At 60.1% G+C, this 54871-nt stretch carries 59 protein-coding genes and 3 tRNA genes (2 of these 62 running past the window's edge); 39 read left to right on the top strand and 23 right to left on the bottom strand.

Annotation, left to right across the window (positions count from 1 at the left end):
• The 6 genes from C2H86_RS02070 to C2H86_RS02045 all read left to right on the top strand — a co-directional run.
• Window positions 1-160: the 3' portion of a c-type cytochrome gene (locus C2H86_RS02070; RefSeq protein WP_159411235.1), read on the top strand. It extends 761 nt beyond the left edge of the window; the window shows 160 of its 921 coding nt (coding positions 762-921); its start codon lies off the left edge, out of view; it ends in the stop codon at window positions 158-160.
• 219 nt (window positions 161-379) lie between these two features.
• Window positions 380-1219: a UTP--glucose-1-phosphate uridylyltransferase GalU gene (gene galU, locus C2H86_RS02065; RefSeq protein ID WP_012273146.1), complete on the top strand. Its 840-nt coding sequence runs from the start codon at window positions 380-382 to the stop codon at window positions 1217-1219.
• A 99-nt stretch (window positions 1220-1318) separates the two neighbouring features.
• Complete coding sequence (gene gorA, locus C2H86_RS02060; RefSeq protein WP_159411234.1) at window positions 1319-2674, top strand: glutathione-disulfide reductase; 1356 nt, start codon at window positions 1319-1321, stop codon at window positions 2672-2674.
• Between the two features lie 206 nt (window positions 2675-2880).
• The gene (gene ahpC, locus C2H86_RS02055) at window positions 2881-3444 is read left to right on the top strand and encodes an alkyl hydroperoxide reductase subunit C (RefSeq protein ID WP_004375926.1); all 564 of its coding nucleotides are present in this window, start codon (window positions 2881-2883) and stop codon (window positions 3442-3444) included.
• Window positions 3445-3569: 125 nt separating this feature from the next.
• Window positions 3570-5132, top strand: a complete 1563-nt coding sequence (gene ahpF / locus C2H86_RS02050) for an alkyl hydroperoxide reductase subunit F (protein WP_159411233.1) — start codon at window positions 3570-3572, stop codon at window positions 5130-5132.
• Window positions 5133-5297: 165 nt separating this feature from the next.
• Window positions 5298-5486 carry a hypothetical protein gene (locus C2H86_RS02045; protein WP_041166543.1) on the top strand — a complete coding sequence of 63 codons (189 nt, stop codon included), beginning with the start codon at window positions 5298-5300 and terminating at the stop codon, window positions 5484-5486.
• 5 nt (window positions 5487-5491) lie between these two features.
• Here C2H86_RS02045 and C2H86_RS02040 read toward each other — a convergent pair whose 3' ends face one another.
• The 3 genes from C2H86_RS02040 to nhaR form a co-directional block, all read right to left on the bottom strand.
• Window positions 5492-6139, bottom strand: a complete 648-nt coding sequence (locus C2H86_RS02040; RefSeq protein WP_159411232.1) for a YceH family protein — start codon at window positions 6137-6139, stop codon at window positions 5492-5494.
• Window positions 6140-6267: 128 nt separating this feature from the next.
• A complete protein-coding gene (sstT, locus tag C2H86_RS02035) occupies window positions 6268-7479 on the bottom strand; it encodes a serine/threonine transporter SstT (protein ID WP_159411231.1) in 1212 nt (403 codons plus the stop codon).
• A 74-nt stretch (window positions 7480-7553) separates the two neighbouring features.
• Complete coding sequence (nhaR, locus tag C2H86_RS02030) at window positions 7554-8447, bottom strand: transcriptional activator NhaR (RefSeq protein WP_159411230.1); 894 nt, start codon at window positions 8445-8447, stop codon at window positions 7554-7556.
• Window positions 8448-8579: 132 nt separating this feature from the next.
• On the opposite strand from nhaR, the gene C2H86_RS02025 reads away from it, so the two are divergent.
• Both C2H86_RS02025 and C2H86_RS02020 read left to right on the top strand, forming a co-directional pair.
• Window positions 8580-8819 (top strand): hypothetical protein, encoded by a 240-nt coding sequence (locus tag C2H86_RS02025; protein ID WP_159411229.1) that lies wholly within the window; start codon window positions 8580-8582, stop codon window positions 8817-8819.
• 30 nt (window positions 8820-8849) lie between these two features.
• On the top strand, window positions 8850-9602 hold the full coding sequence (locus C2H86_RS02020) for a TerC family protein (protein WP_103446775.1): 753 nt from the start codon (window positions 8850-8852) through the stop codon (window positions 9600-9602).
• Between the two features lie 54 nt (window positions 9603-9656).
• Here C2H86_RS02020 and C2H86_RS02015 read toward each other — a convergent pair whose 3' ends face one another.
• Window positions 9657-9836, bottom strand: coding sequence for a hypothetical protein (locus C2H86_RS02015; protein WP_159411228.1), 180 nt, complete (start codon window positions 9834-9836; stop codon window positions 9657-9659).
• Window positions 9837-9992: 156 nt separating this feature from the next.
• On the opposite strand from C2H86_RS02015, the gene C2H86_RS02010 reads away from it, so the two are divergent.
• Window positions 9993-10736, top strand: coding sequence for a peptidase C39 family protein (locus C2H86_RS02010; RefSeq protein WP_159411227.1), 744 nt, complete (start codon window positions 9993-9995; stop codon window positions 10734-10736).
• A gap of 108 nt (window positions 10737-10844) precedes the next feature.
• Here C2H86_RS02010 and C2H86_RS02005 read toward each other — a convergent pair whose 3' ends face one another.
• Entirely contained in the window at window positions 10845-12128 is a 1284-nt protein-coding gene (locus C2H86_RS02005) for an NAD(P)/FAD-dependent oxidoreductase (protein ID WP_103446777.1), read from the bottom strand.
• Window positions 12129-12330: 202 nt separating this feature from the next.
• On the opposite strand from C2H86_RS02005, the gene C2H86_RS02000 reads away from it, so the two are divergent.
• The 4 genes from C2H86_RS02000 (at window position 12331) to C2H86_RS01985 (ending at window position 13895) form a co-directional block, all read left to right on the top strand.
• Window positions 12331-12407, top strand: a tRNA-Val gene (locus C2H86_RS02000).
• A 179-nt stretch (window positions 12408-12586) separates the two neighbouring features.
• Window positions 12587-12663 (top strand) — tRNA-Val (locus tag C2H86_RS01995).
• A 171-nt stretch (window positions 12664-12834) separates the two neighbouring features.
• Window positions 12835-13407, top strand: coding sequence for an SPOR domain-containing protein (locus C2H86_RS01990; protein ID WP_159411226.1), 573 nt, complete (start codon window positions 12835-12837; stop codon window positions 13405-13407).
• 62 nt (window positions 13408-13469) lie between these two features.
• On the top strand, window positions 13470-13895 hold the full coding sequence (locus tag C2H86_RS01985; protein ID WP_159411225.1) for a GTP pyrophosphokinase: 426 nt from the start codon (window positions 13470-13472) through the stop codon (window positions 13893-13895).
• A 3-nt stretch (window positions 13896-13898) separates the two neighbouring features.
• On the opposite strand, the gene C2H86_RS01980 is transcribed toward C2H86_RS01985, so the two are convergent.
• Both C2H86_RS01980 and C2H86_RS01975 read right to left on the bottom strand, forming a co-directional pair.
• Entirely contained in the window at window positions 13899-14141 is a 243-nt protein-coding gene (locus C2H86_RS01980; protein ID WP_103446780.1) for a DUF1654 domain-containing protein, read from the bottom strand.
• Window positions 14142-14274: 133 nt separating this feature from the next.
• Window positions 14275-15363 (bottom strand): asparaginase, encoded by a 1089-nt coding sequence (locus C2H86_RS01975; RefSeq protein WP_159411224.1) that lies wholly within the window; start codon window positions 15361-15363, stop codon window positions 14275-14277.
• A 301-nt stretch (window positions 15364-15664) separates the two neighbouring features.
• On the opposite strand from C2H86_RS01975, the gene C2H86_RS01970 reads away from it, so the two are divergent.
• From C2H86_RS01970 to C2H86_RS01940, 7 genes are all read left to right on the top strand, one after another.
• Window positions 15665-16621 carry a sugar ABC transporter substrate-binding protein gene (locus C2H86_RS01970; RefSeq protein ID WP_159411223.1) on the top strand — a complete coding sequence of 319 codons (957 nt, stop codon included), beginning with the start codon at window positions 15665-15667 and terminating at the stop codon, window positions 16619-16621.
• 20 nt (window positions 16622-16641) lie between these two features.
• Window positions 16642-18195: a sugar ABC transporter ATP-binding protein gene (locus C2H86_RS01965; protein WP_159411222.1), complete on the top strand. Its 1554-nt coding sequence runs from the start codon at window positions 16642-16644 to the stop codon at window positions 18193-18195.
• Complete coding sequence (locus tag C2H86_RS01960; RefSeq protein WP_159411221.1) at window positions 18192-19187, top strand: ABC transporter permease; 996 nt, start codon at window positions 18192-18194, stop codon at window positions 19185-19187. Before C2H86_RS01965 ends, C2H86_RS01960 begins: the two co-directional genes overlap by 4 nt.
• A gap of 4 nt (window positions 19188-19191) precedes the next feature.
• Entirely contained in the window at window positions 19192-20214 is a 1023-nt protein-coding gene (locus C2H86_RS01955) for a LacI family DNA-binding transcriptional regulator (protein ID WP_159411220.1), read from the top strand.
• Window positions 20215-20223: 9 nt separating this feature from the next.
• A complete protein-coding gene (gene rbsK, locus C2H86_RS01950) occupies window positions 20224-21132 on the top strand; it encodes a ribokinase (RefSeq protein WP_159411219.1) in 909 nt (302 codons plus the stop codon).
• Window positions 21129-21527, top strand: coding sequence for a D-ribose pyranase (rbsD, locus tag C2H86_RS01945; protein ID WP_159411218.1), 399 nt, complete (start codon window positions 21129-21131; stop codon window positions 21525-21527). Before rbsK ends, rbsD begins: the two co-directional genes overlap by 4 nt.
• A gap of 154 nt (window positions 21528-21681) precedes the next feature.
• Window positions 21682-22689 (top strand): nucleoside hydrolase, encoded by a 1008-nt coding sequence (locus tag C2H86_RS01940; RefSeq protein ID WP_159411217.1) that lies wholly within the window; start codon window positions 21682-21684, stop codon window positions 22687-22689.
• Here the strand turns inward: C2H86_RS01940 and C2H86_RS01935 are convergent.
• Complete coding sequence (locus tag C2H86_RS01935) at window positions 22661-22873, bottom strand: hypothetical protein (RefSeq protein WP_103446789.1); 213 nt, start codon at window positions 22871-22873, stop codon at window positions 22661-22663. The genes C2H86_RS01940 and C2H86_RS01935 overlap by 29 nt on opposite strands.
• 261 nt (window positions 22874-23134) lie before the next feature.
• On the opposite strand from C2H86_RS01935, the gene C2H86_RS01930 reads away from it, so the two are divergent.
• A complete protein-coding gene (locus tag C2H86_RS01930) occupies window positions 23135-23455 on the top strand; it encodes an I78 family peptidase inhibitor (RefSeq protein ID WP_027920506.1) in 321 nt (106 codons plus the stop codon).
• Between the two features lie 77 nt (window positions 23456-23532).
• Here the strand turns inward: C2H86_RS01930 and C2H86_RS01925 are convergent, their stop codons facing one another.
• Window positions 23533-23745 carry a cold-shock protein gene (locus tag C2H86_RS01925; RefSeq protein ID WP_159411216.1) on the bottom strand — a complete coding sequence of 71 codons (213 nt, stop codon included), beginning with the start codon at window positions 23743-23745 and terminating at the stop codon, window positions 23533-23535.
• Window positions 23746-23907: 162 nt separating this feature from the next.
• Window positions 23908-24213, bottom strand: a complete 306-nt coding sequence (locus C2H86_RS01920; protein WP_159411215.1) for a hypothetical protein — start codon at window positions 24211-24213, stop codon at window positions 23908-23910.
• Between the two features lie 333 nt (window positions 24214-24546).
• Here C2H86_RS01920 and thrS point away from each other — a divergent pair, with 333 nt between their 5' ends.
• The 10 genes from thrS to C2H86_RS01870 all read left to right on the top strand — a co-directional run bounded on the left by thrS (window position 24547) and on the right by C2H86_RS01870 (window position 32928).
• On the top strand, window positions 24547-26469 hold the full coding sequence (thrS, locus tag C2H86_RS01915) for a threonine--tRNA ligase (protein WP_159411214.1): 1923 nt from the start codon (window positions 24547-24549) through the stop codon (window positions 26467-26469).
• A complete protein-coding gene (infC, locus tag C2H86_RS01910) occupies window positions 26469-27020 on the top strand; it encodes a translation initiation factor IF-3 (RefSeq protein ID WP_012052879.1) in 552 nt (183 codons plus the stop codon). The genes thrS and infC overlap by 1 nt, the downstream gene beginning before the upstream one ends.
• 61 nt (window positions 27021-27081) lie before the next feature.
• Window positions 27082-27276 carry a 50S ribosomal protein L35 gene (gene rpmI / locus C2H86_RS01905; RefSeq protein WP_003250667.1) on the top strand — a complete coding sequence of 65 codons (195 nt, stop codon included), beginning with the start codon at window positions 27082-27084 and terminating at the stop codon, window positions 27274-27276.
• A gap of 27 nt (window positions 27277-27303) precedes the next feature.
• A complete protein-coding gene (gene rplT / locus C2H86_RS01900) occupies window positions 27304-27660 on the top strand; it encodes a 50S ribosomal protein L20 (protein ID WP_003250671.1) in 357 nt (118 codons plus the stop codon).
• A gap of 109 nt (window positions 27661-27769) precedes the next feature.
• Window positions 27770-28786: a phenylalanine--tRNA ligase subunit alpha gene (gene pheS / locus C2H86_RS01895; protein ID WP_054887103.1), complete on the top strand. Its 1017-nt coding sequence runs from the start codon at window positions 27770-27772 to the stop codon at window positions 28784-28786.
• Between the two features lie 31 nt (window positions 28787-28817).
• A complete protein-coding gene (gene pheT, locus C2H86_RS01890) occupies window positions 28818-31199 on the top strand; it encodes a phenylalanine--tRNA ligase subunit beta (RefSeq protein ID WP_159411213.1) in 2382 nt (793 codons plus the stop codon).
• A 4-nt stretch (window positions 31200-31203) separates the two neighbouring features.
• Window positions 31204-31506 carry an integration host factor subunit alpha gene (ihfA, locus tag C2H86_RS01885; protein WP_003250679.1) on the top strand — a complete coding sequence of 101 codons (303 nt, stop codon included), beginning with the start codon at window positions 31204-31206 and terminating at the stop codon, window positions 31504-31506.
• Window positions 31487-31843: a MerR family transcriptional regulator gene (locus tag C2H86_RS01880; protein WP_008100384.1), complete on the top strand. Its 357-nt coding sequence runs from the start codon at window positions 31487-31489 to the stop codon at window positions 31841-31843. The genes ihfA and C2H86_RS01880 overlap by 20 nt, the downstream gene beginning before the upstream one ends.
• 116 nt (window positions 31844-31959) lie before the next feature.
• Window positions 31960-32036, top strand: a tRNA-Pro gene (locus C2H86_RS01875).
• A 682-nt stretch (window positions 32037-32718) separates the two neighbouring features.
• Complete coding sequence (locus tag C2H86_RS01870; RefSeq protein WP_240349678.1) at window positions 32719-32928, top strand: hypothetical protein; 210 nt, start codon at window positions 32719-32721, stop codon at window positions 32926-32928.
• Window positions 32929-33094: 166 nt separating this feature from the next.
• Here the strand turns inward: C2H86_RS01870 and C2H86_RS01865 are convergent, their stop codons facing one another.
• On the bottom strand, window positions 33095-33334 hold the full coding sequence (locus C2H86_RS01865) for a hypothetical protein (RefSeq protein WP_159411212.1): 240 nt from the start codon (window positions 33332-33334) through the stop codon (window positions 33095-33097).
• Between the two features lie 70 nt (window positions 33335-33404).
• Between C2H86_RS01865 and C2H86_RS01860 the strand changes: the two genes are divergently transcribed.
• The 4 genes from C2H86_RS01860 (at window position 33405) to C2H86_RS01845 (ending at window position 42046) form a co-directional block, all read left to right on the top strand.
• A complete protein-coding gene (locus C2H86_RS01860; protein WP_159411211.1) occupies window positions 33405-35171 on the top strand; it encodes a type I restriction-modification system subunit M/S in 1767 nt (588 codons plus the stop codon).
• Between the two features lie 88 nt (window positions 35172-35259).
• Window positions 35260-37497, top strand: coding sequence for a type I restriction-modification system subunit M (locus tag C2H86_RS01855; protein ID WP_159411210.1), 2238 nt, complete (start codon window positions 35260-35262; stop codon window positions 37495-37497).
• A complete protein-coding gene (locus tag C2H86_RS01850; RefSeq protein WP_159411209.1) occupies window positions 37497-38852 on the top strand; it encodes a restriction endonuclease subunit S in 1356 nt (451 codons plus the stop codon). The genes C2H86_RS01855 and C2H86_RS01850 overlap by 1 nt, the downstream gene beginning before the upstream one ends.
• 155 nt (window positions 38853-39007) lie before the next feature.
• Entirely contained in the window at window positions 39008-42046 is a 3039-nt protein-coding gene (locus C2H86_RS01845) for a type I restriction endonuclease subunit R (RefSeq protein ID WP_159411208.1), read from the top strand.
• A 298-nt stretch (window positions 42047-42344) separates the two neighbouring features.
• Here the strand turns inward: C2H86_RS01845 and C2H86_RS01840 are convergent, their stop codons facing one another.
• The gene (locus C2H86_RS01840; RefSeq protein WP_159411207.1) at window positions 42345-43280 is read right to left on the bottom strand and encodes a restriction endonuclease; all 936 of its coding nucleotides are present in this window, start codon (window positions 43278-43280) and stop codon (window positions 42345-42347) included.
• A gap of 256 nt (window positions 43281-43536) precedes the next feature.
• On the opposite strand from C2H86_RS01840, the gene C2H86_RS01835 reads away from it, so the two are divergent.
• Window positions 43537-44358, top strand: coding sequence for an HNH endonuclease (locus tag C2H86_RS01835; protein WP_159411206.1), 822 nt, complete (start codon window positions 43537-43539; stop codon window positions 44356-44358).
• 120 nt (window positions 44359-44478) lie between these two features.
• Here the strand turns inward: C2H86_RS01835 and C2H86_RS01830 are convergent, their stop codons facing one another.
• The 7 genes from C2H86_RS01830 to C2H86_RS01805 all read right to left on the bottom strand — a co-directional run bounded on the left by C2H86_RS01830 (window position 44479) and on the right by C2H86_RS01805 (window position 49978).
• Window positions 44479-44745: a DUF3077 domain-containing protein gene (locus C2H86_RS01830; RefSeq protein ID WP_159411205.1), complete on the bottom strand. Its 267-nt coding sequence runs from the start codon at window positions 44743-44745 to the stop codon at window positions 44479-44481.
• Window positions 44746-44910: 165 nt separating this feature from the next.
• The gene (locus C2H86_RS01825) at window positions 44911-45153 is read right to left on the bottom strand and encodes a hypothetical protein (RefSeq protein ID WP_159411204.1); all 243 of its coding nucleotides are present in this window, start codon (window positions 45151-45153) and stop codon (window positions 44911-44913) included.
• Between the two features lie 359 nt (window positions 45154-45512).
• A complete protein-coding gene (locus C2H86_RS01820) occupies window positions 45513-46340 on the bottom strand; it encodes a helix-turn-helix transcriptional regulator (RefSeq protein WP_159411203.1) in 828 nt (275 codons plus the stop codon).
• 347 nt (window positions 46341-46687) lie between these two features.
• Window positions 46688-48040 (bottom strand): MFS transporter, encoded by a 1353-nt coding sequence (locus C2H86_RS01815; RefSeq protein WP_240349677.1) that lies wholly within the window; start codon window positions 48038-48040, stop codon window positions 46688-46690.
• Window positions 48041-48084: 44 nt separating this feature from the next.
• On the bottom strand, window positions 48085-48267 hold the full coding sequence (locus C2H86_RS01810) for a DUF2783 domain-containing protein (RefSeq protein WP_159411202.1): 183 nt from the start codon (window positions 48265-48267) through the stop codon (window positions 48085-48087).
• 11 nt (window positions 48268-48278) lie between these two features.
• Entirely contained in the window at window positions 48279-48785 is a 507-nt protein-coding gene (locus C2H86_RS28290; RefSeq protein ID WP_240349676.1) for a hypothetical protein, read from the bottom strand.
• The gene (locus C2H86_RS01805; RefSeq protein ID WP_240349675.1) at window positions 48767-49978 is read right to left on the bottom strand and encodes an FAD-dependent monooxygenase; all 1212 of its coding nucleotides are present in this window, start codon (window positions 49976-49978) and stop codon (window positions 48767-48769) included. Before C2H86_RS01805 ends, C2H86_RS28290 begins: the two co-directional genes overlap by 19 nt.
• 311 nt (window positions 49979-50289) lie before the next feature.
• On the opposite strand from C2H86_RS01805, the gene C2H86_RS01800 reads away from it, so the two are divergent.
• Entirely contained in the window at window positions 50290-50454 is a 165-nt protein-coding gene (locus C2H86_RS01800; RefSeq protein ID WP_159411201.1) for a hypothetical protein, read from the top strand.
• A 37-nt stretch (window positions 50455-50491) separates the two neighbouring features.
• On the opposite strand, the gene C2H86_RS01795 is transcribed toward C2H86_RS01800, so the two are convergent.
• From C2H86_RS01795 to C2H86_RS01780, 4 genes are all read right to left on the bottom strand, one after another.
• A complete protein-coding gene (locus C2H86_RS01795) occupies window positions 50492-51655 on the bottom strand; it encodes an AAA family ATPase (protein WP_159411200.1) in 1164 nt (387 codons plus the stop codon).
• 441 nt (window positions 51656-52096) lie between these two features.
• Complete coding sequence (locus tag C2H86_RS01790) at window positions 52097-52363, bottom strand: DUF3077 domain-containing protein (protein ID WP_079228827.1); 267 nt, start codon at window positions 52361-52363, stop codon at window positions 52097-52099.
• A gap of 103 nt (window positions 52364-52466) precedes the next feature.
• Window positions 52467-52709 carry a hypothetical protein gene (locus C2H86_RS01785; protein ID WP_110638620.1) on the bottom strand — a complete coding sequence of 81 codons (243 nt, stop codon included), beginning with the start codon at window positions 52707-52709 and terminating at the stop codon, window positions 52467-52469.
• Between the two features lie 397 nt (window positions 52710-53106).
• A complete protein-coding gene (locus C2H86_RS01780) occupies window positions 53107-54015 on the bottom strand; it encodes a DUF2167 domain-containing protein (protein WP_159411199.1) in 909 nt (302 codons plus the stop codon).
• Window positions 54016-54234: 219 nt separating this feature from the next.
• Here C2H86_RS01780 and C2H86_RS01775 point away from each other — a divergent pair, with 219 nt between their 5' ends.
• Entirely contained in the window at window positions 54235-54435 is a 201-nt protein-coding gene (locus C2H86_RS01775) for a DUF1737 domain-containing protein (RefSeq protein ID WP_159411198.1), read from the top strand.
• A 38-nt stretch (window positions 54436-54473) separates the two neighbouring features.
• A protein-coding gene (locus C2H86_RS01770; protein WP_159411197.1) for a GNAT family N-acetyltransferase crosses the window boundary here: on the top strand, window positions 54474-54871 show its 5' portion. Its footprint extends 109 nt past the window's final position; the window shows 398 of its 507 coding nt (coding positions 1-398); its start codon is at window positions 54474-54476; the stop codon falls past the right edge of the window.

The following is a 54871-nucleotide window of genomic DNA, read 5'->3' as shown; positions in this document are numbered from 1 at the left end:
CGTGGCCGCCTGGGTCAACCGCCACGAGCGCCCCCAGGACCCGCGCCTGGTCGAGGGGTCCATCGAAAAGACACGGCTGAAGTTCCATGCCAACGACGGCGTCAACTTGTATGGCCAGCAGGTCGACGGAGTGCTGATCGGGCAGGGCACAGGTAGCTGAGCGGGCGTTGCGCCAGCGCCATGCCAGCCCTTGCGCGGTGTTTTCCATAAGGGCCGCGCAAGGGCCTGATGACGTCATTTTCACGAACTTTTTGGAACTATCTACACTAGGTTATCTCTATGATGGCAGCGGTCGTCACAGGCAGGGCATTGTAAGCTGCATGCCGCCTGATTAGACTGCGCCGAATTCCACAGGCCTCGCCTATGTTTAAGGATGTTTATGATCAAGAAATGCTTGTTCCCGGCAGCCGGCTACGGCACTCGCTTCCTGCCTGCTACCAAAGCCATGCCCAAGGAAATGCTGCCGGTGGTCAACAAGCCACTGATCCAGTATGGCGTTGAAGAAGCATTGGATGCTGGTCTGAACGAGATTTCCATCGTCACCGGCCGCGGCAAGCGCGCCCTGGAAGACCACTTCGACATCAGCTACGAGCTGGAAAACCAGATCAAGGGCACCGACAAGGAAAAGTACCTGGTCGGTATCCGTCGCCTGCTCGACGAGTGCTCGTTCTCCTACACCCGCCAGACCGAAATGAAAGGTCTGGGCCACGCCATCCTGACCGGCCGCCCGCTGATCGGTGACGAACCGTTCGCCGTGGTACTGGCGGATGACCTGTGCGTCAACCTCGAAGGTGACGGCGTGCTCGCGCAAATGGTCGCGCTGTACAAGAAGTACCGCTGCTCGATCGTCGCCATCCAGGAAGTCGACCCACAGGAAACCAACAAGTACGGCGTGATCGCCGGCGAAGAGATCAAGGACGGCATCTTCCGCGTCGACTCCATGGTCGAGAAGCCGAAGCCGGAGGACGCACCGTCCAACCTGGCGATCATCGGTCGCTACATCCTGACCCCGGACATCTTCGAGAAAATCGAACAGACCGAGCCGGGCAAGGGTGGCGAGATCCAGATCACCGACGCACTGATGAAACAGGCTGCCGAAGGCAACGTGATCGCCTACAAGTTCAAGGGCAAGCGTTTCGACTGCGGTGGCGCCGAAGGCTACATCGAGGCGACCAACTTCTGCTTCGAGAACTTCTACAAGGCCGGCAAGGCGTACTGATACGCCAATGCAGGTTCAAGGAGCCACCCTTCGGGGTGGCTTTTTTGTTTGCGGCGGCCAACGGCGTTATGCTGGGCGCCTGCCTAGGAGAGTGAATACATGGCCTACGATTTTGATCTGTTCGTGATTGGCGCCGGTTCCGGCGGTGTGCGCGCGGCGCGCTTCGCTGCGAGCTTCGGTGCAAAAGTGGCAGTGGCCGAGAGCCGCTACCTGGGTGGCACCTGCGTCAACGTCGGCTGCGTGCCGAAAAAACTGCTGGTGTACGGCGCCCACGTCGCCGATGAGCTGGAACAGGCCGCCGGCTTCGGCTGGACCCTCGAAGAGGGCCACTTCGACTGGGGTACGCTGATCGCCAACAAGAACCGCGAGATCGAGCGCCTCAACGGCATCTACCGCAACCTGCTGGTGAACAGCGGCGTGACTTTGCTGCAAGGCCATGCCCGCATCACCGGCGCCAACGAAGTGGAAGTGGACGGCCAGCGCTACAGCGCCGAGCATATCCTGATTGCCACCGGCGGCTGGCCACAGGTGCCGGATATTCCGGGCAAGGAACTGGCCATCACCTCCAACGAGGCGTTCTACCTCAAGGAGCTGCCGCGCCGCGTGCTGGTGGTCGGCGGTGGCTACATCGCCGTCGAGTTCGCCGGCATCTTCCAGGGCCTGGGCGCCGACACCACCTTGCTGTATCGCGGTGACCTGTTCCTGCGCGGCTTCGACGGCTCAGTGCGCACCCACCTCAAGGAAGAGCTGGAAAAACGCGGCCTGAACCTGCAGTTCAACGCCGACATCCAGCGCATCGACAAGCTCGACGACGGCAGCCTGAAAGCCACCCTCAAGGACGGCCGCGAGCTGGTCGCCGATTGCGTGTTCTACGCCACCGGCCGCCGCCCGATGCTCGACAACCTGGGCCTGGAAAACACCGGCGTGGAGCTGGATGCCCGCGGCTTCATCCGCGTCGACGAGCAGTACCAGACCACCGCCCCGTCGATCCTGGCCATTGGCGACGTGATCGGCCGCGTTCAGCTCACCCCGGTGGCCCTGGCCGAAGGCATGGCCGTGGCGCGGCGCCTGTTCAAGCCTGAGCAGTACCGCCCGGTGGATTACCAGAACATCCCGACTGCGGTGTTCAGCCAGCCACCGATCGGCACCGTCGGCCTTACCGAGGAGCAGGCGCTGGAAGCCGGGCACAAGGTGCAAATCTTCGAGAGCCGCTTCCGCGCCATGAAGCTGACCCTCACTGACATCCAGGAAAAGACCCTGATGAAGCTGGTGGTGGACGCCGAGACCGACAAGGTGCTGGGCTGCCACATGGTCGGCCCGGATGCCGGCGAGATCATCCAGGGCTTGGGTATCGCCCTCAAGGCCGGTGCGACCAAGCTACAGTTCGACGAGACCATCGGCGTGCACCCGACTGCCGCTGAAGAGTTCGTCACCATGCGCACAGTCACGCGCTGATGCCACTGGCCCCATCGCCGGTAAGCCGGCGATGGGGGGCTTGAAAACGCCGCAATCCTTTGCTCAGCCCATTCCCTTCTATTAATTATCCCTGGTTATAGCCAAAACCAATCACAAGCATGAGCTTTGCCAATGAGCCTTTATCGGGACCAGCGGTTAGGATTCTTTCCATCAACTGATTCCAACCCCATGAAGGAGCGTCTCTCATGCCAATCATCAACAGCCAGGTCAAACCGTTCAACGCCACCGCCTACCACAAGGGCGAGTTCGTTCAGGTCAGCGAAGCCGACCTGAAAGGCAAGTGGTCCGTCGTGTTCTTCTACCCGGCCGACTTCACCTTCGTCTGCCCGACCGAACTGGGTGACCTCGCCGACAACTACGCCGAGTTCCAGAAGCTGGGCGTGGAAATCTACGGCGTGTCGACCGACACCCACTTCACTCACAAAGCCTGGCACGACACTTCGGACACCATCGGCAAGATCCAGTACCCGCTGATCGGTGACCCGACTCACGTCATCTCGCGCAACTTCGACGTACTGATCGAAGAAGCCGGCCTGGCCGATCGCGGTACCTTCGTGATCAACCCGGAAGGCCAGATCAAGATCGTCGAACTGAACGACGGTGGCGTTGGCCGCGACGCAGCCGAGCTGCTGCGCAAAGTGAAGGCTGCCCAGTACGTTGCCGCTCACCCAGGCGAAGTCTGCCCGGCCAAGTGGAAAGAAGGCGAAGCTACTCTCGCCCCTTCCCTGGATCTGGTCGGCAAGATCTAAGACTGTGAAGAAGTCGCGGGCGGTAAGCAGCCGCCAAAGCTGAAGTATCTACCGCCCCGTAAAAGCGCCCGGGCGAACTCGCCTGGGCGTTTTTGTATCCGAGTTTTGAAAAAGGAATCGCCCGTATGTTGGACGCCACGCTTAAATCGCAACTGAAAACCTACCTGGAGCGGGTCACCCAGCCGATCGAGATCGTTGCCTCCCTCGACGACGGCGCGAAGTCCCGCGAATTGCACGACCTGCTGGTGGAAATCGCCGGCCTGTCGAACCTCATTACCTTCAGCGCGGACGGCAGTGACGCCCGTCGCCCTTCGTTCTCGCTGAACCGCCCGGGTGCCGACATAAGCTTGCGCTTTGCCGGCATCCCCATGGGCCACGAATTCACCTCCCTGGTGCTGGCGCTGCTGCAAGTCGGCGGCCATCCGTCCAAGGCCAGCGCCGAAGTGATCGAGCAGATCCAGGCACTGGAAGGCGAGTTCACCTTCGAAACCTACTTCTCGCTGTCGTGCCAGAACTGCCCGGACGTGGTCCAGGCACTGAACCTGATGGCGGTGCTCAACCCCAATGTGCGCCACGTGGCCATCGACGGTGCACTGTTCCAGGATGAAGTCGAGTCGCGCAAGATCATGGCGGTGCCGAGCATCTACCTGAACGGCGAAGTGTTCGGCCAGGGCCGCATGGGCCTTGAAGAAATCCTCGGCAAGATCGACACCAACGCAGGTAGCCGCCAGGCCGAGAAGATCAACGCCAAGGATGCCTTTGACGTGCTGGTGGTCGGCGGTGGGCCTGCCGGCGCTGCAGCGGCCATCTATGCCGCACGCAAAGGCATCCGCACCGGTGTCGCTGCCGAGCGTTTCGGCGGCCAGGTGCTCGACACCCTGGCCATCGAGAACTTCATCTCGGTACAAGAGACCGAAGGGCCGAAGCTGGCCACGGCGCTGGAAGAGCACGTCAAGCAGTACGACGTCGACATCATGAACCTGCAGCGCGGTGAAGCGTTGATCCCGGCCACCGACGGCGGCCTGCACGAAGTGCGCCTGGCGGGCGGCGCCTCGCTCAAGGCCAAGACCGTGATCCTCGCCACCGGTGCCCGTTGGCGTGAAATGAATGTGCCGGGCGAGCAGGAGTACCGCGCCCGTGGCGTGGCCTACTGCCCGCACTGTGACGGCCCGCTGTTCAAGGGCAAGCGCGTGGCGGTGATTGGCGGCGGCAACTCTGGCGTGGAAGCGGCCATCGACCTGGCCGGTATCGTTGCCCAGGTAACGCTGATCGAGTTCGACAGCCAGCTGCGTGCCGACGCGGTGCTGCAGCGCAAGCTCCACAGCCTGCCGAACGTCAAGGTGATCACCAGCGCGCTGACCACCGAGGTGGTTGGCAATGGCGAGAAAGTGACGGGCTTGCGTTACAAGGACCGCAGCACCGATGAGGTGCATGACCTGGCGCTGGAAGGCATCTTTGTGCAAATCGGGCTGCTGCCGAACACCGATTGGCTCAAAGGCACGGTCGAGCTTTCGCCGCGTGGCGAGATCATCGTCGACGCCAAGGGCCAGACCAGTGTGCCGGGTGTGTTTGCTGCAGGGGATGTGACCACCGTGCCATACAAGCAGATCGTCATCGCGGTAGGCGAGGGCGCCAAGGCTTCGCTGGCGGCGTTCGATCACCTGATCCGCACTTCGGCGCCGGCGTAAGCCGTACCTGCCTCTTCGCGGCTAAAGCCGCTCCCACAGGCACAGCACAGGCCCCACGGGCGGTGATATCCCTGTAGGAGCGGCTTTAGCCGCGAAGGGCCGGCACTGACAAAGCAAAACCTGAGGGTGTCTATGCTTACCGCAGACACCCTCAGGAGCTTCACCATGACCCTGATCAGCCGCGAACCCTGGTGGCTAGTCCCCCCCAAGCCCGGGCAGAAAGAGCAGGACCTGCACTGGGGCTACCTCGAGATCTATGCCGACGGGCGCACCGTGTTCGTCGACCAGCGCCCCAGTGACCGGGAGCTGGCCGAGCGCAAGAGCTGTCGCAACTTCCCCGACCCTGAACCTTAAGCGGCTCAGCCTTCCAGCTCGGCCAGTCGCGCTTCCAGTGCTGCGATCCGCGCTTCCAAGGCTTCTATACGTTCTTCCGAAACACTGCCGCCACTGCTGCGAGCGCCGCCTTCTTGCTGGCGCGCCGCCAGAATCGCCTCGATTTCCGCCGGGTCACCCAGGGCATGGGTATAGCGGTCTTCCCGCTGCCCGGCCTGGCGTGGCAGGTGCAGGGCCAGGTCGCGCGAAATCAGGCGTTCGAGCTGATGCTGGATCTGTTCGGTGTCGTCGAAGTCGTGCAGGCGGTTGCTGCGGGTCAGCAGTTCGTTGAGGGTCTGCGGCCCACGCAGGAACATCAGGCCCATCAGCACCAGCTGTGCCGGAACCAGCTCCAGCGCCTTGTCCACCCGCTGTTCCCAGCGGTCGGCGCGGCTGCCCATCTGCAGGCGGGTCATGTCCTGGCCCTCGAGGGCGCGCAGGGCCTGGCCGACCTGGCCCTGGGTGAGGTTCATCACCGGTTCCCGGCTGGTCTTCTGGTTACAGGCCAGGACCAGGGCGTTGAGGGTCAGCGGGTAGCTTTCCGGGCTGGTGGCCTGCTTCTCGATCAGCGCGCCGAGAATGCGGATCTCGATGCTGCTGAAGCGGCCTTCGCCTGCGGTTTCGTGTTCTGACATGGCCCTGTCTCATTGCTGGGGAAAGGCCACTAGCGTAGGTAAAGCGCCAGGCTTAAGCAATCACCGCTCTTGCGGCCTGTGTAGGAGCGGGCTTGCCCGCGAATGGCCGCAAAGCGGCCCCGGCAATCTCAAACGCTACGCCGTTCTTCAGCCTGGCAAGCCGCCGCCGTAAACAACACATCGGTCGAAGAATTCAGCGCCGTCTCCGCCGAATCCTGCAGCACGCCAATGATGAAGCCTACCGCCACCACCTGCATGGCAATCTCGCTGGGAATGCCGAACAGGCTGCACGCCAGCGGAATCAGCAGCAGCGACCCTCCGGCCACACCCGACGCACCACAGGCACAGATCGCCGCCACCACGCTGAGCAGCACCGCCGTCGGCAAGTCGACCGGAATCCCCAAGGTATGCACCGCCGCCAGAGTCAGCACGGTGATGGTGATCGCCGCACCGGCCATGTTGATGGTCGCCCCCAGCGGGATCGATACCGAGTATGTATCCTCATGCAGCCCCAGGCGCTCCGAGAGCGCCAGGTTGACTGGAATGTTGGCAGCCGAACTGCGGGTGAAGAACGCAGTAATGCCGCTCTCGCGCAGGCACAGCAAGGTCAGCGGGTAAGGGTTGCGGCGGATCTTCCAGAACACGATCAGCGGGTTCATCACCAGCGCCACGAACAGCATGCAGCCGATCAGCACCCCCAGCAGGTGCAGGTAGCCAAGCAGGGCGCCGAGGCCAGACTGGGCCAAAGTCGAGCTGACCAGGCCGAAGATACCCAGCGGGGCGAAGCGGATCACCACACGCACGATCAAGGTCACGCCATTGGACAGGTCCTCGACCACGGTGCGGGTGGTATCACCAGCATGGCGCAGGGCCACGCCCAGGCCGATGGCCCAGGTCAGCACACCGATGAAGTTGGCGTTGAGCAAGGCGTTCACCGGGTTGTCGACCGCGCTCAACAGCAGGTTCTGCATTACCTCGGTGATACCGCCTGGCGCGCTCAGGGTTGCCTCGCCAGTGCTCAGGGCCAGATGCGAAGGGAACAGCATGCTGGCGACCACGGCCACCACGGCGGCGGCGAAGGTGCCCAGCAGGTACAGCCAGAGAATCGGGCGGATGTGGGTTTCCTGGCCGTGGCGGTGGTTGGCGATCGACGCCATGACCAGAATGAACACCAGCACTGGCGCGACGGCCTTGAGGGCGCTGACGAACACTTTGCCGAGGAAGCCCAGGTCACGGGCGATGGCGGGAGCCAGCAGGGCCAGGGCGATGCCGGCGACCAGGCCGATGACGATCTGGGTCACCAGGCTAGTGCGGTTGAGGAGGCGGAAAACAGGCGTCATGTGCAGCGAAGTCTCGGAATCTTCAAAGGGCGCGACTTTAGCACAATCGGGCACGGCCCTATCGCCGGCAGCCACTACCAGTGAAACAGCTCCCGCCGCGCGCCCTCGGTAATCGCCACGATCCCCGGGTGCTTGACCTTGCGCTCCACCGAAATGGCATAGAACGACTCATGCACCGCTTCGGTCTGGCCGATCAGCTCGACGCCATACTGGCGGCAGACTTCCTCGGCAATCACGCTCGGCGCGACGAAAATCCCGCTGCCTGACTGGCCGAACGCCTGCATCAGCGCACTGTCGTCGAATTCGCCAACGATGCGTGGCTGCACCTGCTGCTCGCTCAGCCAACGCAACAGGCGGCTGCTCACCACCGTTTCCGGGCCGGGAATCAGCAGCGGCGCATCCTGCAGGCAGGCGGGGAAGGGGCCGGCATGCTGTCGGGCCAGGGCCGGGGTGGCGAAGAAGCTCAGGCCGCATTCGCCGAGCTTCTGGCTGTAGCCCTTGATGTCCAGGTGGCTGGGCATCGGGCTGTCGGAAATCACCAGGTCCAGGCGCTGGATCGCCAGGTCTGCCAGCAGCCGTTCGAGTTTGTCTTCGCGGCAATTGATGCGCAGCACCTCGTCCAGCTCCATGGTCGGCGCCAGCAGGCGATAGACGATCGACTTCGGCACCACGTCGGCCACCCCCACGCGAAACAGGATCTGCTCCTGCGGGCCAGCCCTGAGCATGGCCTCCAGCTCGCCGCCGATCTGGAACATCTGCTCGGCGTAGACTAGCGTCTGACGGCCGGTCTCGGTTAGCTCCAGTTGCCGGCCGACGCGCTGGAACAGTTCCAGCCCGTAGGTCTGCTCGAACAGGCTGATCTGCCCGCTGATGGTCTGTGGTGTCAGGTTCAGCTGTTCGCTGGCGCGGGCGATGCTGCCGGTCTTGGCCACGGCCCAGAAGTAGTGGAGCTGGCGATAGTTGAGCACGCGCGCGGGTCCCGATTCGAAAAAACCGAAGTATACACACTGGAAATACGAATTTTCCTGAAGTATTGGCGTCTTTAGAATGCGACCCCATCAGGCGCTTCGCGCCGCCGGGATTTTTCAAGCGAGGACACCATGCTGCATCTCAAATCCATTGGCACTCCGCTGGTGCTGGCCCTGTCGCTGTTCAGCCTGGCCGGTTGCGACCAGGCCGAGAAGTCTGCCCAGCAGATGCTCGACCAGGCGGCAAAGTCGGCCAAGCAGGCCATCGACGACACCAACAAGGCCGCCCAGCAGGCCTTGAGCGATGCCATCGGTCACGAGGGCCAGAAGCCCAAGGACGCCGAGAAGAAAGAACACACCCAGGAAATCTGACCCTACAACCGCCGCTTCAGGATTTGAACAATGGAATACTTGCTGGAACTCGCCGCTAGCCCTACCGCCTGGGTCGCCCTGGCAACACTGGTGGCCATGGAAGTGGTACTGGGTATCGACAACCTGATCTTCATCTCGATCCTGACCAACAAGCTGCCTGTGGAGTATCGCTCCAAGGCACGCCGTATCGGCATCAGCATGGCCCTGGTCATGCGCCTGGCCCTGCTCAGCACCGTGGCCTGGATCGTGCAGTTGACCGACCCGGTGTTCGAAGTGTTCGGCAACGCCTTCTCGTGGAAGGACGTGATCCTGATTGCCGGCGGCCTGTTCCTGCTGTGGAAGGCCACCAAGGAGATTCACGAGAACGTCGACCCGCACGGCGCCAAGGAAGAAGCCAAGGTCTCCAACACGGTTACCCTGGGCTTTGCTGCTGCGATCTTCCAGATCCTGCTGCTGGACATCGTCTTCTCGGTCGACAGCATCATCACTGCCGTGGGCATGACCGAGCACCTGCCGATCATGATCATTGCCGTGATCACCGCAGTCATCGTCATGATGGTGGCCGCTGACCCGCTGGCCAACTTCATCAACGACAACCCGACGGTGGTGATGCTGGCCCTGGGCTTCCTGATCATGATCGGCATGACACTGATCGCCGAAGGTTTTGGCGCCCATGTACCGAAAGGGTATGTGTACGCGGCGATGGCCTTCTCGACGGTGATCGAGATCCTCAACATCCTGGCACGCCGAGCGCGGCTCAAGCGTGAAGCCGCTGAAGGCTGATGAAAAAAACAAACGGGGCGCTAGGCGCCCCGTTTGCATTCAGGTGAACAAACCTCAGTGCACCCCGGCATGCCGCTGCGCCCTGCGCACAGGCTGCGCCTTGGCAGGGGCCTGCGGGGGCAGGTGGTGATGCTGGGAATGACGCCGCACGATACGCAAAACACCCCACAGCATGGCGGCCGCGACGCTTAGCCACATACCTACCAGCATGAGGATTGCCATGGTCAGGCTCATGTGTGCCTCCTTCTCTTGGGCCAACCTGCGGTTTGCCCTCCAGACACAGCATTAGTCTAGCTGCCAGTCCGTGACGTTCCATTGACCAAAGGTCGATTGCTTAAGCCGATTGGTTCCAATCGCTTGTCGGACTATACCCGCGCGACGCGGCGCCCTATGATCGGTGGCCAGAGCCGGGCGCTGCCTGCCTGGCATCGGAACAAGCGAGTGTCCATGGAGCAACATTCCTGCAAGAGCTGGGCGACCGTCCCACGTCAGCTGTTGGCCGCCTGCCTGGTGGCTGCGACCCTGGGCGGCTGCGCCAGCGCACCCTCTGCAAGCCTCAAGGGCATGCCCCAGCGGGTCGAAATCAGCAGCGTGCCGTTCTACCGCGGCAATGCCAACCACAGCGGGGCGATGGCCCTGGCCGCGCTGCTCTCGCAGCAGGGTGCGCCGATCACCCCCGGGCTGCTGGACAAACCGCTGAACTTGCCGAAGGCAGCTGATGCGCTGGAAACCAGCATCCCACGTGTGGCCCGCGATTACGGCATGGTCGTGTACCCGCTGGACAAGCAACTGGACGCCTTGCTGACTCAAGTGGCCGCTGGCAACCCAGTGCTGTTGCGTTACCAGGAAGGTTCGGCGTGGTGGAGCGAACCGCGCTATGCGGTGCTGATCGGCTATGACAGCTTCAAGAAGCGCGTGCTGCTGCGCTCAGGGATGCATCGGCGCCAGCTGATGGCGTTCGACGACTTTGCCTCGGCGTGGGCGAAGGAGGGGAGTTGGGCGGTGCTGGTGCAGCCTCCGCGCCAGCTGCCGGCCCAGGTGGACCGCCAGCGTTGGCTGCAGGCTGCCGACGAACTGGCCCGGGCGGGCCAGGAAGTGGCGGCGAAACAGGCTGTGCGCAGCCTGAATAAATAGCGTTACCTGCACCGGCTCATTCGCGGGACAAGCCACACAGGATTTGTGCCATGGCACAGTACCTTGTGGGAGCGGGCTTGTCCCGCGAAGAGGCCTGGCCTGCTTACATCAGAAGCCCAGACGATCGCGCAGGCTGTAGTACCAGGCACCGATGGCGCTGAACGGCACGCGCAGCATCTGGCCACCCGGGAACGGGTAATGCGGCAGGCCGGCAAAGGCGTCGAAACGCTCGGCCTGGCCGCGCAGGGCCTCGGCCAGCACCTTGCCCGCCAGGTGGGTGTAGGTCACGCCGTGGCCCGAGCAACCCTGCGAGTAGTAGATGTTGTCGCCGATACGGCCGACCTGTGGCAGACGCGACAGGGTCAGCAGGAAGTTGCCGGTCCAGGCGTAGTCGATCTTGACGTTCTTCAGCTGCGGGAAGGCCTTGAGCATTTTCGGACGAATGATCGCTTCGATGTTGGCCGGGTCACGCGCACCGTACACCACGCCACCGCCGAAGATCAGGCGCTTGTCGCTGGTCAGGCGGTAGTAGTCGAGCAGGTAGTTGCAGTCTTCCACGCAGTAGTCTTGTGGCAGCAGGGTGCGAGCCAGTTCTTCGCCCAGCGGCTCGGTGGTGATCACCTGGGTACCGCATGGCATCGACTTGGCGGCCAGTTCCGGTACCAGGTTGCCCAGGTAGGCGTTGCCGGCAACGATGATGAACTTGGCGCGGATCTTACCTTGCGGGGTGTGCACCACTGGGTTGGCACCGCGCTCGATACGGATGGCCGGGGTCTGCTCATAAATGATGCCGCCCAGCGACTCGACCGCGGCGGCTTCGCCCAGGGCCAGGTTCAGCGGGTGGATGTGGCCGCCGCTCATGTCCAGCATGCCGCCCAGGTAGTTGTCGCAGGCGACCACTTCACGGATGCGCTTCTGGTCCATCAGCTCCAGCTGATTGTGGCCAAAGCGTTCCCACAGGCGCTTCTGCGATTCCAGGTGGCCCATCTGCTTGGCGGTCAGCGCAGCGAATACGCCGCCGTCCTTCAGGTCGCACTGGATGTTGTACTTGGCCACGCGCTCACGGATGATGCGGCCGCCTTCGAAGGCCATCTGGCCCAGCAGTTGTGCTTCCTTGGGGCCGACGGTGCGCTCGATGACATCGATGTCGCGGCTGTAGCTGTTGACGATCTGGCCACCGTTGCGGCCCGATGCGCCGAAGCCGACCTTGGCCGCTTCGACGATGCTCACCTTGAAGCCGTTTTCCAGCAGGAACAGCGCGCTGGAAAGGCCGGTGTAGCCGGCACCGATGATGCAGATATCGGTTTCCACCTCACCCTGCAGCGCCGGACGTGGCGGCACCGGGTTGGCCGAGGCGGCGTAGTAGGACTGGGGGTAGGGGGTGTTAGCCATGCTGCAGGAACCTCTGTGTTTTATATTTTTAACGAATGTACCGATGCTATCAATAATAATAAACACCCGCTAGTCGTCTGTTGAAAATCCTTTACTGGCCTGCAGCGGTCCCTTCTCTATAAACAGTTTAAGATTCAGTGAGTTAGCGCGAAAAAAAGTGTTGACAGGGTTTTTGGATTGCGTAGAATGCGCACCACACGACAGGCACATAGCTCAGTTGGTTAGAGCACCACCTTGACATGGTGGGGGTCGTTGGTTCGAGTCCAATTGTGCCTACCAAACAAAGTCCCGGTCTCCGGGCATCGAAAAGGGCGATCCGCATGGGTCGCCCTTTTTGCATTATGGGCGCATTCGAGGTCGTGGGTACCGGCGCCCGCAGGTTTCTGAAAGTTTTTGATTTTTTTGAAAAAAACGCTTTACAGGTACGCATTCGATCACTAATATGCGCACCACACGACAGGCACATAGCTCAGTTGGTTAGAGCACCACCTTGACATGGTGGGGGTCGTTGGTTCGAGTCCAATTGTGCCTACCAAACAAAGTCCCGGTCTCCGGGCATCGAAAAGGGCGATCCGAAAGGGTCGCCCTTTTTGCTTTCCATGCCCCTCTCGAAAAAGCCCCTCGAAGCAGCGTGTAACCTTTGGTCGCGGGCGGTGCCCAGGGCGGTCGTGGTAGAATCCGCCCCTTCGAATCTGGAGGTAAACGCGTGCGCAAACTGGCAGTGGTATTGGCAGTGCTGGCCCTGGCGGGCTGTGAGAACGAGGTCGAGGGTGTGCACAAGCAGGTTGCCGAGCACCTGCACAACCCCAAGACTGCCAAGTTCGGCAACGTGCGGATCGACACCAAGGGCACCATCTGCGGCCAGGTGCGTGGCAAGGACGATGCCGGCCAGTATGAGGCTTACCGCAGCTACGTGGCGATCAAGGGTGCCGACGGCCAATACGAAATCATCGTCGATGACGGCGGCAACAACCTGCGCATTCGCGAATACTGCGGCGGCGCTGAACTGCAACGCCGTGCCGAGGCGCTGGCCGATCAGCCGGCCCCAGAGGGTTGGGATGTCGAAGTGATCCAGGGCGCCAACATGGGGGCGCTGACCGACATGACCGCACGCCTGATCGAGAAGGGCATCCCGTCCTCGGTCGAATACCGCGACGGCAAACCCGTGGTGCTGATGGGGCCGTTCCCGAGCAAGGCCGAGGCCGATGCGCGCAAGGCTGAAGTGATGGCCAAATTGGGTACCGATTCGATCGTCATTCAGCATGGTGCGCAGCGTTAACTGTAATCTGTAGTCTTCCCCGGCTATGCTTGGCCTATTACAAGCCAGACGGGGAGGGCCTCATGTCTACGCTGGAGCGGGCCATTGCCGTGGCCGCCAGGGCACATGAAGGGCAATGTGACAAGGGTGGAGCAGCTTATATCCTCCACCCGTTGCGGGTGATGATGCGGGTCAGCACACCGGAGCAGCGCATTGTCGCGGTGCTGCATGACGTGATCGAAGACACGTCGCTGACCCTTTCCGACCTCGCCCGTGAGGGTTTCCCCCTGAAAATTCTCGCCGCCTTGCTGGCCCTGAGCCGGAACAAGGGCGAAAGCTATCAGGACTTCGTCGTGCGCCTGGGCAGTGACCCGCTGGCACGCACCGTCAAACTGGCCGACCTGGCCGACAATAGCGACCTTTCGCGCATTCCCGTGCCTGGCCCTGCTGATCTTGCACGGCTGGCCCGCTACCGCGAGGCCAGTGCCTACCTGCAGGCGCTGGCCTGAGCCTCAATCCTCTTTCGGCACGGTCCAGAAGATCTGCACGCCGCCGTCGTCGCGGTGGGCGAGGGTGACGTTGTCGTTCTCGGCGATTTCCTCGAGCAGGGTTGCCCAATCATCGGGCGACTCGTGCTCCAGGCGGAAGATCAGCGCGGCGCGGCTGCGCTGGGCGAGAGGATTGTTGATGATCTTCTGGATGCGCAGGCCCAGTTGCTGGTAGCTGCTTGCGGTTGCTTCGGCGGTGTTGGCCACGGAGGCGATTCCTTGTTGTGCTGTATGTGCGTACAGTATTTCAAGGCAAAGTATTTCGCAACTGCATCGGTGCTGGATTTTTCGCGGGCAAGGGCCGGTGCAGGCAACGCACCAGCCCCAGGTCATGCCGGTATCAGTACTCCCAGAAGATCCGCTGCAATTCCTTGCTGTCCTGGGTCTTGGTCATCGCCACCATCGCCAGGATCCGCGCCTTCTGCGGGTTCAGGTCATGGGCCACCACCCAGTCATACTTGTCATCCGGCTGCTCGGCATTACGCAGCACGAAGCCACCCTGGTTGACGTGGGACGAGCGAATGATCTGCACGCCGTTCTTGTGCAGTTCCTGCAGGGCCGGCACCACCCGCGACGACACCGAGCCATTGCCGGTACCGGCATGGATGATCGCTTTCGCGCCGCTCTGCGCCAGCGCCTTGTACGCCGTATCGGTCACGTTGCCGTAGCTGTAGGCAATGTCCACCTGTGGCAAGCTGCTGATCTGCTTGATGTCGAACTCCGACTGTGTGGTATGGCGCTTGGCCGGCAGGCGGAACCAGTACGACTTGCCTTCCACCACCATGCCCATCGGGCCCCAGGCGCTCTTGAACGCTTCGGTCTTGATATTGACCGACTTGCTCACGTCGCGGCCGGACTGGATCTCGTCGTTCATGGTCACCAGCACGCCCTTGCCGCGCGACTGCTTGTCGGAGGCGACTGCCACGGCGTTGTACAGGTTGAGCATGCCGTCGGCAGACATTGCCGTGCCCGGGCGCATGGAGCCGACCACCACGATCGGTTTGTCGGTCTTCTCGACCAGGTTGAGGAAGTAGGCGGTTTCTTCCAGGGTGTCGGTGCCGTGGGTGATGACGATGCCATCAACGTCCTTGCTGTCGGCAAGCTCGGCGACGCGCTTGGCCAGTTTCAGCAAATCGTCGTTGGTGATGCTTTCGGAGGCGATCTGCATCACCTGCTCACCGCGCACATTGGCAAGGCCGGCCAGTTCCGGTACACCGGCAATCAGCTTGTCGACGCCGAGCTTGGCGGCCTGGTAGGTGGCGCTGTTGGCAGCGCTGGCGCCAGCGCCGGCAATGGTGCCGCCGGTGGCGAGGATGACCACGTTGGCCAGTTTCTGCTGGGTTTCGGCTTCCTTTGCCGAGGCCGTGGCGGGCAGGATCAGCAGCAGCGCCAGGGCGCTGGGGGCGAAGGGCTTCAGTGCAGCATTCATAATTATTGTTCTCTCTCTTCCTAATGAGATGGTTGCTGTGTCGCACGCTAACCAAGGCAGGTTTCGTACCAGCAGTGCTCAGGGCCGGCTTGCAGGCCTTACGGGGCGTATTCCATTCGGAACCCCGAACAAGCATAGGAAAAGGTGTTCGGTTTTTCGGAAAAATTCTGGATAATCAGTACCAGCCGCGTCTTGCCCCCGCCAGCGAAACGGATTTGACAAAACCAGGTCTTGTTTCCATAGTTACTCAACGCAAACGTTTGCGATCCGATAAAAATCACAAGATTCGGAGTCATCCCCCATGAAACTGCCGTTCCCCGGTCGTCTGCTGGCGCTCGCCGTCATGTCTTCGCTGTCCCTCGCCATGCCACTGTCTGCCGCCCATGCAGAGGAAAAACCCAAGGTCGCACTGGTCATGAAGTCGCTGGCCAACGAATTCTTCCGCACCATGGAAGACGGCGCCAAGGACTACCAGAAAGCCCACCCCGGCGATTTCGACCTGGTTGCCAACGGCATCAAGAACGAAACCGATACCGGTGAACAAATTCGCATCGTCGAGCAAATGGTCAACTCCGGCGCCAAGGCCCTGGTGATCGCGCCGGCCGACTCCAAGGCGCTGGTCTCGGCCGTGAAGAAGGCCATGGACCAGGGTGTCATCGTCATCAACATCGACAACCGCCTGGACCCTGAACTGCTCAAGAGCAAAGGCATCAGCGTGCCCTTCGTCGGCCCTGACAACCGCAAGGGCGCCCGCCTGGTCGGTGATTACCTGGCCAATCAGAAGCTCAAGGCCGGTGACCAGGTCGGCATCATCGAAGGCGTGCCGACCACCACCAATGCCCAGCAGCGTACCGCTGGCTTCAAGGACGCGATGGAAGCCGCGAAGATGAAGATCGTCTCGGTGCAGTCCGGCAACTGGGAGATCGACAAGGGCAACGCCGTCGCCGCCTCCATGCTCAACGAATACCCCGACCTCAAGGCGCTGCTGGCCGGTAACGACAGCATGGCACTGGGCGCCGTTTCGGCCGTGCGCGCTGCTGGCAAGACCGGCCAGGTGCAGGTGGTGGGCTACGACAACATCAACGCCATCAAGCCGATGCTCAAGGATGGCCGCGTGCTTGCCACCCTCGACCAGGCCGCCAGCCAGCAGGCCGTGTACGGCATCCAGGCAGCGCTGAAAGTACTCAAGGGCGAGAAGCCGGACGTGGACGCCGACAACGTCATCCAGACCCCGGTCGAACTCATCACCAAGCCCTGACCTCAGCAGGAGAAGTGGCCATGCCTGTATCGGCCAATGAAGTGGTGCTTGCCGCCAGCGCGCTGGGCAAAAGCTATGCCCAGCCGGTGCTGGCCGAAGTCAGCCTGGCCCTGCGCGAAGGTGAGGTGCTGGCGCTGACCGGCGAGAACGGCGCGGGCAAGAGCACGCTGTCCAAGCTCATCTGCGGCCTGGAAACCCCCACCACCGGGCACATGACCTACCGTGGCCAGGCCTACGCACCGGCCAGCCGCAGCGAGGCCGAGCGCCTCGGCGTGCGCATGGTCATGCAGGAGCTCAACCTGCTGCCGACCCTGACCGTGGCGGAAAACCTGTTTCTCGACAACCTGCCCAGCCGCTTCGGCTGGATCAGCCACAAGCGCCTGCGCCAACTGGCCACGGCCGCCATGGCCCAGGTCGGCCTGGACGCTATCGACCCAGACACCCCGGTCGGCGAGCTGGGCATCGGCCATCAGCAGATGGTCGAGATCGCCCGCAACCTGATCGGCGACTGTCGTGTGCTGATCTTCGACGAGCCCACGGCGATGCTCACCGCCCGCGAAGTGGAGCTGCTGTTCACCCAGATCGAGCGGTTGCGCCAGCGCGGCGTGGCCATCGTCTACATCTCCCACCGCCTTGAAGAGTTGCAGCGCGTGGCCCAGCGCATCGTCGTGCTGCGCGACGGCCAGCTGGTGTGCGATGAGCCGATCCAGCGCTACAGCAGCGCCGAACTGGTCAACCTGATGGTCGGGCGCGAATTGGGCGAGCATATAGACCTGGGGCGGCGCACCATCGGCGCGCCGTTGCTCAAGGTCGACAAGCTGCGCCGCGGCGACAAGGTGCGTGATGTATCGCTGCAGGTCAGGGCAGGGGAGATCTTTGGCATCTCCGGGCTGATCGGCGCCGGGCGCACCGAGCTGCTGCGGCTGATCTACGGTGCCGACCGTGCCGACAGCGGCAGCATCGAGATCGGCCAGCCGCTCAAGGCGGTCACCATCGATTCGCCCAAGGCGGCGGTAAAGGCCGGTATCGCCCTGATCACCGAGGACCGCAAGGGCGAAGGCCTGCTGCTGACTCAATCGATCAGCGCCAACATCGCCCTGGGCAACCTGCCCGCCGTGTCCCGCGCCGGGGTGCTCGACGGCGAGGCGGAACAGGCCCTGGCCGAACGCCAGATCAGCGCCATGCGCATCCGCAGCGCCAGCCCGGCGCAGGCGGTCGGCGAACTGTCCGGTGGCAACCAGCAGAAGGTGGTGATCGGCCGCTGGCTGGAGCGCGACTGCCAGGTGCTGCTGTTCGACGAGCCCACCCGCGGCATCGACGTCGGCGCCAAGTTCGACATCTATGGCCTGCTGGCCGAGCTGGCGCGTCAGGGCAAGGCCCTGGTGGTGGTGTCCAGCGACCTGCGCGAACTGATGCTGATCTGCGACCGCATCGCCGTGCTTTCCGCCGGCCGCCTGATCGAAACCTTCGACCGCGAACACTGGAGCCAGGACCAGCTCCTGGCCGCGGCCTTCGCCGGCTACCAGAAACGTGATGCCCTGCTGCATGACGCAGCACCCAGGATGGATGCATGAAGACCACACCCCTCGATACCCCTACCGGCGCGCCGGTGCGCCGCAGCGGCACTTATTTCGGCCTGGGCACCTACCTGGGCCTGGCCGGCGCCTTGCTGGCGATGATCGTGCTGTTCTCGTTCCTGAGCAGCCACTTCTGGTCGTACGCCACCTTCAGCACCCTGGCCAACCAGATCCCCGACCTGATGGTACTGGCGGTGGGCATGACTTTCGTGCTGATCATCGGCGGTATCGACCTTTCGGTCGGCTCGGTGCTGGCCCTCGCGGCTTCCACGGTCAGCGTGGCGATCCTCGGCTGGGGCTGGGGCGTGTTGCCAGCGGCCTTGCTCGGCATGGGCGTCGCCGCCCTGGCTGGCAGCATCACCGGTGGCGTCACCGTGGCCTGGCGTATCCCGTCGTTCATCGTTTCGCTCGGGGTGCTGGAGATGGCCCGCGGCCTGGCCTATCAGTTCACCGACTCGCGCACCGCCTATATCGGCGATGCCTACGCCTGGTTCTCCAACCCGGTCGCCTTCGGCATCTCGCCGGCCTTCATCATCGCCTTGCTGGTGATCGTGCTGGCCCAGCTGGTGCTGACCCGCACGGTGTTCGGCCGTTACCTGATTGGCATCGGCACCAACGAAGAGGCCGTGCGCCTGGCCGGCATCGACCCGCGCCCTTACAAGGTGCTGGTGTTCGCCCTGATGGGGCTGCTCGCCGGCCTGGCTGCGCTGTTCCAGATCTCGCGCCTGGAAGCTGCCGACCCCAATGCCGGGTCCGGCCTGGAGCTGCAGGTGATCGCCGCCGTGGTGATTGGCGGCACCAGCCTGATGGGCGGGCGCGGCTCGGTCATCAGTACGTTCTTCGGCGTGCTGATCATTTCCGTGCTGGCTGCAGGCCTTGCGCAGATCGGCGCCTCGGAACCCACCAAACGCATCATCACCGGGGCGGTCATCGTCATCGCCGTGGTGCTCGACACTTATCGCAGCCGGCGTGCAGGCCGGCGGAACTGAAAACATGGCAACCATCAAAGACGTCGCGGCCCTCGCGGGCATTTCCTACACCACGGTATCCCATGTCCTGAACAAGACTCGCCCGGTCAGCGAGCAGGTACGGCTCAAGGTCGAAGCGGCCATCCTGGAGCTCGACTATGTGCCCAGCGCCGTGGCGCGTTCGCTCAAGGCGCGCAGCACGGCCACCATCGGCCTGCTGGTACCCAACAGCGTCAACCCGTACTTCGCCGAGCTGGCCCGGGGCATCGAGGATGCCTGCGAGCGCAACGGCTATTGCGTGATCCTGTGCAACTCCGACGACAACCCGCAGAAGCAGCGCAGCTACCTGCGCGTGCTGCTGGAAAAGCGCATCGACGGCCTGGTGGTGGCGTCGGTGGGCGAGGACGCCGACCTGCTGCAGAGCCTGACCAACGTGCGCACGCCGATGGTCATCGTCGACCGCGAGCTGGAGGGCGTCGATGCCGACCTGGTGCGCATCGACCACGAACACGGTGCCTATCTGGCGACCCGCCATCTGCTGGAGCTGGGCCACCGCGACATCGCCTACATCGGCGGCCCGGCCGAAACCGGCGTTACCCAGTTGCGCCTGAGCGGCTTCCGCCGGGCGATGGCCGAAGCCGAGGCCGAGGTGCTGGATGGCCGTGTGCTGCATTGCGATTTCACCAGCCCGGGTGGCCATGCTGCCGCCGCGCAACTGTTCGAAGGCGAGCGGCCGACGGCAATCTTCGCCGGCAACGACATGATCGGTTTCGGCGTGTTGCGCGCCGCTGCCGAGCGCAATATCAACGTGCCGGGCGAGCTGTCGGTGATCGGTTTCGACGACATCGAATTGAGCCGCTATGTGTACCCGCCGCTGACCACCGTCGGCCAATCGATTCGCGAGCTGGGCGAGAATGCTGCCGCCTTGCTGCTGTCGCGCATCGCCACGCCGCGTCGCGATGCGGCCGAGCAGCGCATCGTCGCCCCGCGTATCGTGCTGCGCGAATCCACCGGGCCGCGCCCGGACCTGTTCAATGATTACCGCTAAGGAATTGCCATGCATGCCAAGGTAGTGGTGGTCGGGAGCCTCAACATGGACCTGGTGGCCCGCGCCCAGCGGCTGCCGCGAGCCGGCGAAACGCTGGCCGGGGAGAGTTTTTTCACCGTGCCCGGCGGCAAGGGCGCCAACCAGGCGGTGGCGGTGGCGCGCCTGGGTGGCAGTGTGGCGATGGTGGGCAATGTCGGCGATGACGCCTACGGCCAGCAGTTGCGCCAGGCGCTGCAAGTGGAAGGCATCGATTGCCAGGCGGTCAGCGTGTGCCCTGGCGTATCCAGTGGCGTGGCGCTGATTACCGTGGATGCTGCCAGCCAGAACTGCATCGTTATCATCCCGGGCGGCAACGGGCTGCTGACGCCTGAGTCGGTGCAGCGTTTCGATACCTTGCTGCAAGCCGCTGAAGTGGTCATCTGCCAGCTCGAAGTGCCCTTGGACACCGTTGCCTGGACACTCGCCCGAGCCCGCGAACTTGGCAAACGGGTGATTCTCAACCCGGCGCCAGCTACCGGGCCGTTGCCAGCGCACTGGTTCGCCCACATCGACTACCTCACCCCCAACGAAAGTGAGGCTGAAGCGCTAACCGGTGAGCCGGTCAACGACCTCGAAAGCGCCCGCCGTGCTGGTGAGCGCCTGCTGCAGTTAGGTGCCGGCAAGGTAATCGTAACCTTGGGCGCGCAGGGGGCATTGTTCGTCAGCCGTGACGGCAGCCAGCATTTCCCGGCGCCTCAGGTGCAGCCGCTGGACACCACGGCAGCGGGCGACACCTTCATCGGAGGTTTTGCCGCTGCATTGGTGCAGGGCAAGGAGGAGGGCGAGGCCATTGCTTTCGGCCAGCACGCCGCAGCCTTGTCCGTCACTCGTGCCGGTGCCCAGCCGTCGATTCCTTATCTGGCGGAGCTGACCCCATGAAAAAGACCACGCTGCTCAACGTCGCCCTGTCGCGGACCATCGCCGGGATGGGCCATGGCGACATCCTGGTGATTGGTGATGCCGGGTTGCCAGTGCCGCCAGGTGTCGAACTGATCGACCTGGCGTTGACGGCAGGGGTACCGGATTTTGCCAGCGTGCTGCGCGCGGTGTTAAGCGAGCTGCAGGTGGAGCGGTACGTGCTGGCCGAAGAAATGCAAAAGGTGGTGCCGCCAGCGCTGGTCGAGATCGAGCGCTTGAAGGGCAAGCTGGGCAAGCGCGAATGGCTGAGCCATGAAGCCTTCAAGGAGTTGTCGCGCAATGCGCGGGCGATTGTCCGCACCGGCGAATGCCAGCCCTACAGCAACATCGCCCTGATTTCCGGCGTCACCTTTTGAAGGCGAGGGCTGCGCCCTCGATCGCAGGCAAGCCAGCTCCCACAGGTACTGTGCCGCTCTCGGGGCCTGTGAATTACCTGTGGGAGCTGGCTTGCCTGCGATTGGGCCGCAAAGCGGCCCCAGAAAACACCACCTAGGCAACAGGAGTGCCCCCATGCTCAAGCCCCTGCTACAAGGACTCACCCTCATGGCCGCAGCCGCCACCGCCACCCTCCAGGCCGCCCCGCGTGACCTGATCATCGACACCGACCCCGGCGCCGACGACGTGGTTGCACTGTTCCTGGCCATGGCTTCCCCCGAAGAACTCAACATCCACGCCATCACCACCGTCGCCGGCAACGTGCGCCTGGAAAAGACCTCGCGCAACGCCCGCCTGGCCCGCGAATGGGCCAGCCGCGAAGACATCCCGGTATACGCCGGGGCAGGGCGCCCGCTGGTGCGAGCGCCCATCTACGCCGCCGACGTCCACGGCGAAGAAGGCCTGACCGGTGTGCCGGTACATGAGCCCAAAAGCCCTCTGGCCGAAGGCAATGCGGTGCAATACCTGGTCGACACCCTGAGCCAGGCCAAGCCCCACAGCATCACCATCGCCATGCTCGGCCCGCAGACCAACCTGGCCCTGGCGCTGATCCAGCGCCCAGACATCGTCAAGGGCATCAAGGAGGTGGTTGTCATGGGCGGCGCCCACTTCAATGGCGGCAACATGACCCCGGTTGCCGAGTTCAACCTCTATGCCGACCCGCATGCCGCCGAGGTGGTGCTCGCCAGCGGCGTGCAGCTGACCTACCTGCCGCTGGATGTCACCCACAAGATCATCACCAGCGACGCCCGCTTCAGGCAGCTGGCAGCCGTGAACAACCAGGCCAGTAAGAAAGTGCTCGATATCCTCGAAGCCTACGTCAAGCACGACATGGACGTGTACGGCATGCCCGGTGGCCCGGTGCATGACGCCAGCGTCATCGCCTACCTGCTGAAACCCGAGCTGTTTAGCGGCCGGCGCATCCACATGAGCGTCGACAGCCGCGAAGGCCCGACCTTTGGCCAGACCATCGCCGACTGGTACGGCGTGCTCAAGCAGCCGGCCAATGTGCTGTGGGTGAACGAGGGTGACGCCCAGGGCTTTTTCGACCTGCTCAGCGCGCGCCTGGCTCGATTGCAATAGCCGTGTGCGGCGCGTAGCGCTCGAACACCTGGTCGATGAAGCTGCGCGCCGCCTCGCCGCCGCGGTCGCGCACCAGCAGGTCGATGGCGATCAACAGCAACTCTTCGGGCGTGCTGGGGCTGTAGGCGCTCTGGCCCTCGGCCCATTTGACCTTGATATCGGCGTCGATGCTGTGGCTGCTCATGAAAGGCTCTCGCTGCGGGCCCGGGGCGGAGGGGCGAACACCGGATCCTGGTGTTCGAAGGAGGCACTATGCCTTCACTTCCTAAAGTAAATCATGACTTTGCGGCGCAAACCAAGCGGCTCGTCGGTTGAGCGGTAAAATTCGGTCACGATTGCCTTTGGCCCCAGCGTCCCGAGTTCAGGCAGACTTGCGCGGTTTTGCAACAAATTACTGGCGGAGCTGTCGGATCAGACAGTTCCCAGATAGATTTTAGGAGGATTCATGTTCCGTACCCGCGCTTTCCTGGCAACCCTGGCGGTGGCTGCTGTCCTGGCTGGTTGCAGCACTGGCGGTAACTCTGGGGGTGGCAAGGCGCCTGAGGCGTCGGCCGGCAACGATGGCCGCTGCGAGGCCAGCGGTGCCGACTTCGCCATCGGCAAGCCGGGCAGCGCCGACCTGCTGGAGCAGGCGCGCAAGGCCAGTGGTTCGCAGATGGCGCGCATTCTCAAGCCGCACGACGTGGTGACCCTGGAATACCGTTCCGAGCGCCTGAACCTGAACGTGGACGAGCAGGGTGTGGTAACCCGCGTCAACTGCGGTTGACGCTGCTGCAACGCGCTCCTACAGGCGCCCATAAAAAAACCCGCCACTAGTGGCGGGTTTTTTTACAGCTGCCCGAATTACTCCGGACGAACCTGCGCAGCCTGCATGCCCTTCTGGCCGCGCTCGGCGACGAAGGAAACAGCCTGGCCTTCTTTCAGGCTCTTGAAGCCGTCGGATTCGATGGCTTTGAAGTGTACGAACAGGTCGTCGCCGCCGCCTGCTGGGGTGATGAAGCCGTAGCCTTTCTCATCATTGAACCATTTGACGGTGCCGTTTTGGCGATTGGACATGGGGTGAATCTCCAGACATTTTAATTTTTCAGTAGTGCAATGTGGCCGAGGCTACGGAGCACGGGGGACATGATAGTCCATTTCTGCGCATCTAGCGCCTTTTACCTTCGCAGGATATTGATCCAAGGCAAATAATGCCTGGCCTGCTCTGGCTTTAAGGTTTCAGCTCTTTGGCGTGCAGGCCTGTTTCACAACGGTTTGCGCCTTCTGCATCAGCTTGGCATCGACGCCATCGGTACTGTCCAGGTCGGCAATCTCCGCGTCGGTGAAATTCTTTTTGATGGCCTGGGCACCACAGTCACAGTGCTTTTTCGCGGTCGCGGCGTCGACGCCCTGGCCTGCAGCAACTTGGGTGCACTGGGCCATGTAGCCGGCTTCCTTCCCGGCTGGGAAGTTGCCAGCATTGGCAGCCATCGGCAGCAGCAGGGCGCCAGCAGCCGCCAGAGCCAGAAGAGACGGTACTCGCATAACCAGTTACTCCTTGGGTTAAGGTCTCATCAAGAGTAGGTTGCTTCCCAAGGTCTGATAGGACTTTTTCCGCGATAGTTCACCGGCGCGGCGTAATTTCCAAATATTTCTACGAGCCACACAACCCGCGTGCTAGCATGCTCGGCTTGCAGCTAGCCACTGGCAGCTCGCAACTTTTTTCTTTCCAGTCACTCTGGTTCGTCCCTGGCAAGCCGAAAGGCTTCTGCCACTGTGAGGCAGGCTTCCCCGAAGGGAAGGCAGGTCGGATCTTGTACTGGCTCATCCCAACCCACGTGACCTTTGGTAGGGGTCACCACTAGGAGAGGAGGCGCCATGCCCGTTATTACTCTTCCCGATGGCAGTCAACGTTCGTTTGATCACGCCGTATCCGTAGCCGACGTCGCCGCTTCCATCGGCGCAGGCCTGGCCAAGGCCACCGTGGCCGGCAAGGTCGATGGCAAACTGGTCGATGCATGCGACCTGATCCACAACGACGCCACCCTGCAGATCATCACCCCTAAAGATGCAGAGGGACTGGAGATCATTCGTCACTCGTGTGCCCACCTGGTTGGCCACGCGGTGAAGCAGCTGTACCCGACCGCCAAGATGGTGATCGGCCCGGTGATCGACGAAGGCTTCTATTACGACATCGCCTACGAGCGCCCCTTCACCCCTGAAGACATGGCCGCCATCGAAAAGCGCATGATGGAGCTGATCGAAAAAGACTACGACGTAGTCAAGAAGGTCACCCCGCGCGCCGAAGTCATCGACGTGTTCAAGGCCCGTGGCGAAGACTACAAGCTGCGCCTGGTCGAAGACATGCCGGACGAGCAGGCCATGGGCCTGTACTACCACGAAGAATACGTCGACATGTGCCGTGGCCCGCACGTGCCGAACACTCGTTTCCTCAAGGCATTCAAGCTGACCAAGCTGTCCGGCGCCTACTGGCGCGGCGATGCCAAGAACGAGCAGCTGCAACGCGTGTACGGCACCGCATGGGCCGACAAGAAGCAGCTGGCCGCCTACATCCAGCGCATCGAAGAAGCCGAAAAACGCGACCACCGCAAGATCGGCAAGCAGCTCGACCTCTTCCACCTGCAGGAAGAAGCCCCGGGCATGGTGTTCTGGCACGCCAACGGCTGGACCGTGTACCAGGTGCTCGAGCAGTACATGCGCCAGGTTCAGCGCGAAAACGGCTACTCGGAAATCAAGACCCCGCAGGTCGTCGATCGCATCCTCTGGGAGCGTTCCGGCCACTGGTCCAACTACGCCGAAAACATGTTCACCACTTCGTCGGAAAGCCGTGACTACGCGGTCAAGCCGATGAACTGCCCGTGCCACGTGCAGGTGTTCAACCAGGGCCTGAAGAGCTACCGTGACCTGCCGCTGCGCCTGGCCGAGTTCGGTGCCTGCCACCGCAACGAGCCATCCGGCGCCCTGCACGGCATCATGCGCGTGCGTGGCTTCGTGCAGGACGACGCGCACATCTTCTGCACCGAAGAACAGGTGAAGAAAGAAGCCGCCGACTTCATCAAGCTGACCCTGGACGTGTACAAGGACTTCGGCTTCACCGACATCGCCATGAAGCTGTCCACCCGTCCGGCCAAGCGTGTCGGCTCCGAAGAGCTGTGGGACCGTGCCGAAGGCGCACTGGCCGACGCCCTGAACGAGTCGGGCCTGGAGTGGGAATACCAGCCGGGCGAGGGCGCGTTCTATGGCCCGAAGATCGAGTTCACCCTGCGCGACTGCCTCGGCCGTAACTGGCAGTGCGGTACCCTGCAGTACGACCCGAACCTGCCAGAGCGCCTCGATGCCAGCTATATCGCCGAAGATAACAGCCGGGTTCGCCCAGTCATGCTGCACCGCGCGATCCTCGGCTCGTTCGAGCGCTTCATCGGCATGCTGATCGAGCACTACGCCGGCGTGTTCCCAGCCTGGCTGGCACCGACCCAGGCGGTGATCATGAACATCACCGACAAGCAGGCCGATTTCGCCCTCGAGGTGGAAAAAGCTCTGAACGGTAGCGGTTTCCGTGCCAAGTCGGACTTGAGAAATGAGAAGATCGGCTTTAAAATCCGCGAGCATACTTTGCTCAAGGTCCCGTACCTTTTGGTTATAGGGGATCGCGAAGTCGAAACGCAAACCGTCGCTGTGCGTACTCGCGAAGGCGCAGACCTGGGCTCCATGCCCGTCGCCCAGTTCGCTGAGCTCCTGACACAAGCGGTTTCCCGGCGTGGTCGCCAAGAATCGGAGTAATGACTATTAAGCGTGAAATGAGAAACGATAAGCGTGCTGTACCGAAGGCCCCGATCAACGAGAATATCTCGGCCCGCGAGGTTCGGTTAATTGGCGCTGATGGCGAGCAGGTTGGCATCGTCTCGATTGATGAAGCGCTTCGTATCGCTGATGAAGCGAAGCTGGATCTGGTAGAAATTTCTGCAGACGCGGTACCACCTGTCTGCAAGGTCATGGACTACGGCAAGCACCTCTTCGAGAAGAAGAAGCAGGCTAACGAAGCCAAGAAAAACCAGAAGCAGATTCAGATTAAAGAAATCAAGTTTCGTCCAGGGACGGAGGATGGGGATTACCAGGTAAAACTACGCAACCTGGTACGTTTCCTTACCGATGGGGACAAGGCCAAGATCTCTCTGAGATTCCGCGGTCGTGAGATGGCCCACCAGGAGCTGGGCATGGAGCTGTTGAAGCGGGTCGAAGCTGACCTCGCCGAATACGGCACCGTTGAGCAGCATCCGAAGATGGAAGGACGCCAGCTTATGATGGTCATCGCCCCCAAAAAGAAGAAGTAATCTCCCGGGCACGGCAGGCCTGATGATTATTGTGTAATTTTTTTCGAATGCGGAGTTCAACATGCCAAAAATGAAAACCAAGAGCGGTGCTGCGAAGCGCTTCCTGAAGACAGCTTCTGGCTTCAAGCACAAGCACGCTTTCAAGAGCCACATCCTGACCAAAATGTCGACCAAGCGTAAGCGTCAACTGCGCGGTGCCAGCTTGCTGCACCCGTCTGACGTGGCAAAAGTCGAGCGCATGCTGCGCGTACGTTAATTCTGGTTTAGATAGAGGAAGTTACTCATGGCTCGTGTTAAGCGTGGCGTCATCGCTCGTAAGCGTCACAAGAAAATTCTGAAACTGGCTAAAGGTTACTACGGTGCGCGCTCGCGCGTATTCCGCGTAGCCAAGCAAGCGGTCATCAAGGCAGGCCAATACGCCTACCGCGACCGTCGCCAGAAGAAGCGTCAGTTCCGCGCACTGTGGATCGCTCGTATCAACGCCGGTGCCCGCACCAACGGTCTGTCCTACAGCCGTCTGATTGCTGGCCTGAAAAAGGCTTCGATCGAAATCGACCGTAAGGTTCTGGCCGATCTGGCAGTGAACGAAAAAGCGGCGTTTGCTGCGATTGTCGAGAAAGCTAAAGCCGTTCTGGCTTAAGTACCCGCGACAATCACCCGGCGGCGCTTGCGGCGCCGGGCATTGAACGTCATCGATAGGGGAAGAGCCTTCAAAGCTCTTCCCCTATTTTCGTATCTGGAGTCTGTACATGGAAAACCTGGATGCGCTGGTCTCACAAGCCCTGGAGGCCGTCGAGCGCGCTGAAGACATCAATACCCTGGAACAGATCCGGGTTCAGTACCTCGGCAAGAAGGGCGAACTGACCCAGGTGATGAAGACCCTGGGCAACCTGCCAGCCGACGAGCGCCCGAAAGTCGGCGCGCTGATCAACGACGCCAAAGAGCGCGTCACCGTCGTGCTCAACGCACGCAAGGCAGCCTTCGAAGAGGCCGAGCTCAGCGCTCGCCTGGCCGCCGAATGCATCGACGTGACCCTGCCAGGCCGTGGCCAGACCACCGGCGGGCTGCACCCGATCACCCGTACTCTCGAGCGCATCGAGCAGTTCTTCACCCACATCGGCTACGGCATCGCCGAAGGCCCTGAGGTCGAAGACGACTACCACAACTTCGAAGCGCTCAACATCCCTGGCCATCACCCGGCCCGGGCGATGCACGACACCTTCTACTTCAATGCCAACATGCTGCTGCGCACCCACACCTCGCCGGTGCAGGTGCGGACCATGGAGTCCACCCAGCCGCCGATCCGCATTGTCTGCCCGGGCCGCGTCTACCGCTGCGACTCGGATATCACCCACTCGCCGATGTTCCACCAGGTCGAAGGCCTGCTGATCGACCGCGGCATCAACTTCGCCGACCTGAAGGGCACCATCGAAGAATTCCTGCGCGTCTTCTTCGAGAAAGAACTGGCCGTGCGCTTCCGCCCGTCGTTCTTCCCGTTCACCGAGCCGTCCGCCGAAGTCGACATCCAGTGCGTGATGTGTTCCGGCAAGGGCTGCCGCGTGTGCAAGCAGACCGGCTGGCTGGAAGTCATGGGCTGCGGCATGGTGCACCCGAACGTGCTGCGCATGTCTGGCATCGACCCTGAAGAATTCCAGGGCTTCGCCTTCGGCATGGGCGCCGAGCGCCTGGCCATGCTGCGCTATGGCGTCAACGATTTGCGTCTGTTCTTCGATAACGACCTGCGGTTCCTCGCCCAATTCCGCTAGGCCCAATCGACGCACTTTCTAGGAGAACAGCATGAAATTCAGTGAACAGTGGCTGCGCGGTTGGGTAAACCCGCAAGTCTCCCGTGACGAACTGGTCGCCCGCCTGTCCATGGCCGGCCTCGAAGTCGACAGCGTGACCCCCGCTGCCGGCCAGTTCAGCGGCATCGTCGTGGGCGAGATCCTCGCCACCGAACAACACCCGGACGCCGACAAGCTGCGCGTGTGCCAGGTGAGCAATGGCCAGGAAACCTTCCAGGTCGTGTGCGGCGCGCCTAACGCCCGCCCAGGCATCAAGATCCCGTTCGCCATGATCGGCGCCGAACTGCCAGGCGACTTCAAGATCAAGAAGGCCAAGCTGCGCGGCGTCGAGTCGTTCGGCATGCTCTGCTCGGCCGCCGAGCTGCAGATCAGCGAAGAAAACGACGGCCTGCTGGAACTGGCAGCCGACGCCCCGGTAGGCGACGACATCCGCCAGTACCTGAGCCTGGACGACGCCAGCATCGAGATCGGCCTGACCCCGAACCGCGGTGACTGCCTGTCCATCGCAGGCCTGGCCCGCGACGTCAGCGCCCTGTACGACACCCCGGTCACCCGCCCAGTGGTGCCAGCCGTTGCCCCGGCCCACGACGAAGTGCGCCCGGTCGAAGTCAGCGCCCCGGCTGCCTGCCCACGTTACCTCGGCCGCGTCATCCGCAACGTCGACCTGAGCAAGCCGACCCCGCTGTGGATGGTCGAGCGCCTGCGCCGCAGCGACGTGCGCAGCATCGACGCCGCCGTCGACATCACCAACTACGTGATGCTCGAACTCGGCCAGCCGATGCACGCCTTCGACCTCGCCGAAATCAACGGCGGCATCCGTGTGCGCATGGCCGAAGAGGGCGAGAAACTCGTCCTGCTCGACGGCCAGGAAGTAGCCCTGCGTGCCGACACCCTGGTGATCGCCGACCACACCCGCGCCCTGGCCATCGCCGGCGTCATGGGTGGCGAGCACAGCGGTGTGAACACCGAAAAAACCCGCGACCTGTTCCTCGAAAGCGCCTTCTTCGAGCCGATCTCTGTCGCCGGTAAAGCCCGTTCCTACGGCCTGCACACCGATGCCTCGCACCGCTATGAGCGCGGCGTCGACTCGCAGCTGGCCCGCGAAGCCATGGAACGCGCCACCCAGCTGATCCTCGACATCGTCGGCGGCGAAGCCGGCCCGGTGGTCGAAGCCGTCAGCCAGCAGCACCTGCCAAACGTCGCCCCGGTCACCCTGCGCGCCGACCGCATCACCCAGATGCTCGGCATGGAGATGGACCCGGCCCAGGTCGAGCAGCTGCTCAACAACCTCGGCCTGGCTACCACGGCTAGCGGGGCAGGGGAGTGGACTGTGAACGTCCCAAGCCACCGCTTCGACATCAGCCTGGAAGTCGACCTGATCGAAGAACTGGCCCGCCTGTACGGTTACAACAACCTGCCAGTGCGCTACCCGCAAGCCCGCCTCGCGCCGCAAGCCCGCCCGGAAACCCGCGGCGAGCTGCCAAACCTGCGCCGCCTGCTGGTCGCCCGCGGCTACCAGGAAGCCATCACCTACAGCTTCATCGACCCGAAGCTGTTCGAGCTGTTCAGCCCAGGCGTCGAGCCGCTGCTGCTGGCCAACCCGATCTCCAATGACATGGCCGCCATGCGCGCCTCGTTGTGGCCGGGCCTGGTCAAGGCGCTGCAGCACAACCTCAACCGCCAGCAAGACCGCGTGCGCCTGTTCGAAAGCGGCCTGCGCTTCGTCGGCCAGCTCGGTAACCTGCAGCAGCAGCCAATGATCGCCGGCGTTGTCACCGGCAGCCGCCTGCCAGAAGGCTGGGCCAACGGCCGCGACACCATCGACTTCTTCGACGTCAAGGCCGACGTGGAAGCCCTGCTGGGCTACAGCGGCGCCCTGAGCGACTTCACCTTCGCCGCCGGCAAGCACCCGGCCCTGCACCCTGGCCAGACCGCTGTGATCCAGCGCGACGGCAAGGACGTCGGCTACCTCGGCGCCATCCACCCGGAGCTGGCCAAAGCCCTGGACCTGGACCGCCCGGTGTTCGTCTTCGAGCTGGTGCTGGGTGATGTGGTCGAAGGCCGCCTGCCGAAATTCAGCGAACTCTCCAAGTTCCCGGAAACCCGTCGCGACCTGGCTTTGATTGCAGGACGTGATGTAGCTTCTCAAGACGTGCTTGAAGTAATTCGTGACAATGCAGGCGAATGGCTCACAGACCTAAGGCTGTTTGATGTCTACCAAGGTAAAGGCATTGATCCTGATAGAAAAAGCCTTGCCGTCGGCTTGACCTGGCAGCATCCATCGCGCACTCTTAACGACGATGAGGTGAACACTACCCTGCAAAACATCCTCACCTCGCTCGAACAAAGGTTGAACACCACGTTAAGGAAATAACGGCATGGGTGCTCTGACGAAAGCTGAGATGGCCGAAAGGCTGTACGAGGAGCTGGGGCTTAACAAGCGTGAGGCCAAGGAGCTGGTCGAGCTGTTTTTTGAAGAAATTCGGCACGCACTTGAAGAGAACGAGCAGGTCAAGTTGTCCGGTTTCGGCAACTTCGACCTTCGCGACAAACGCCAGCGGCCGGGCCGCAACCCCAAGACTGGGGAAGAGATCCCGATCACCGCACGGCGCGTCGTCACCTTTCGTCCAGGGCAGAAGTTGAAGGCCCGGGTTGAGGCCTATGCTGGAACCAAGCCATAACGACGAACTGCCCCCCATACCGGGCAAACGCTACTTCACCATCGGTGAAGTGAGCGAGTTGTGTGCCGTGAAGCCACACGTGCTGCGGTATTGGGAGCAGGAGTTTCCTCAGCTCAACCCTGTGAAACGGCGGGGGAACCGGCGGTATTATCAGCGGCAGGATGTGCTGATGATCCGCCAGATCCGGGCCCTGCTGTATGACCAGGGGTTTACTATTGGCGGGGCGCGGTTGCGGCTCTCCAGTGATGAGGTGAAGGATGAATCGAGCCAGTACAAGCAGCTGATTCGGCAGATGATTGTTGAATTGGAGGATGTGTTGGTGGTGTTGAAGAAGTGACCTGGGGTTTTTCTGATGAGTGGAAATTTTTTTGAGAAAAAGGTTTCATTTATCAGGAGGTTAGGGTACATTCTTCAACGTTCTCGGCAAGATTGAGAACATGCTTCAAGCCCAGTCGGGGCGTAGCGCAGCCCGGTAGCGCACTTGCATGGGGTGCAAGGGGTCGAGTGTTCGAATCACTCCGTCCCGACCATTATTTAAACAACTAAGCCATCTTCGGGTGGCTTTTTTGTTTGTGTGGTAGAAACTGAAGCTTTTGGCTCGGCGTGCGCGCTTAGTACGTTTCGCTCGTCATCGGGGTGCTGAGTGCTAATCCCCGGCATGCAGTCAATGGCCGACCGTTTTTAGCTCCGTAGGGCGCTCTCGTGAGCCGGGGTAAGTTGAACTGTTTATGTATGTAATTGATATTCTTACCAATTATGTTTTGGCGTTGGGATACCAGCGGGAATAGCGTCCGGCTGAGAAATACCGAATCGAGGATTTTTTGGGGTCAAACGAAAAGCCATATCGTACCGACGGAGTGCATTAGCGTGCGGGAGTGTTGATGCTATCGCCACATGACGATAGCAGTAGCTTCGATTCTCAATTGTTGGGCGACTCGCCACAGTTTGCGGAAGACTTGTTCACGATCGCTCCCTGATCCGATTACAAGGTGTTCTCGCGGAGGCTCAAATCTTGAGTGTCAAAATGCCATTGCGCGTTTATGGCGTTGGCGTCGAATTCCTGCGTTAAATTGGACGTTATGGTGAATTCGGCCTCACACCCCGGCAGGCCCTGGTGAACCTGCATCGCTGACCTGTCCACTACTTCCCACGGCTGCGCTATACCAGAATCCTGAGTAGTGGCTGGATACAAGAGCAGGGCGTAACCATGAAATGGCGGTCGAGCAGGCCACCTTGCAGGTGCTCGTGGAAATCGGCGCGGCGCGGGAATTTCGGGCTCTGCGCGACGGCGAGGCCTGGCGCCTAGAGCTGCGCCTCGGTGTGAAATGGTGGCCGATACGCTCGCGGCGCGAACCGGTGCGGCGGTGGCGCTCGCTGACGGCGGTGGGGCGCTGCTGCGCAGGGATCGGATCAAGGTACTGACCATGGAGCTTTGACACTCGCCACCTCTCCCCTAAGCCCGAGTACCCGCCCCCGTCCACTAGCAGCCTTCAAATATCCCACGGGGCAAAAAAATCAATTATGCGGACTTTACGCATTTGTTGCTTTCTTGACGCAGGGAAAGCTTTTCCCTACAGTTGGCTCATGTTCACTCCCATGGAGCCGGCCCGCCATGCACGTCACTCATTACTGCAAGGCTTGTCAATCCCAACGGGGCATCTCGCTCAAAATGTTTGATTACGTGCTCACTCAAGGTTCGTTGGAAAACGACAAGATCGTGCTTGGGAAGTAAGAAGCCAAACAGCGCCTGGCTGATCTGGAGCGGGAAAAGCGCCTGCTGATGAAGATCGCGGACAAAGGAGGCATCGTAGTCGTCGCTGAAGGACAAGCGCTGATCACGACCTACAACTGCTCCCATTGCAATTAATGCGTATCACTGCGTGGAAAAACGAATTCATATGAACGACAAAATTCTTCCCCAGTTGCTGGATGTAGCCCGCAGGCTAGGAGCGGACAGCTACAAATCCTTGTCACTGATCCTTCAGTTACTGTGTTGGTGGAAGCTTTCAAAGGAACAGGTCATCCAAGAGGGATATCGTTTCGATGCGCTCGCAGAGCAGGGACTTTCCACCCAGTTGGAAGCACTACGCAGCTTGCAGTCAAGTACGCCGTTTCCATTTCTTGATGAAGGGGTCTGGCAAAACCTGCGCGGTATACCCGATATATCCCCGCTCATCCATAAAATCCGGGTTTTGGATGCTCAGGGCCTACTCGACGCGCTGGTCTTGGATGACGCCATCTACTGGTTCGGCGAGTCGCGCATGGATAGCTTTGCTCATGCCCCAGGCCTGTGTGATTTGTTGATAGGCTTGGCTGGAGTAAATTCCAACCACAAGGTGTACATCCCCTGGGAGATCTCGGGACAGATTGCCGCGCGGGCAGTTCGCACAGGCGCCACGGTCTGGGCTGAATCTCAACAACCGACTACACCAGCACAAGTTCTTAATCTTACCGGCGGTAGTGACTGGGAAATACACCCCACAGATCCGGTGAAGGCTCCCTTGGCGATTCATCAAGGCAAACTGTTGCAATTCGACGCCGCAGTCTGCGCCCCGCCCATGAATTTAAACTATTCCCATGAGGTTGCCGAGAACGATCTGTGGGGGCGTTTCGTCGAGAAGACTCCCGCCGGCAACGTGCTCCAGATTCGCCACCTTCTAGCACAGACCCACGGCCGGATTGTGGTACTGGTTCCGAACTCCGTGCTCTTTGGCAAAGGAGCCGATAAACAGCTGCGCGAAGACCTGATCAAGCATGGCTACTTGCACGCAGTCATCGCACTACCTCCGGCGCTGCTTAGCCATACAAACATTCCGGTAAACATCCTCGTCCTAAACAGTGACAATCGGAGCGACATCATTCGCTTCGTGGATGCCAACACGGAAGCGTTCCGAGCGCAGACAGCGAGAAAGCGCTGTGAGCTGACGAACATCCCAGAATTGGTACGCCTAATCGAAGATAAGGCGACTTCGGCGATGGCAGCACAAGTGACGGCAGCGGAGATTGCCGCAAACGATTTCAGCCTAGAGGTCGGTCGCTATGTATTGGACGACTCGGCACTACAACTGGGGGCGGCTTTGGCGCGCTATGAGACGCGAAAACTAGGCGATCTTTTCGAGATCATCCGCCCTCGCCAGCATGCCACGGCCTCAACTGGGGCCGATGCGATGGAAGTGCTGGCCCAGGATCTTCCCCTTTTCGGCTACATCCAAAGTGGCAGTAAGGAAACCCTATTTGACCTGGGCTCCCCCAAAGCTGATAGCTATTTCATCCGGTCGAACGACATCCTGATGACCTTCAAGGGCGTCGTTGGCAAAGCAGGCATTGCTGGCCCCGTTCCCAATCCAGGCAACAGCGGCTGGATCGCTGGGCAGTCTCTAGTCGTGCTACGCAGTCGATTCCCCGAAATCTATCCCCCCGAGGCGCTGTTGATTTACCTGCGCTCAGCGATGGGCCAGGGGTTGCTGAGTCGCATGGCAGTCGGCGCCTCGATTCCCTCCATTCAGCTTTCTGCTCTCAAAGAAATGGCAATACCTGTTCCATCAATCGAGGAAATGCGGACGATGGCTCATGCGTTCTATGAAGAAGCGCAAATCCAAATGGAAATTGAGCAGATGCGAATCCGGCAAGCCGAGCTAACCAAAGAATTCTGGCCACTCCAATAGATCACCACTAAGCACAGAACGGATCAGCCGCGAGTCAATGGCGTGAAGGCGTATCCGTAGCGAATCGAACACTTTTCAGGAACTGCTCATGCAAAACGCTCAACATCAAAACCTAGTCGGTTTCATTTGGAATATTGCCAACAAGCTTCGTGGCCCATACCGTCCGCCGCAGTACCGCCGCGTGATGCTTCCGCTGATTGTTCTGCGCCGCTTCGATCTGGTTCTGGCCGAAAACAAGCAAAAGGTGCTGGACGAAAAGAAGCGCCTGGAAGACAAAGGTGTCACCGGAACGGCGTTGGAAAAAAAGTTGTCCAGCATTGCGGCAAATGGCCGGAAGCAGGAGCTTTTCAACACCAGTGGCTTCACGTTTGAGAAGCTGCTGGGCGATGCGCCCAACATTTCTGGCAACTTGATTGCCTATATTCAGGGCTTTTCGCCGCGCGCTCGCGACATCTTCGATAAGTTTGAATTTGAGACCGAGATCGCCAAGCTGGATGAGGCGAACCGGCTCTATCTCATCATCAAGGAGTTCTGCTCCGCAGACATAAACCTGTCGCCCAAGGCCATCAGCAATTTGCAGATGGGATACTTGTTCGAAGAATTGGTGCGTAAGTTCAACGAACAAGCCAACGAAGAAGCAGGTGATCACTTCACTCCACGTGAAGTCATCCGCTTGATGGTTCAGTTGCTGTTCACCGGCGAGGACGGCATCTACGAAAAAGGCATCTACCGCAGTGTGTATGACCCCACGGCAGGGACAGGCGGCATGTTGTCCGAAGCAGAGAAGTTCATTTGCGGTGACGGGTTCACATCCGGACTCAACCCGGATGCAAACATCGAGCTGTTCGGTCAGGAATACAATCCTGAGTCTTACGCCATCTGCTGTTCAGACCTGCTGATCAAGGACGAGCCGATCAATAACCTGATCTATGGCGACACCCTAGGCATCAAGGATGCCAAGAACAAGACCAATGGCTTTTTGCCGAACGATGGGCATCCGGGCAAGAGGTTCCACTACATGCTGGCCAACCCACCGTTTGGTGTGGAGTGGAAGCCTGAAGAAGATTACGTCCGAGAGGAATACAGCACCCACGGATTCTATGGCCGTTTCGGCGCAGGCCTGCCACGCATCAACGACGGCTCGCTGCTCTTTTTGCAGCACATGATCTCCAAGATGCACCAGCCACCCAAGCTGGTTGATGGCAAGAACGAGGGTGGCGATGGATCCAAGATCGCCATCGTGTTCAATGGATCGCCCCTCTTCACGGGTGACGCCGGATCCGGCGAGTCCAATATTCGCCGCTGGATCATTGAGCGCGACATGCTGGACGCCATCGTCGCCCTGCCAGACCAGATGTTCTACAACACGGGCATTTACACCTACATTTGGATCGTCACAAACAAGAAGCCCGATCATCGCCAAGGCAAGGTGCAATTGATCGACGGCACCCGTCATTTCAAGAAGATGGACAAGAGCCTTGGCAATAAGCGCAACGAGCTCTCGGATGACCACATCAGGGAACTGGTGCGCCTTTACGCCGAGCACGACCACGATGCGGAAAGTGACGTGCTGGTGGACGGAAAGCCCGAACTCCGAGTCTGCAGCAAGATTTTCGAAAACCGCGAGTTTGGCTTCCTCAAAATCACCGTTGAGCGCCCGCTGCGCTTGAACTTTCAGGCCAGCGCGGAGCGGATCGCCAAGCTTGAAGACCAGAGCGCTTTCGTCAATTTGGCAAGCAGCAAGAAGCGTAAGGACGATGCAGCCTATCGTGCGGAAATAGCAGCAGGCCAGGAAGCACAGGCAGCCATCAAGGCTGCGCTGCAAGGCATGGACAGTGAAATGCTGTACCTAAACCGCCCTGCTTTCGAGGCAGTGCTCCAAGCCGCCCTAAAGGAAACTGGTATCAAAGTTGGTGCGCCGGTGAAGAAAGCCATCCTGACGGCACTGTCGACGCGTGACCCCAAGGCAGATATCTGTCTTGATGCCAAGGGCAACCCGGAACCCGATGTCGATCTGCGCGATACGGAAATCGTTGCCATGCCGGTCGACATTGAATTGCCGCTGCCGTTGGGTTACGACAACGAAACCGCCCATGAGAAGCTGTTGGCACTTGTGAGAGGCCACTGCGAGAACTACCTCAAGGCTGAAGTCCTACCATATGTGTCCGATGCTTGGATCGACCATAGCAAGACCAAAGTAGGCTACGAAATTCCGCTGAACCGACACTTCTACGTTTATCAGCCGCCGCGCCCGTTGGATGTGATTGCAGACGAAATTAGCCAGCTGGAAAAAGACATCGTGGCCATGTTGAGCGAGGTAGTGTGATGACTAACTATCGCGCATATCCCGAGTATTCACCTGATGGTTTTCCTAACTCTTGGGAGCAGAAGCGTCTACGGTTCGCTCTGAGGATGAATCCCAGCAAGACCGAAATCGATCTTGATGATTCCGATCTAGTTTCCTTCGTGCCGATGGATGCCGTTGGCGAATACGGCGGAATTCGCTTGGACGAAGAGAAAGAACTGAGCGAAATCGGCAGTGGATATACCTATTTCTGCGATGACGATGTAGTGGTGGCAAAAATCACCCCTTGCTTCGAAAACGGCAAAGGGTCAGTTGCCAAAGGATTGAAGAATAAAACAGCATTTGGAACAACTGAACTTTACGTAATGCGTGCTGGCCCCGAACAGTTGGAGCCCCAGTTCCTCTTCTATCTTACCATTTCCGATCTATTCCGAAAGATTGGTGAGTCCGAGATGTACGGTGCTGGCGGACAAAAGCGTGTGCCAGATAGCTTTATCAAGAATTTCCGAGCAGGCATCCCACCGATTAGGGAGCAACAAGACATCGCCTGTTTCCTCGATTTCAAAACCGCGCAAATCGACTCTCTGATCGAAAAGAAAAAAGCGCTGCTCGACAAACTTGCCGAAAAGCGCACAGCGCTGATCAGTCACACCGTCACCAAAGGCCTTGATCCATCAGTTCCGATGAAAGATTCTGGAGTGCCATGGTTGGGTGAAGTGCCACTCCACTGGACAATTATGAGAGCAAGATACGCTTCGACATTTGTCACAAGCGGTTCACGCGGCTGGGCGGAGTATTACTCGGACTCTGGTAGCGTTTTTCTTCGCATAACCAACGTTTCAAGAAATTCGGTTGACTTGCTCCTTCATGATATTCAGCGTGTTTTGCCGCCTGATAGCGCTGAAGGGGAGAGAACGGCAACTCAAACTGGCGATGTAATTGTTTCTATCACTGCTGATCTTGGTTCAGTAGCAGTCATTCCTGAAGAATTTGAAAGCGCTTATGTAAGTCAACATCTGGCACTGGTTAGGCCAAGTGGTGATCGGGTATTGGGGCGTTGGATGGCATACCAGTTTTTTTCCGCTTCCGGGCAGGCGCAACTGACTGGGTCTGGATATGGCGGGACAAAAGTTCAACTTGGCCTTAGCGATGTTAAGGACGTCTGGATGGCACTCCCCACCAATGGTGAACAAGAGAAAATTTGCGCTTGGCTTGAGGCTGAAATTGAAAAATTAAAGCGTCAATCTGATTCTATTCACGCTGTGATTTTGCGTTTGCGCGAATACCGCTCAGCAATAATTACAAACGCCGTGACTGGGAAAATCGATGTGCGTGATTTTCAATTTTCCCAGATCGCCGCAGAGGTGGCCTCTTAAATGGAGGCCCTTCTAAATGGCGTTGAACGCACAGAGCTATTTCAACTGCCTAAAGTCCTGCCGACCTCAATGGTATGGCGCTGGCGGATTTGGAATACAGCAATATTGAAGTGATTTGCTAACAGGCCGAATCGAACGCATTTAAGGGTGGGAAGATGCACAAAGAAATTGACTTTGAAAACGACATCGAGCACGCGCTGGTCAGCCAAGGAGGGTACGAGAAGGGTGACCCTAACACCTACGATCCTGATATCGCGCTGTTCCCGGCAGATGTCGTTGCTTTTGTGCAGAAGACGCAGCCAAAGATCTGGACTCGTCTGACCCAACTCGACGCAGCCAAGGCCTCGACCATGTTGCTGGATAGCTTGGTGAAAGAGCTTGCCGCCAAAGGGGCGCTGGCGATCTTGCGCGAAGGTTTCAAATGTGTAGGCAAGACGGTGCGGCTGGCCTACTTTGCGCCCAACACCGGGCTCGACCCAGCAAGTACCGAGCGCTACGACGACAATCGCTTGACCATCGTGCGGCAGATCCGCACCAAGAGCGGGGCCATCCCCGATGTGGTGTTGGCGGTGAATGGCTTGCCTGTGGCCACGCTGGAGCTGAAGAACTCGATGTCGGCCACACGCTGGAGCGTGGAAAACGCAAAGTACCAGTACCGCTTTGAGCGCGACCCCAAAGAGCTGTTGTTCGCCTTCAAACAGCGTTGCCTGGTGCATTTTGCAGTTGACACCGAGTTGGTCTTCATGACGACCAAGCTGGAGGGCAAGGACACATTCTTCCTGCCGTTCAATCTTGGTCATGACCACGGCGCCGGCAACCCGCCAGTTGAAGGCGATGTGCGTACCGCCTACCTGTGGAGTAGGGTGCTTACGCGCGACAGCTTGATGGACGTACTTGCTCGGTTCATTCACCTGGATGTCGAGGAAAAAACCGTCGTCACCGAAAAAGGCATCAAGCGCCATAGCAAGGAGTCGATGATTTTCCCCCGCTACCATCAGCTGGATGCGGTGCGGGCACTGACTAACCACGCGCAAGTGCATGGTTCAGGGCACAACTACTTGATCCAGCATTCCGCTGGGTCAGGCAAATCTAACTCTATCGCCTGGCTAGCACATCGCCTTTCCAGCCTGCATGACGCCAACAACGAGAGAATCTTTCACTCAGTGGTAGTGATCACCGACCGTCGCGTGCTTGATCAACAGCTGCAAGACACAGTTTTCCAGTTCGAGCACAAACTGGGTGTTGTGCAGAAGATCGATGAAAATACGCAGCAGTTGGCCAAAGCGCTGGCGGATGGTGTGCCGATCATCATTTCCACCATCCAGAAGTTCCCCTTCATCACCCAAGCCATTCGCACCATGGAGGCCAACGGAAAAGGGGTGGCCATTTCGACGGAGGGCAAGCGTTTCGCGGTGATCGTGGACGAGGCGCACAGCTCGCAGAGCGGCGAAACGGCGATGGAGCTGCGGAAGATCCTGAACAAGGATGGCATTGAATCCGCCATTGCCGAGCAGTTGCTGGATATGGACGACGATGCCTTGAGCCAAGAGGCGAAGAAAGAGCTACTGCGTCAACAGGTCAAACGTACCAAACAACCCAATCTGAGTTTCTTTGCCTTCACGGCTACACCCAAGTTCAAGACTCTGGCCGTTTTCAACGAGCCCGGCCCTAACGGTAAAGCGCCGTTCCACCACTACAGCATGCGGCAAGCTATCGAGGAAGGCTTCATTCATGACGTGTTGGCCCACTACACCTGTTACAGGCGCTACTACAAGCTGATCCAGAAGGTGGAGGCTGATCCAGAGGTACCACGCCGCAAGGCCGCGCGGGCACTAGCGCGTTTTGTCGAGTTCCATGACTACGAGATCGCACAGAAAGTCGAAGTGATCGTGGAGCACTTCCGCACCCATAGCCGCCATAAGATTGGCGGTCGTGCCAAAGCGATGGTAGTGACCGGCTCGCGTGAGCACGCCGTGCGCTACAAGCTGGGGTTCGATAAGTACATCAAAGAGAAGGGTTACACCGACGTGAAATCGCTGGTGGCGTTCTCTGGCGAAATCACGCTCAAAGAGTTCGCCGGTAAGAAATTCACCGAAGTGAGCATGAACAACGGCATCAAGGAATCTGAGCTGCCTGAGAAGTTCAACACCGAGGAATACCAAGTCTTGCTGGTGGCCGAGAAGTACCAGACGGGCTTTGACCAGCCACTGTTGCACAGCATGTACGTCGACAAGCGTTTATCCGGCATCCAAGCGGTACAGACACTGTCGCGCCTGAATCGCACGACACGAGGTAAGACCGACACTTTCGTGCTCGATTTTGTCAACGAACCTGCGGACATCTACACTGCCTTCAAGCCCTATTACGAGACAACGGACAGGGGCGACGATACCGATCCTCAACAACTCAACACGCTGGCACATACTCTGGCTAGCTGGAAAATTTACACAGGGGCAGAGGTCAGCGCTTGGTGCGAGATTTGGTTCCGCAACCGCCTGAACCCTACCGGTGGCGAGCACAAGAAATTAAATGGCCTGCTCGATCTGGCGATTGAGCGATTCAAGAAACTCGGCGAAGAGGACCAGAACCTTTTCAAGGGACAACTGGTCAGTTTCCGCAATCTGTACAGTTTTGTTTCTCAGATAGTCCCTTACCAGGACTCCGATCACGAGAAGCTGTACACATATGCCCGTTTCCTGCTGACCAAGCTGCCGCGCACGACGGATAACAGGACGGTGCAGGTCGACGATGAAGTCGAGCTCAAATACTACCGCCTGCAAAAAATCAGCGAGGGTGCAATTGATCTGAATGCGGGCGAGGCGGATGCGCTTGAGGGCCCGAGTGATGTGGGTACAGGCCAAGCGGACGAGGACGTGCAGCTTTCAACTTTAGTTGGCAAGCTCAATGAGCGCTTCGGCACAGAATTTACCCCGGCAGACCAGCTCTTCTTCGATCAAGTCCGTGAAACCGCAGTAGCCAATGAGCAGTTACGGCAGGCCGTTATGGCAAACAGCATCGAGAACTTCGAGCCTGTGTTCAACAAGCAGCTTGAGAACCTGTTCATTGAACGCATGGATGGCAACGAAGAAATTTTTGTACGTCTAATGAACGATGAGGCATTTAGGAATGTTGCTGCGAGCCATCTCATGAGGGCGGTGTATCAACAGATACGAAAGCCGGACCAAAATGTTTAAGGTAGTACCATAGTGAACGTCAAGGTCACCAACTGAAGCAGCTGGCTCTTTCCTTCTATACAGAACGGCCCCTGCTAGCCGTAAGGCCAGCAGGGGTGTTTTGCAGGAGCTAGGCACTTTGGCGAACCGATTAGCTTTGCCCGAAGAGGCAGCTAACTTTGTCAACCTGCAACAACCCGACAGCTACATGTAGTGGTCTACTGAGATTGGATGGGCGTCTGAAGGCGCAGGACATCGACGGCCTGCGAGCTTATCGAGGTCATAGTGGTGAAATGGAAGTGGGTTGTCGAGCGTCGGCTCAGCCGAGCGATTCGTCGAAGTAATCGCTGTCGAGCCTGGGCACTTTGTAAAGCTGCGAGCTGACACCCACCTCGTGGTCGAGCATCAGGTTTACCAGGCGTTTACCGTCGACCAGTACTAGCCCCTCGACCGAGCGCGCGAAGTCAACGGCCTGGGCGGTGAAGCCGGAGGTGGTAATGAATATACCGCGTTTGGCTTTCTGCCCGGCCAGGGCGCCATAGAACGCTTGCAGGTCGGGACGCCCGACGGTGTTCTGCCAGCGCTTGGCCTGCACGTAAACCTTTTCCAGCCCTAGTGCGTCCAGCGAGATCACGCCGTCGATGCCGCCGTCGCCACTGCCGCCGACTTGTTGCAGTGCCTGCCGGTTCGCGCCGTAGCCCAGACTGTGCAGCACGTCGAGTACGATGTGCTCGAAGCGCGTCGGGCTGGCTTGCAGCAAGTTGTCCAGCAGGTCGCCCGCGACGCTGGTGCGCAGCTCGAGGATGGCTTGGTTTAGGCGCTCCTGCGGGCTGCTAGTGGCGAGGTCGGTCTTGGCAATAGGCTCTGATGTGTCGCTGCTTTCATCCAGAGAGGCGGCATCCGGTGCTGCCTTAAGCTTCACGCTCATGAAGTTCACGGCAAGGTGCTCGACTTGCTCTGGGCTCAACGGGGTTGGGTTGGCCTGGGCGTATGCGCGGCCGGTGTCGGTCAGTTGCCAGTAACCACGCTTGGCGCTGCTAGAGTAGCCGGCACGCTTCAGCCGATCATGCGCCCAACCTGATCGATTCTTGTAGGTGGCCTGGCCACTAGCGATGGTCTCCTGTCGTTGCGACTCGCTCAGGCCAAGCGTCATAGCGGCGGCTTCGTGAGCTTCGCTCGCGGTGGAACCCTCAGGATGTATGGCGAGAAAACGCAGGATGGGCTCTATGAACTGGTCGTAGGTCGGGACTGGCATGGATCTTTCTATTCCTGTTAAGAGGCTTAGTCCAACGTAGTGGCTCAGCGACGCGTTGTAAATCACCCCCTGCACGGCCTTGTACACAAGAGGGGATATGGTGTCCTCGTTTGCTTTCACATCGCCGGCGCCCCTTGGAGCAATCAGTCATCACGTGATAAACCATCGGCCAGATGGCACGATCCATCTTCTACAAATGGTGTAGGAAATTTCCTCTTTTTGATAGGCTTTTGCCATCACTCGGGAGGAGAAACAAATGTCCGTCGTCATAGTGGAAAATGACACTTCGCAGTGGGAAGACGAAACCGGCGCTGTCTACCACTTCCCCAAGCGCTACCAAGCCTTCCTCGTTCCGGGCACCGAAGTGATCTACTACAAAGGGCGTATAAAGGACAAAACATTTGCGTCTGTCCGCCTGAGCTCCGATCCGCATTATTTTGGTACGGCACGCATCGGTAAGGTCTACGCAGACACCGGCAGTGGCAAGGGCGACCTTTACGCGCTGATCGAAAACTTCGCGCAGTTTGAAGGTGCTGTCCCTTCGAAGATTGATGGGGTGTACCTGGAGACCATCCCTGCCACCCGCGTAAAAAACTACTGGCGTGACGGGGTTCGGCCCATATCTCAAGCCGATTTCAATGCCATTTTAAGCCATGCGAAGCTCGAACCTTCGCAAGCAGAAGCAGATGTCCCGAATGTGGAAGGCGACCCATTCACCTTCGAGTCGGCCAATGAAGGCAGCAAATCTAGCTACTTTGGAACACGCTACGAGCGCCGAAAAGATCTGAGAATGAAGGCTATTGCTATCCACGGCCTTGACTGTAAAGGATGTGGATTTGATTTCGAACAGGCTTATGGTAAACATGCGAAGGGCTTCATTCACGTTCACCATGTAGTACCGATTTCGGAGTTCGGTGCTGAGAAAGATGTTGATCCTGAGACTGATCTCGTAACGTTGTGCGCCAACTGTCATGCAGTCGTCCACCGCAAGCGGGATATGACTCTTAGCATCGATCAATTGAGAGGAATGGTGCGTGGGCGATGGGTATTCGAGCCTTTTGCGCAAACTGACTCCTAGCAGTTAGTTCTCCTGGAGTCAGGCGCAGGGGCTTAGGTTGTTGGGGCCGCTTTGCGGCCCATCGCCGGCAAGCGCGGCTCCGACAGGGTGGGCGGTGCAGGTGCTGCTGGAGGGGTTATTTCAATCTTTCATCATGCCAAGTTCGGCATCATCAAGCAGGGCCTTGGCCAGGGCGCTGAGGTAGTGCGAGGCCCAGAGCAGTTGGGGTTTGTCTTCCATCAGGCCGTCGATGGTCAGGTCGCGGACGTAGCCCATCAGTTCAGAGGCCTGTTCGCGGGCGCTTTGGCAAGGGATGCCGGGTTCGATGCGGAAGAGGGGATGGGTCTGGTTTTCGCCTTGGTAGAAGGTGGTTTTGCCGACTGTGAATTTGGTTTCTTCGGTGGCCATTGGTTCATCTCCCTGAAGTTGAAGATGCCTGGGCTGGGACTTTCGCCGGCAAGCTGGGCTCACACAGGTTCACCACACGCCTAAGGGTCGTCTACAACCTCAGTGGCGATGCTGTGCGAAGCGCTAGTCTGCGAAAGCGCCAGGTCAGGCAAATCATGATGCGAGTTAATGCAGCGTCTGCGGATCCGCTGGCTTTTGGATTTGAACCAGCGCCGACTCGAGCAATTTGCGCAGGGCATCAAGCTCGTGCATTGACGTCATGATCAACAGCGACACGGGAGACTTGGGCTGCATCAGCATCGCCTGCTGGGCAACGACTTCGGCACAGAGTGCGTAGTCAGCCGCCATCATCAACGTGTCTTCGAGGGAGTGGAGATTGTGGGGCGGATCGGGAACGATCTTCAGCATGGTGTGGCTCCTGTCGTAATGGAGCAACCACCAACCGCGGCTAAACGAATGGGTGGCAGCTGTACGCGGGTTAGCCGACCGGGACGTCAGGCACCCGGCGCACCCGAAGGTGCCCCACGTACAGCCGCCATAAAGGCGCAACTGCCGATAACTCGGTATTGCACGGCTGTGGTGTCGGACGTGTTCGGGCGGCTAAACCCGGTCGTTGAATGGCAACGACAGGCCGAGACTAGAGTCCACTTTTAGCGTATGCAACGAATAACAGCCGCAGCGAGTATCTTTGGGAAACGTCCTACAGAAAAGGGGTTAAATCTGATTTTTTAGCCGTTCGCCGTAACAGCTTGTAACGTCCATAAGCGTCAGTGAACCTGACTCGACCACTTACGCTGAGTAGCCAACGCCAATAACTCACGCTGCCCGGATATCCCCAACTTGCGATACAGCCGCTTGATATACGTAGCCGCACTCGACAGCTGAATACCCATGCTCACGCTGATGCCCTCAACCTCACACCCAGCCAGCATCAATTGCAGCAGCTCCTGGTCACGCCGTGTCAGTTCCGGGTACAGACTGACAACCCGCTCACTGAGCAACGCCGGCATTTCATTGGCTTCGAGATAAGCGCGGTAATGTAATCGCGAGATTTGTACGATCAGTGGCGCCGCTGTTTCGATGACATTGATCTCATGGGCTGAAAAACGCCCATGTTCATGCCCCCGATAGAAATTCACCGACAGCCAACGATTGCCCTCGCAATGGGTAAGCAGTGCGACACGTTCGGAGATTTGCGGCAGTTCGTAGCAGATGCGTCGGTAGTCCCGGTGGGCGATGTCTTCGATGCCTTGGCGTTGCACCAGGATGCGGTCGGTGGTCGCCAGGGCGGGGCGTGCGGTCATCGCCTGTTGGTTGCCGTCCATGCTGTAGAAGCGTTCGGCGTAGTTGCTGGAGATTCTGGGGAGCTCGATCATCCGTGCGCGGTCGGCGAAGGAAATGATCTGCGGGCTGCGGTTGGGGTTATAGGCAAAGATGGTGCATTGGGCCAGCGGGACCTGGGCACTGACCAGTTTCAGCATGTCGGCGGCCAGCAGCTTGCCGTGGCTTTCGCTGGTGCGGGCGAGCAGGCTGGCGGTTTGCTCGATGCTCAGGCGGAAGTCGGTCGTGGATGGGCGTAATGGCCAGAATTCCATGCTGTACTCCCTGGGGAAAAGGCATGATTTTATTGTTTTTGGCGGCCCGTTAGGGTGGGCTGTTGGGCAGGATAACCAATTTGTAAGCGAGTCGCGTAGCCGGTGGGGTAATTGGCTTACTCAATTTCCAAGACTGGCGCGATCCCTTGTGGATGCGGCTTTGTCGGGGCACCGAACCGCCGCGAAAGCCCGTGCCATACCCCGAGTTGGATTCTTTGCGGGTAAACCCCCACAGAAGCACCCGACCTTCAAGGCATCTGCGGTACCTGTGTGTGCGGGCAAGCCCGCGAAGAATCCAACACGGTGTATGGCACCGGCTACGCCGGTATTCGCGAGTAAACTCGCTCCTACAGGTCTTGTGCAGGTTTTGAAATGGATGTGACCGAGCGCAGCGGCAGCAGGAAGGTCAACAGCGCCCCCATCACCAGCAGCGCCGTGGCGTACACGATCCCGGCCGTGAAGCTTTGGGTCAGGTTCTTCAGCCAGCCAACCACCAGCGGGTTCAGCGCCGAACCGATATTGCCAAACGCATTGATCACCGCAATGCCAATGGCCCGTGCCTTGAACGTCAGCGCCTGGTCCGGTGTCGTCCAGAAAATCGACATGGCGGTGTAAGACCCGGTGGCCGCCATGCAGATCCCGCACAGCTGCACCAGCGGGTTACCGGCATAAGCTGCGAACAGCCAGCCGGCAGCGGCCATCAGCATCGGCAGCACCAGGTGCCATCGGCGCTCCTGGCTGCGATCGGAATGCAGCCCCCACACCACCATGCCGATGATGGTGCACACCTGCGGGATCATCGCCAGAAAGCCAATGGTGCTGTTGCTGCTGTCGGCGGCACTGATGCTCTTGATGATCAGCGGCGTCCAGACGGCGATCATCGCCAGCGTGTTGACCAGGCAGAAGTACACCAGGCTGAACAGCAGCACGGTGGGCGAGAGCATTTCGCGCAACAGGCTGCCGGGTTCAGTTTCTTCTGTACGGGTTGCAGGCGGTTCATCAGCGGCCAGAGCCTGCTGCAGCTGTTGCTTGTCCTCCGGGCTCAGCCAATGGGCCTGGCCTGGCGTGTCGTTCAGGTAACCGAACACCACAAAGCCCATGATCACCGAAGGCATGCCTTCGAGCAGGAACAGCCACTGCCAGTCGTGCAGCCCCCAAACTCCATCCAGGCTCAGTATCAGCCCCGAAAGTGCCGAGCCGAAGCCTGCGGTAAATGGCATGGCGATCATGAACAGCGCATTGGCGCGTGCCCGGTACGCCGCCGGGAACCAGAACGTCAGGTACAGCAGCACGCCAGGCAGGAAGCCAGCTTCAGTGATACCGACCAGCGTCCGCAGCAGGTACAGGCTGCCGGCATCGGTCGCGAACAGGGTCGCGGTCGAGGCCAGGCCCCAGGCGATCATCAGGCTGCCAATCCATCTGCGTGCGCCTACCTTGGCCAAGGCCATGTTGCTGGGAATACCGCAGGCGACGTAGGCGATGTAGAACAGCGTGGTCGCCATGCCGAACTGGGTGCTGCTCAGGCCCAGGTCGCCCATCATGGTCAGGCCGGCGAAGCCGATGTTGATGCGGTCGAGAAACGACAGCACAAAGCACAGGAACAGAAAGCCGAGCAGGCGCCTGGAGACTTTGCGCATCACGGCGTGCTGAGGGCTGCTGGCAGTTTTTAGCGTGGCAAGGGGGGCAGTGTTCGGGTGCATGGGTGGCGCCTGATTATTATTGGTTTAAGCGGCAGCGGCAGGGCTTACAAGTCGAGTAGCGCCGACTGGGTCAGTGCAGTGAAGGCTTGGGCATCGCCGAGGGCATGGGCGCTGAGCAAGGCCAGCTTGGTCAGGAACAGCTCGGCCTTGGCCGGTGTGGCCTGGTCGAGGGCCTCTGCCAGTACGTCGTAAACCACTTCCAGGTCTGCTGCGGTCAGGGTATTCATGGCGCTTCCTCTCAGTGTTTGCCCAGGGCGGTGTCGACGGCGGTGTGCAGTTGTGCAGCAGACAGCTGCAGCCAGCGGGCGCAGATGTGCTGGTCCGGGCGCACCAGATAGGCGCCATTGCCGGTGATGCCATACTTGGCGGCCATATGGCCGTTGGTGTCGTCGATCAGCTGGTCTGCACCATTGATGGAGGCTTGGGCGTTTTGCGCAATCGCGATGATCTCCAAGCGCACGCCGTTGCTGCGGATGGCCTGCACCTGCTCGATCACGTCGGTCGGGATGCAATCGCTGTCGGTGAAGCACAGCAGGTAGAAGCTGGCGCCCAGGCGGTCGAACAGGTAGGCGTCCTCGGCCAGCCGGATGTTCAGCAGTGGGGCGCCATTGCGTGGCCCGGCGGTGAAGCGCGCGTTGTCGTCAGCCGCACAGTTGAGCACCGAGTCGGCGTAGTCGTGTGGGCGCGAGGTGCGCCAGTGATACAGCGGCCGGACGAACGCCTGGGTCAGCGACAGCGACAGCACCGCATCGCGTACCAGGCGGTAGCCCGCCGTGGTGGCGCCATGAAGCGGGTGCTCTTGCCGGCCTCGCTGATGATTTCTCGCGCGGCACTCACGCGTTCGCTGGAGTAGGACGGCAGCAGCTTGGGGCCCGCGAGGCCCTTGAGGGTCAGGGCCAGCTTCCACACCAGGCCATGGCAATCCTGGAAGCCGGTGTTGGCACCTCGCACGCCGAAGATCGGCAACAGGTGCGCCGCGTCGCCGACGAAGATCACGCGCTGGTGAATGTAGTCCGGCAGGGTCAGGGCGCGGGCCGAATAGACCGAGCTCCAGTCCATTTCCCACTGCGGGTCTTCTACACCCATCATCTGCAACTGGGCATTGATGCGCTCGCGCAAGGATTCGGGCTGCAACGCCTGTTCCGCAGTTTCGTCTGGCGGCAGTTGGTAGTCGATGCGCCAGATATCACCCGGTTCGCGATGCATCAAAACGGTGTTGCCCGGGTTCCAGGCCGGGTCGAAGTAGGCCAGGCGCTCGGTGGGCAGGCCGAGGTCGATCTTGATGTCGGCGATCACGAAGCGGCCTTCGTAGGCGGTGCCTTCAAGTTTAAGATCGAGCAGCGTGCGCAGTGTCGAGCGGGCACCATCTGCAGCCACTACCCAGTCAGCGTCCAACTCGTAGTGACCGGCGGGGGTGTCGATGACCAGCCGGGCGAAATCGTCATGCTGCATCAAACCGGTCACGCGGTTGCCCCAGCGCAGCTCGATCAACGGGTTGGCCTCGGCGGCTTCGACCAGGCACTGCTCCAGGCAGGGCTGTTGCAGGTTGGTCATGGGCGCGAAGCGGTCGTCTGGGTCGTGTGGGTTCTCCATACGGAACACCAGCCGGTTGCGGTAGAACGAATTGCCACAGCTCCACGGCAAGCCAAGTTCGCTGACACGGCCTGCGACACCCACCTGTTGCAGGATTTCCATCGAGCGGCGGGTGAACACGATCGCCCGGCTGCCTTCACTCACTTGCCGCTCTGCAGCCAGCACTACGCAGGCGATGCCATGGCGGGCCAGGTCCAGGGCAGTGGTCAGGCCGATCGGGCCGGCGCCTGCCACCACCACCGGTTTGCGCTCAGGGCGGGCAGCGCCGACGCTGGCGGTGTGGGCAGGGAAGACCTGGTAGTTGAAATAGAGGGAGCGGCGCGGCGCGCTGTGGGGGTTATGCATGGCGGTGCACATCCTATTTTCTTGTAGGTATTCAGGTGTGCAGATGACTGTACTTGAGGTGGCAAGGCGCGATGTCCCCTGTAGGGGACAACGCTGGACGAAATGGCAGGTGAGGCGAAAACCGCTGGAGTAGAGCCTCTAAAGCAGGAGGCGCTTTTCGGGAGAATGGCCGATTGACTTCCTTTGCCGCTTTGCCGAACATAGCGCCGTCCTGCCATTCCTGTGCGCGGTGAGGAGTGGCGCTAAAGCCCAACAATGTGTTGGGCTTTTTCCTTTCTGGCGACAGGGCATTTTCCAAGGTGTGCCGTCTGTTGCGATTCGTGAAAAGAAAACTCTCCAAAGCGCTGCGAAAGTGGTTCGTCTATCTCGCGGTGGCCGGGTTGGCGGGCAACTCCAGCCGAATGTTCGATCATCTGTCCTTCTGGAAACCTTGGCACTTGGCCAAGGGCCTGGCGGCATACTTCATCGCCACCTGATGCGCTTCTTCGCCGGATATCCCGCCCGGCTCATGGATCAGTCTATCCAGCGCCATAGCGGTTCATCCAACAGCCCAACTCCGCGTAACTGGGTCTGGCCCTGTACCTTCTCCAACTCCAGCACATTGCACCCCTCACACGCCGTCAATGCCTCGATCAGCGGCCTGCTGTGCGACACCACCCACACCTGGCTACGTTGCGAGGCGCGGATGATCAGCCGGGCCAAGGCTGGCAGCAGGTCGGCATGCAGGCTGGTTTCCGGTTCGTTCAGCACCATCAGCGATGGCGGCCGTGGAGTGAGAAGCGCGGCCATCAGCAACAGATAACGCAGCGTGCCGTCCGACAACTCGGCGCCACCCAGCGGGCGTAGCAGCCCGTGCTGATGCAGTCGCACACTGAACAGGCCACCCGGTGGCGCATCTATCTCGAGGCGGCTGCCGGGGAATGCGTCCTCCAGTGCGGCTACGAGGTCTTCAACTTCACCGATCTCGATAATGGTCTGCAGCGCCGAGGCGAGATTGCGGCCATCGTGGTGCAGCACCGGTGAGCGAGTGCCCAGCTGGGGCTGACGGCAAGGCGCGTCGCGGTCGATGCGGAAGTGATCATAGAACCGCCAGCTGTTGATGAAGGCCCGCAACTCGCCGATTTCCGGTGCTTGCCGTGGGCGGCCAACGATGTTGAAGAAGCTCTCACAGTTGTCGGCATGCTGATCGAGCACTATCCAGCTGTTGCCCTCGCGGGCACGCACCATGGCGTTTCTGCGCTCTACCAACAAGGCAGCAGGCCGGTAGGCGCCGGCGCCCCAGATGGCTTCGCTCTTGATCTCGGGGTCGAGCATGAAGGCGCTGGGATAGGGCAGGGGAATCGGCAGGCCGAGCGAGATGGAAAAGCCGAAATCCTCGGTGGCAAAACCCAAGCGCAGGCGTTTGACGTCGCTCGGATGCTGGCCTTGGATGGGCACTTCACCGCGCTTCATGCGCGCACTCATCTCAGGCCCGGCCCACCAGGTCGAATCCAATCCGCCTTCACGGGCAAGCGCTTCGATCACGCCGCCCTGGGCGGTTTCGGCGAGCAGGCGCAGGGCCTTGTAGAGATTGGATTTGCCGCTGCCGTTGGCACCCGTCACCAGATTGAGTTGGCCTAGTGGCAACACAAGGTGGTTGATCGAGCGGTAGTTGCCGATGGCGAGGGTGGTGAGCATCCGGTGCGTCCCAGCTTGAACTGAGTGACCGATTGTGGCCGAACTGAGGCGGCGTTACTACCGGTCAGCTGGGGTTCGGGGGCGGCTGTGTTCGAGTTCATCAAACAGGGCGCGGACCATCATGTTGAGGTTCTGGGAGGCAGCGACTCTTCGGTGGTCGCCTAGCATGACGCCGATGTGGTTGAGGTAACGGGCGCAGTCCAACAGTTTTGTGGCTTGTTCTTTGGCTTGGGGGCGGGTATCCCAGGGATGGCTGTTAGCAGTCGCTGGGATGGTCTGGAGCTGCTGGCGCTTGAACTGCTCGGGGTGTTGGTTTGGAGCATTGGTGAATTCTCCTGGGAGTTAGAGCAGGGCTTAAATTGTTGGGGCCGCTTTGCGGCCCATCGCCGGCAAGCGCGGCTCCCACATGAATGAAAGCGGCGGTGCCGGTGGTGAACTGTTTCAATCTTTCATCATGCCCAGTTCGGCATCATCGAGCAGGGCTTTGGCCAGGGCGCTGAGGTAGTGCGAGGCCCAGAGCAGCTGAGGTTTGTCTTCCATCAGGCCGTCGATGGTCAGGTCGCGGACGTAGCCCATCAATTCAGAAGCCTGTTCGCGGGCGCTTTGGCAAGGGATGCCGGGTTCGATGCGGAAGAGCGGGTGGGTCTGGTTATCACCTTGGTAGAAGGTGGTTTTGCCGACTGTGAATTTGGTTTCTTCGGTGGCCATTGGTTGATCTCCCTGAAGTTGTAGCTGCCTGGGCTGGCCCAATCGCTCGCAAGCTGGGGATCCGAAGACGAAAGCGTCAGACCAGGCAGGATCATGATGCGAATTAATGCAGCGTCTGCGGGTCGGCTGGTTTCTGGATTTGAACCAGCGCTGATTCGAGCAATTTGCGCAGGGTTTCGAGCTCATGCATTGACGTCATGATCAAAAGCGACACAGGTGACTTGGGCTGCATCAGCATTGCCTGCTGGGCAACGACCTCTGCACAAAGTGCGTAGTCTGCCGCCATCATCAGCGTATCTTCGAGGGAGTGGAGATTGTGGGGTGGGTCAGGAACTACTTTCAGCATGCTTACGCTCCAACAATGGTTGAGCTGCGATCCGCCTCGCTGTCAAACGGGAGGGTGGCAGCTGTACGCGGGTTGACAGACCGAGATTGTTGGCACTCGGCGCACAATAATGTGCCCGCACGTACAGCCGCCATAAGCGTGTGCACACGGACAACAATCGACGGTCTGTCAAAACCGATCGCTGAATTGGCAGTGACCGGCCGAGACTAGGATCCACATTGACCATGTGCAACGAAAAATGGGCGTCGGCAGTATCTTTGGGAAAGGTCCTACAAGGAAGGGGCTAAATCTGATTTTATTAGCCAGACGGCGTAACAACATGTGACTGCTCAGCCCCACAAACCGACTCGACCAATCGTGGCAGTGGCCCACCCAGCAAGGGTGAGCCAGGCCAGAGTCAGGCTCGCTTGCGCTTGAACAGCCTGCCGAAGAATCCGGCGATGGCCACCAAGCCCAGGACGATGAACTTCTTGAACGCCAGCAAGGCAACACCGATCTTGGCGAACAGGCCCGCCTTGGCGGCGATGCCACCGGCGACCAGGGCGGCCAGCCCGTACGGCGCCAGCTTGTCGGTCTTGGCGTCGTAGTCGGCGTAGCGGTTGCCATCGGTGAAGTTAGTGAAGGCGAGGATCTTCGGCGTTTCCTGCTTGATGGTCTGCAGGTCGGCCATCGCCGCCACGGCGTTGAGCTCCAGCACGCCTTCGCGGCCCAGCACGCGGATGCTGTAGTTCAGCGTGGTCTGGTCGGCGTCTTCGGCCTTCAGCTCGCGCGCCCAGTACATCTTGTGGGTCGCCTGATCGTAGCTCGGTGGCTCGGCCCAGCCCAACAGGGTCAGGCCGGCATAGCCTTCCTCACGACGCTGCTTGTTGTCTTCCTCGTCCTCGGCCTTCATCTGCTCGAGCAGGTCGGCGTAGTCGATCTTGGCGGCGTCATCGTCGGAAATGTGGCCGTCGTTCTTGTAGCTGATGATCACGCCCCAGCCGTTGTCCGCCAGTGGGTTGACGGCGTTCGGTATGATCATGCCGAGGGTCTTGAAGCCCGGTGGGTTGCCCCAGCCTTCGGTCAGCAGGCGCTCGGTGTCGTCTGGCGACAGGTAGTAGAACTCGTTGTTGAGTTGCAGGCTGGCGATGCCGCTGGGCAGGGTGATGTTGCCGTGCTGAGGCTTGAGCGTGGCCAGCCATTGTTCGGCGGTCAGGTGCGGTTGTTCGCTGGTGGTTGGTGCAGACGCGGGGGTGCTGGCGGCAATGGCGGGCAAAGTGGTTGCGCAGAGCAACACTGCCGCCAACAATTGGCGCAGGTGTTTCATTGTAGTCCCTTACAATTTGAATCAATTTGGCCGCGCAGGATAACTGAAAGAACTGGCCAATCGCCAGAATTTCATGTTTGTGCCACACACCGTGCTGGATTCTTCGCGAGTGAACTCGCTCCTACAGGGCCACGCTCCAGATGCGATCTGGTCGTAGCCGTCCGCCTGCCATTAACAGTAATCTCGGGCTACACACCTATTACCGCAAGGACCGAACAGATGACTCAACCACCGGATGGATTACCGATTTACCGAGTGCTGACCGGCCCCGACGATGCCTCCTTTTGCCACAGGGTCAGTGATGCCTTGAAGCTGGGCTATCAACTCCATGGCGGGCCTGCACTGACGTTCAATGGAAAGGATGTGATCGTAGCGCAGGCTGTGACTTGGCCAGGTGCCCACGTAGCTTCGTCTTCATAAATGGTTGATGGTTAGCGGGAAGCAGTAGGGAGCCTCAAATGGAACAGTCTTGCACCACGTATTACCTGGAAATGGCTTCGGCATCCGAGCTGAAGGCAAAGCCTCAGCCTGACGACCTCCAGATCATCGAATGTGAAGTGCCTCAGCCGGAACTTAATCGGTTTCTCTACCAGCTAATTGGCACGCCTTGGGAGTGGGGCGATCTTGACGTCTGGACGCTGTCTGACTGGCAGGCGCTCGTTGAGCAGGATTGCCACCGTACCTGGGTTGCCTATCACCGTGGTGCAATAGCCGGCTATTACGAGCTTTATCGCCCGGATGGGCGTAACAGCGAAATTCGCTACTTTGGGCTGGCACCTCAGTTTCTGGGGTGCGGCTTCGGTGGTGCGCTCTTGAGCCATGCTGTTCGCTCCGCATGGCAGTGGCAGGGTACGGA

Origin of the sequence: Pseudomonas putida (assembly GCF_009883635.2) — a bacterium.
GTDB lineage: Bacteria > Pseudomonadota > Gammaproteobacteria > Pseudomonadales > Pseudomonadaceae > Aquipseudomonas > Aquipseudomonas putida_W.
Note: the sequence above shows the minus strand (reverse complement) of the source record. Positions and strands in the feature narration are given on the sequence as shown.

Bases quoted from the DNA above. Each gene is read 5' to 3' on its own strand.
- galU (WP_012273146.1), top strand. From the start codon at position 380: ATGATCAAGAAATGCTTGTTCCCGGCAGCCGGCTACGGCACTCGCTTC.
- gorA (WP_159411234.1), top strand. From the start codon at position 1,319: ATGGCCTACGATTTTGATCTGTTCGTGATTGGCGCCGGTTCCGGCGGT.
- ahpC (WP_004375926.1), top strand. From the start codon at position 2,881: ATGCCAATCATCAACAGCCAGGTCAAACCGTTCAACGCCACCGCCTAC.
- ahpF (WP_159411233.1), top strand. From the start codon at position 3,570: ATGTTGGACGCCACGCTTAAATCGCAACTGAAAACCTACCTGGAGCGG.
- C2H86_RS02045 (WP_041166543.1), top strand. From the start codon at position 5,298: ATGACCCTGATCAGCCGCGAACCCTGGTGGCTAGTCCCCCCCAAGCCC.
- C2H86_RS02040 (WP_159411232.1), bottom strand. From the start codon at position 6,139: ATGTCAGAACACGAAACCGCAGGCGAAGGCCGCTTCAGCAGCATCGAG.
- sstT (WP_159411231.1), bottom strand. From the start codon at position 7,479: ATGACGCCTGTTTTCCGCCTCCTCAACCGCACTAGCCTGGTGACCCAG.
- C2H86_RS02025 (WP_159411229.1), top strand. From the start codon at position 8,580: ATGCTGCATCTCAAATCCATTGGCACTCCGCTGGTGCTGGCCCTGTCG.
- C2H86_RS02020 (WP_103446775.1), top strand. From the start codon at position 8,850: ATGGAATACTTGCTGGAACTCGCCGCTAGCCCTACCGCCTGGGTCGCC.
- C2H86_RS02015 (WP_159411228.1), bottom strand. From the start codon at position 9,836: ATGAGCCTGACCATGGCAATCCTCATGCTGGTAGGTATGTGGCTAAGC.
- C2H86_RS02010 (WP_159411227.1), top strand. From the start codon at position 9,993: ATGATCGGTGGCCAGAGCCGGGCGCTGCCTGCCTGGCATCGGAACAAG.
- C2H86_RS02005 (WP_103446777.1), bottom strand. From the start codon at position 12,128: ATGGCTAACACCCCCTACCCCCAGTCCTACTACGCCGCCTCGGCCAAC.
- C2H86_RS01985 (WP_159411225.1), top strand. From the start codon at position 13,470: ATGTCTACGCTGGAGCGGGCCATTGCCGTGGCCGCCAGGGCACATGAA.
- C2H86_RS01975 (WP_159411224.1), bottom strand. From the start codon at position 15,363: ATGAATGCTGCACTGAAGCCCTTCGCCCCCAGCGCCCTGGCGCTGCTG.
- C2H86_RS01970 (WP_159411223.1), top strand. From the start codon at position 15,665: ATGAAACTGCCGTTCCCCGGTCGTCTGCTGGCGCTCGCCGTCATGTCT.
- C2H86_RS01965 (WP_159411222.1), top strand. From the start codon at position 16,642: ATGCCTGTATCGGCCAATGAAGTGGTGCTTGCCGCCAGCGCGCTGGGC.
- C2H86_RS01960 (WP_159411221.1), top strand. From the start codon at position 18,192: ATGAAGACCACACCCCTCGATACCCCTACCGGCGCGCCGGTGCGCCGC.
- C2H86_RS01955 (WP_159411220.1), top strand. From the start codon at position 19,192: ATGGCAACCATCAAAGACGTCGCGGCCCTCGCGGGCATTTCCTACACC.
- rbsK (WP_159411219.1), top strand. From the start codon at position 20,224: ATGCATGCCAAGGTAGTGGTGGTCGGGAGCCTCAACATGGACCTGGTG.
- rbsD (WP_159411218.1), top strand. From the start codon at position 21,129: ATGAAAAAGACCACGCTGCTCAACGTCGCCCTGTCGCGGACCATCGCC.
- C2H86_RS01940 (WP_159411217.1), top strand. From the start codon at position 21,682: ATGCTCAAGCCCCTGCTACAAGGACTCACCCTCATGGCCGCAGCCGCC.
- C2H86_RS01935 (WP_103446789.1), bottom strand. From the start codon at position 22,873: ATGAGCAGCCACAGCATCGACGCCGATATCAAGGTCAAATGGGCCGAG.
- C2H86_RS01930 (WP_027920506.1), top strand. From the start codon at position 23,135: ATGTTCCGTACCCGCGCTTTCCTGGCAACCCTGGCGGTGGCTGCTGTC.
- C2H86_RS01925 (WP_159411216.1), bottom strand. From the start codon at position 23,745: ATGTCCAATCGCCAAAACGGCACCGTCAAATGGTTCAATGATGAGAAA.
- C2H86_RS01920 (WP_159411215.1), bottom strand. From the start codon at position 24,213: ATGCGAGTACCGTCTCTTCTGGCTCTGGCGGCTGCTGGCGCCCTGCTG.
- thrS (WP_159411214.1), top strand. From the start codon at position 24,547: ATGCCCGTTATTACTCTTCCCGATGGCAGTCAACGTTCGTTTGATCAC.
- infC (WP_012052879.1), top strand. From the start codon at position 26,469: ATGACTATTAAGCGTGAAATGAGAAACGATAAGCGTGCTGTACCGAAG.
- rpmI (WP_003250667.1), top strand. From the start codon at position 27,082: ATGCCAAAAATGAAAACCAAGAGCGGTGCTGCGAAGCGCTTCCTGAAG.
- rplT (WP_003250671.1), top strand. From the start codon at position 27,304: ATGGCTCGTGTTAAGCGTGGCGTCATCGCTCGTAAGCGTCACAAGAAA.
- pheS (WP_054887103.1), top strand. From the start codon at position 27,770: ATGGAAAACCTGGATGCGCTGGTCTCACAAGCCCTGGAGGCCGTCGAG.
- pheT (WP_159411213.1), top strand. From the start codon at position 28,818: ATGAAATTCAGTGAACAGTGGCTGCGCGGTTGGGTAAACCCGCAAGTC.
- ihfA (WP_003250679.1), top strand. From the start codon at position 31,204: ATGGGTGCTCTGACGAAAGCTGAGATGGCCGAAAGGCTGTACGAGGAG.
- C2H86_RS01880 (WP_008100384.1), top strand. From the start codon at position 31,487: ATGCTGGAACCAAGCCATAACGACGAACTGCCCCCCATACCGGGCAAA.
- C2H86_RS01870 (WP_240349678.1), top strand. From the start codon at position 32,719: ATGGCGGTCGAGCAGGCCACCTTGCAGGTGCTCGTGGAAATCGGCGCG.
- C2H86_RS01860 (WP_159411211.1), top strand. From the start codon at position 33,405: ATGAACGACAAAATTCTTCCCCAGTTGCTGGATGTAGCCCGCAGGCTA.
- C2H86_RS01855 (WP_159411210.1), top strand. From the start codon at position 35,260: ATGCAAAACGCTCAACATCAAAACCTAGTCGGTTTCATTTGGAATATT.
- C2H86_RS01850 (WP_159411209.1), top strand. From the start codon at position 37,497: ATGACTAACTATCGCGCATATCCCGAGTATTCACCTGATGGTTTTCCT.
- C2H86_RS01845 (WP_159411208.1), top strand. From the start codon at position 39,008: ATGCACAAAGAAATTGACTTTGAAAACGACATCGAGCACGCGCTGGTC.
- C2H86_RS01840 (WP_159411207.1), bottom strand. From the start codon at position 43,280: ATGCCAGTCCCGACCTACGACCAGTTCATAGAGCCCATCCTGCGTTTT.
- C2H86_RS01835 (WP_159411206.1), top strand. From the start codon at position 43,537: ATGTCCGTCGTCATAGTGGAAAATGACACTTCGCAGTGGGAAGACGAA.
- C2H86_RS01830 (WP_159411205.1), bottom strand. From the start codon at position 44,745: ATGGCCACCGAAGAAACCAAATTCACAGTCGGCAAAACCACCTTCTAC.
- C2H86_RS01825 (WP_159411204.1), bottom strand. From the start codon at position 45,153: ATGCTGAAGATCGTTCCCGATCCGCCCCACAATCTCCACTCCCTCGAA.
- C2H86_RS01820 (WP_159411203.1), bottom strand. From the start codon at position 46,340: ATGGAATTCTGGCCATTACGCCCATCCACGACCGACTTCCGCCTGAGC.
- C2H86_RS01815 (WP_240349677.1), bottom strand. From the start codon at position 48,040: ATGCACCCGAACACTGCCCCCCTTGCCACGCTAAAAACTGCCAGCAGC.
- C2H86_RS01810 (WP_159411202.1), bottom strand. From the start codon at position 48,267: ATGAATACCCTGACCGCAGCAGACCTGGAAGTGGTTTACGACGTACTG.
- C2H86_RS01805 (WP_240349675.1), bottom strand. From the start codon at position 49,978: ATGCATAACCCCCACAGCGCGCCGCGCCGCTCCCTCTATTTCAACTAC.
- C2H86_RS01795 (WP_159411200.1), bottom strand. From the start codon at position 51,655: ATGCTCACCACCCTCGCCATCGGCAACTACCGCTCGATCAACCACCTT.
- C2H86_RS01790 (WP_079228827.1), bottom strand. From the start codon at position 52,363: ATGGCCACCGAAGAAACCAAATTCACAGTCGGCAAAACCACCTTCTAC.
- C2H86_RS01785 (WP_110638620.1), bottom strand. From the start codon at position 52,709: ATGCTGAAAGTAGTTCCTGACCCACCCCACAATCTCCACTCCCTCGAA.
- C2H86_RS01780 (WP_159411199.1), bottom strand. From the start codon at position 54,015: ATGAAACACCTGCGCCAATTGTTGGCGGCAGTGTTGCTCTGCGCAACC.
- C2H86_RS01775 (WP_159411198.1), top strand. From the start codon at position 54,235: ATGACTCAACCACCGGATGGATTACCGATTTACCGAGTGCTGACCGGC.